This is a genomic window from Pseudomonas sp. 10B238 (genome assembly GCF_000970615.1).
Taxonomy (GTDB): Bacteria; Pseudomonadota; Gammaproteobacteria; order Pseudomonadales; family Pseudomonadaceae; genus Stutzerimonas.
Genome location: NZ_KQ033930.1, coordinates 56712 through 114382 on the forward strand (window position 1 = coordinate 56712; position 57671 = coordinate 114382).

Consider the following 57671-nt stretch of genomic DNA (forward strand, 5'->3'; position numbering starts at 1 on the left):
GCGGACCGCATCGGCGGTATTCGCTCGCTGCTGGTGATGTACACCGTCGCCGCGGCGTGCCTGTTCGTGGTCGGCTTCAACCTGCCAAGCTCGACGGCGGCGCTGGCGCTGTTCGTCGTTGCCATGCTCAGCCTTGGCGCAGGTAACGGCGCGGTGTTCCAGCTGGTGCCACAGCGATTCAACAAGGAAATCGGCGTGATGACCGGACTGGTCGGGATGGCCGGTGGTATCGGTGGCTTCCTGCTGACCGCCGGTCTGGGTGCAGTCAAGCAGGCCACCGGTGACTACCAGATGGGTCTGTGGCTGTTCGCCAGCCTCGGTGCGCTGGCGTGGTTCGGGCTCTATGGCGTGAAGCGTCGCTGGAGGACCACCTGGGGTTCCGCCGCGATGACCGCCGCACGCGTCTGAGTTCGAATACGCTAACCACAAGGCAGGCCATAGGGCCTGCCTTCGCCGTCCATTCCCGCTTAGCCCCATCGGAGCATTGCCTCATGCCGTTGCAGCTGTCGTTTGGCGAAGCCACCGCAACCGGCCCCCGTGAGGAAAATCAGGACGCGCTGCGGATCGTCACGCCAACCCCCGGGCTCGCCGCAAGCAAGGGCGCGCTGTTTGCGATTGCGGACGGCGTCAGCCAGTGCGCCGATGGCGGCCTGGCGGCACGCGCGACCTTGCAGGCGCTGGCCACCGATTACTACGCCACGCCGGAGACCTGGACCGTGGCGCAATCTCTCGATCGACTGCTGGTTGCTCACAACCGCTGGCTGCAGGCCAACGGGGGTGGGCAACCGCTGCTGACCACAATGACCGCGTTGGTGCTGCGCGGCCGTCGCTTCACCCTCGCCCATGTTGGTGACTGTCGCGCCTATCGCTGGCTCGATGGCGAGCTGCAGCGGCTCAGTGAAGACCACGTATGGGAACAGCCGAACATGCAGCACGTGCTCAAGCGTGCCATGGGCCTGGACCAGCATCTGGTGGTGGATTACCTCGACGGCGAGCTGCGCCTCGGCGAATCCTTTTTGCTGCTGAGTGATGGTGTCTGGGCCAGCATTACCGAAGGCGATATCCGGAATGTGCTCAGCGCCGAACCTGATCTGTCCGGCGCGGCCAGAACACTGGTCCATCTAGCCCACCAGACCGGCAGCCAGGACAACGCCAGCGCCCTGCTGCTGCGGGTCGACGAACTGCCGGAAGCGGCACTAGCCGATTCGCTCGCACAGCTTGCAGATTGGCCGTTGCCACCCAAGCTACGCCCCGGACAGGTGTTCGAAGGCTGGGCCGTCGACTCGCTGCTGGCCGAGTCGCGCCAGTCGCTGGTCTACCGCGTGAGTGATCAGCAGGGTCAGCCCTGGTTGCTGAAAACGCTGCCGCCCAGCCGCGACGATGAACCCGAAGCCGGGCCAGCCCTGCTGCAGGAAGAGTGGTTTCTGCGCCGCGTCGCCGGCCGTGCCTTTCCCGAAGTCCACGGACTGCCCCAGCGCCAGCACCTGTACTACGTGCAGCGTGAATACCGTGGCCAGACCCTCGCCCAGCAATTCACTCAACAGGGCCCGATGGCACTGACCGATTGGCTGCAGATGGCCCCATGCCTGGTCCGAGCATTGGGCATGCTGCACCGGCGCAACATCCTGCACCGCGATATCAAGCCCGAGAATCTGCATCTGGATGACAACCGCGAGTTGCGCCTGCTGGATTTCGGCCTCGCCTATTGCCCAGGTCTGTCCCGTGACCTGCCGCATCATCTTCCGGGCACCCCAAGCTATATCGCGCCCGAGGCCTTTAGCGGCGAAGCGCCGAGCCGGGAGCAGGACCTCTATGCGGCAGGCGTCACCCTCTACTTCCTGCTGACCGGCCGTTTTCCCTACGGCGAAGTCGAGGCTTTCCAGCGGCCCCGTTTCGGCAGCCCTGTGCCAGCAAACCGGTATCGCCCTGATCTGCCCCAGTGGCTGGATGACATGCTCAGGCGCGCCGTCGCGGTTGACCCCTCGCAGCGCTTCGAAACCGCGGAGGAATGGCTGCTGACCTTGGAACAGGGGGAGCGGCTGGCCAGCAACACGGCAACACTACCGCTGCTGGAACGCGAACCGCTGAAGGTCTGGCGTGGGCTGGCCCTGATTTCACTGCTGCTAAATCTGATGCTGGTGGTCTGGTTGGCGAAAGGCAGCTAACCAATCACCTTGCGATCAGACCGACACGCGCCGGACGATCAAACCTTGCCGGGCCACACGCGTCAGTTGCCGCACGCAGTCTTCGAGACGTTCAGCGCTCGGCGCCTGGATCACGGCCATATCGAAACTGTTCGATGCAAAGTGCGCCAGCGACTCATCGACCCCGGTGAACTGAACCTGAAAGGCACGCGGCCTGCCCCAGCGCTTCGGCCAGCCGTCTAGATAACGTAACAACGAAGGTTGATGGCTACCGCCAAGGAGGATTTTCGGGTTGCTGCGGACAAGCCCACTGGTGATAGGGGCCAAACGTAGAGGGGCGCGTTGCAGTGCATTCATTGGGAGAAGTCCCGCCTCGAGAATTCCGCTGGGCAGCGGTGGGAGGCGACACCGAACCAGCGCTTTAGCGGTATTTCGAAGCCTTGGCTCCAGGCGCCCCGCAAGTAGCTGACTAAATCGGCGCATGGGCGAAACAATAGAAAAGCGGGCCGGCGGCTGTCAACGGTCAATTTCGCCATGCAGCCCGCGACCTCCTCCGTAATGGTGGGCTGAAGCCCACCCTACGGGTGCAGCGGAGCTGCCACCCGGTTCACCTACGGGTCTCAACCACCAAGAGCCGTCACGACACACGGCCTCATTGCGTAGGGTGGGCTTCAGCCCACCAAAAAGACTCGCAGCAGTCCACCGACGCACCAGTACTGCGCAGCTTGCTATATAGGGGTGCAGCTGCAAGTCGCTTCGGCCCGGTTGCGCAGGCTTGGCGAAACGATAAGACAGCGCAGCATTACGTGCGCCTGTACCGGTTCGCTCCGTGCCAGGCGCCCGTCAGTGCTGGGCTGCGCGACGAAGACGTCGCGCAGGGCGACATGCGCGCTACGGCTGACCGCGGCCAGCCGCTGAACCGCGATCAGGTTGGCACAGCCTCTGCATTGTCAGGCTTACATCAAGCCGGACCTTCAACGTGGAGGGTCAGGCTCCGAATACGGAAAACAAGGACAAAGGCGTCCTCACTGGGAGATCAGTGGGACGCCTTTTTCGTTGTTGGATATTTCAACGGCATGGCCCGACAGCATTCAGCGCGCCGGCCCGGCACGGAGAACAGCATGAAGAAACTCAAGCTGGTGATGATTGGCAATGGCATGGCCGGGGTTCGCACCCTTGAAGAGCTGCTCAAGCTCGCCCCTGAGCTCTACGACATCACCGTGTTCGGTGCTGAGCCCCATCCGAACTACAACCGCATCCTGCTTTCCCCCGTGCTGGCCGGTGAGCAGACCTTCGAGGAGATCGTGCTCAACGACCTCAGCTGGTACGCCGAAAACAACATTCGTCTGATGCTCAACCGCAAGGTGGTCGAGATCGACCGCGCCAAGCGCCGCGTGATCGCCGAAGACGGCAGCGAGGCCGAGTACGACCGCCTGCTGATCGCCACCGGCTCGAACCCCTTCATCTTGCCGATCCCGGGCAACCAGCTCGACGGCGTGATCGGCTACCGCGACATTGCTGACACCCAGAAGATGATGGACACCGCCAAGACCCACAAACACGCCGTGGTCATCGGCGGTGGCTTGCTCGGACTGGAAGCGGCCAATGGCCTGAAGCTGCGCGGCATGGAGGTCACCGTAGTGCATATCGGCGAATGGCCGATGGAGCGCCAACTCGACAAGACAGCCGGCACCCTGCTGCAGCAGGCACTGGAAGCCCGTGGCCTCAACTTCAAGATGCAGAAGCAGACCGCCGAGCTGATCGGCAACGATGAGGGCCGCGTACGAGCCGTGCGCTTCGCCGATGACGAAGTGATCGACGCGGATCTAGTGGTGATGGCCGCAGGCATCCGTCCCAACAGCGAACTCGCTGAAAAGTCTGGAATACCCTGCAACCGCGGCATCCTGGTCAACGACACCCTGCAGACCTACGACCCGCGCGTCTATGCCGTCGGCGAATGCGCCAACCATCGAGGCACCGCCTACGGCCTGGTGGCGCCGCTGTTCGAGCAGGCCAAAGTCTGCGCAAACCATCTGGCGATGCTGGGTTTCTCGCGCTACCTGGGCTCGGTGACGTCGACCAAGCTGAAAGTCACCGGCATCGACCTATTCTCCGCGGGCGATTTCCTCGGCGGTGAAGGCACCGAAACCATCACCCTCTCCGACCCTATCGGCGGCGTGTACAAGAAGCTGGTGATCAAGGACAACATCCTCGTCGGCGCCTGCCTGTACGGCGACACCGCCGATGGTGGCTGGTACTTCCGTCAGGTGCGCGAGGGCCATAACGTCAGCGAGATCCGCGACCACCTCATGTTCGGCGAAGGAGCCATCGGCGACACCGGTCACCAGGGCCAGAACAAGGCCATGGCGATGCCCGACAGCATGGAGGTCTGCGGCTGCAATGGCGTGTGCAAAGGCACCATCGTCAAGGCGATACAGGAGCACGGGCTGTTCTCCGTCGACGATGTGAAAAAGCACACCAAGGCCGCCAGCTCCTGTGGCTCCTGCGCCGGGCTGGTGGAACAGATCCTGATGAGCACCGTCGGCGGCGCCGCGGATGTGAAGCCGAAAAGTGAAAAAGCCATCTGCGGCTGCAGTGACCTGAACCACGGCCAGGTGCGCAAAGCCATTGTCGACGAACACCTGATCAGCATCCCGGCGGTGATGAGCTACCTGAACTGGCGCACGCCCAACGGCTGCGCCACCTGCCGCCCGGCTCTGAACTACTACCTGATCTCTTCATGGCCCGGCGAAGCCAAGGACGATCCTCAGTCGCGCTTCATCAACGAGCGCGCCCACGCCAATATCCAGAAGGACGGGACCTACTCGGTCATTCCGCGGATGTTCGGCGGCGTGACCAATGCCGCCGAGCTGCGCCGCATCGCTGACGTTGCCGACAAGTACCAGGTGCCGATGGTGAAGGTGACCGGCGGACAGCGCATCGATCTGCTGGGCATCAAGAAGGACGACCTGCCGAACGTCTGGAAGGACCTGGACATGCCCGATGGCCACGCCTACGGCAAATCCATCCGTACGGTAAAGACCTGCGTCGGCAAGGAGTTCTGCCGTTTCGGCACTCAGAATTCGACCGGGCTGGGCATCGATCTGGAGAAGGCACTGTTCGGCATGTACTCGCCGCACAAGGTCAAGCTGGCCGTCTCCGCCTGCCCGCGCAACTGCGCCGAATCCGGTATCAAGGACGTCGGCATCATCGGCGTCGATTCCGGCTGGGAGCTGTACGTCGGTGGCAACGGCGGCATCAAGACCGAGGCCGGCGAGTTTTTCGTCAAGGTCAAGACCGCCGAGGAAGTCGCCGAATACAGCTTCGCCTTTCTCCAGCTCTACCGCGAGGAAGGCTTCTACCTCGAACGCACCGTGCACTACATGCAGCGCGTCGGCTTGGAATACATCAAGAAAATAGTTCTGGAAGACGAAACCCGGCGCAAGGCACTGGCCCAGCGGCTGATGTTCTCGCTGAGTTTCGAGGGCGATGGCTGGAAGAAGGCCATCGCCGAGCAATCGCTGAAGAAAGAATACGAAACCATTCAGTTGGCCCAGATCGAGCCCGCGTGACGATTCGCCGCTACCGGAAAGCTGCTTGATCAACCGAATTGCGAGGAAACAACCATGAAATGGTTCGACATCTGCTCCCTGGATGAGATCAACCCACTTGGCGCACGCATCGTCGCCGGGCCGAAGGGTGACATCGCGGTCTTCCGCACCGCCGACGATCAGGTGTTCGCACTGGACGACCGCTGCCCGCACAAGGGCGGCCCGCTGTCCCAGGGCATCGTCTTCGGCAAGCAGGTCGCCTGCCCGCTGCACAACTGGCAGATCAATCTCGACAGCGGCGAAGCCGTGGCGCCGGATGTGGGCTGCGCACATCGACACGAAGCGCGCATCGAGAACGGCCGCGTATTGCTTTCGCTTAACAGCCAGACAGGTGGCTAAAGCGGAGCGCCGCCCGGCCCACCCTACCCGACAACGGCGCCCCCAAATCATAGGGTGGGCTGCAGCCCACCCTATGAACTGGCCCGAACACCGCAGGGTTCCCCGAAGGACGCGAGCTCGGGCAACGATGCACCGCTGTACCAATAAATAACGGTGGGCTAAAGCCCACCCTACGAAGCCACACTTCCTAGGAACCGACGCCATGCGCCAGACAACCGCTTCGACCTGCTGCTACTGCGGCGTGGGCTGCGGCGTACTGATCGAGCACGACGGCGAGCGCATTTTCGATGTCGCCGGCGACCCGAACCATCCCGCCAACTTCGGCAAGCTGTGCAGCAAGGGTGCGACCCTGCACCTGACCGGCGACCTGGACGCCCGCGCGCACTATCCGGAACTGCGGCTGGCCAAGGGGCTGGCCCGGGCACGCTCGGATTGGGACGCCGCGCTGGACCACGCGGCCAACGTATTCGCAGAGACCATCGCCGAACATGGCCCGGACAGCGTCGCCTTCTACATCTCCGGCCAGTTGCTGACCGAGGACTACTACGCCTTCAACAAGCTCGCCCGCGCCCTGGTCGGCACCAACAACATCGATTCGAACTCGCGGCTGTGCATGTCATCCGCCGTAGTCGGCTACAAGCGCAGCCTAGGCGCCGATGCCCCGCCGTGCAGCTACGAGGACATCGAACAGAGCGATTGCCTGCTGATCGTCGGCAGCAACATGGCCTACGCCCATCCGGTACTGTTCCGTCGCCTCGAAGAAGCCAAAGCCAAGCGCCCGGAGATGAAGGTCATCGTCGTCGACCCACGCCGCACCGACACCTGCGACCTGGCGGGCATGCACCTGGCGATCCTGCCGGGGACTGACGTTGCGCTGTTCCACGGCATCCTTCACATCCTGCTCTGGGAGGGCTGGATTGACCGTGACTTCATCGACGCTCATACCGATGGCTTCGACGACCTCAAGCGCATGGTGCGCGACTACAGCCCGGCCATGGTGGCGGACCTCTGCGGCATTGGCGTCGATGAACTGCAGTCCACCGCCCGCCTCATCGGCACGTCGAAGCGCTTCCTCTCGCTCTGGTGCATGGGCGTCAACCAGTCCACCGCTGGCAGCGCCAAAAACAGCGCGCTGATCAACTTGCACCTGGCCACCGGCCAGATCGGCAAGCCCGGCGCCGGGCCCTTCTCCCTGACCGGTCAGCCCAACGCCATGGGCGGTCGCGAAACCGGCAGCCTGTCCAACCTGTTGCCCGGCCATCGCGAAGCGGGCAATGCGGGGCATCGAGCTGAAGTGGCTGATTATTGGAACGTACCGGCATTGCCGGAAGCGCCAGGCCTGTCCGCCATCGAGCTGTTCGAGGCGGTGCGCAGCGGTAAGGTCAAGGCGATGTGGATCGCCTGTACCAACCCAGCGCAATCCATGCCGGACCAGCAGAAAGTTTGCGAGGCCTTGGCCGCCTGCCCTTTCGTAGTGGTGCAAGAAGCCTTTTTCACCACCGAAACTTGTCGCTACGCCGATCTCCTGCTGCCCGCCGCCAGCTGGGGCGAGAAGGAAGGCACGGTGACCAACTCGGAGCGCCGCATCAGCCATGTGCGCCCCGCCATCGCCGCACCGGGCGAGGCGCGGGCCGACTGGGCGATCACCTGCGACTTCGCGCGTCGGTTGGAAAAGTTGATGCGCCCCGGCCAGGCCAGCCTGTTCGCGTTCGATACGCCGTCGGCGATATTCGAGGAATACAAGTGGCTGACCGCAGGCCGTGATCTCGACCTGTCCGGCCTCAGCCATACGCTGATCGACCGGCTCGGGCCGCAGCAGTGGCCCTTCCCCGCCGGCAGCACAGAGGGCACCACGCGCCTTTATGGCGACGGGGTCTTCCCTACGGACAACGGCCGCGCACGCTTTCTCACCGAGCAGTACCAGGCGCCAAAGGAACGACGCGAGGCGCGCTTCCCGCTCACGCTGAACACCGGTCGCTTGCGCGACCATTGGCACGGCATGAGCCGCACTGGCACCGCGGCGCGCCTGTTTGGCCACGTCGAGGAGGCGCTACTGAGCATGAGTGGTGACGACATGCGCCGTCGCCGTCTGCTCGATGGCCAGCTGGTCAAGGTCCGCAGCCGTCGCGGCGAGCTACTGCTACCGGTACAGAAGGACGACTGCCTGCGGCCCGGCCAGGCCTTCATGCCGATGCATTGGGGGGATCGCTTCCTCAAGGGAATGGGCGTGAACGTGCTGACACTGCCGGACTTCGATCCAGTCTCCAAACAGCCGGAGCTCAAGCACGCCGGTATCGAGGTGGAAAAGGTCGAACTGCCCTGGCAATTCTTTGCCCTGGTAGAAGGCAGTGTGCAGAAACGCTTCGAGGCATTGCGCCCATTATTTGAAGGCTTCGCCTATGCCAGTTTCAGCCTGACCGGGCGAGACCGTTCGGCGCTGGTCATCCGCGCCGCCTGTAACGAAGCCCCGGATGCGACACAACTGGCGCAGATCGAACAGCTGCTGGGGCTGAATGAAGGCCCGGTAGTGGCTTACGACGACCCACGACGTGCTGTCGGTAAGCGGGTGCGTATCGAGGAGGGGCGCATCGTCGCCCTCAGCCTGTCCGGCGAAACCGCCGCACGCGACTGGCTGAAACAGCTCTGGCACGACGGCACGGCCGATCAGGCACTGCGTCGCTGGCTGCTGGCGCCACTGAGCACACCGCCGGGCGGTGGCGTCCGCGCGGCCAAGACCCTGTGCAACTGCATGAACGTTGGCGAGGCCGCGATCTGTGCGGGCATAGACCGCGGCCTCGACCTCAATGGTTTGAAGCGGGAGCTGGGTTGCGGCACCAGCTGCGGGTCCTGTGTACCGGAAATCAAACGGTTGCTGGTAAAGCAGCCAGCGGTGGCCTGAACGGCTCCACCAATAGACAGCTGGCGATGCTTGGCGTGTCGCCGACACCATTACAGCAGCATGAGAGGTAGAGACATGAGCGCAAAAGTCTGGCTGGTGGGTGCAGGGCCCGGTGATCCGGAACTGCTGACGCTCAAGGCCGTACGCGCCATGCGCGAGGCGCAGGTGGTGCTAATCGATGATCTGGTCAACCCTGCAGTACTTGAGCATTGCCCGAACGCACGGGTAATCCCGGTTGGCAAGCGCGGCGGCTGCCGCTCGACGCCACAGGCATTCATCCATCGGCTGATGCTGCGCTACGCACGACAGGGCAAATGCGTGGTGCGGCTCAAAGGGGGTGACCCGTGCATCTTCGGCCGCGGTGGCGAGGAAGCCGAATGGCTGGCGGAGCGCGGCATCGAGGTCGAGCTGGTCAATGGCATCACCGCAGGCCTGGCCGGCGCCACCCAATGCGGTATCTCACTCACCCAACGCGGCGTAGCACGCGGCGTCACCCTCGTCACCGCACATACCCTGGACGGCAGCAGCCCCGAATGGCATGCCTTGGCCAAGACCGGCACCACGCTGGTCGTCTACATGGGCGTGAGCAGCTTGCAGCAGGTACAGGCCGGCCTCATGGAAGGCGGCCTGCCTGCCAGCACTCCGGTGGCGATGATTGAAAACGCCTCGCTGCCGCAACAGCGCGAATGCCGTTCGCAACTGGGGGCTATGTGCACCGATGCTGCCGCGTTCCGGTTGAAGAGCCCCGCGATCCTGGTCATCGGCGAAGTCGCCGCGCAAGCCGTTACGCAGGGGCTAAGCCAGATTGCGTGATAGGTAGCTGCTGATACGTTGGACCGGATGGTCGAAGCTGGAGCTGACACTCAGCACGTAGGGGTCCATATCACCGAACCGTCCTACCGGGGAACGGTGGGCTGAAGCGGAGCGCCGCCCGGCCCACCCTACTCTGAGGTTCGGGCAGCGAATGCCCAGCAGGGCGTGCCCCTAAGGTAGGGTGGGCTTCAGCCCACCAGACAGCCCGCGATGGTAGAGCGACGTGATGGCAGACTCCGCGTCCCCAACGCTAGATACTAAGAGCCCCGCTTTGCGGGGTTCTTAGTTTAGCGCCTGGCTATGTCACGCTTTCTGCCGCAGCTTCTCCGGCTTGATCAGGAAGCGCGCCAGTGCAGGCAGCAGCCAGATCGCGCCGACCATGTTCCAGAGGAACATGAAGGTCAGCATCAGGCCCATGTCAGCCTGGAACTTGATCGCCGAGAACACCCAAGTGAACACGCCGATTGCCAGGCAGATACCGGTGAAGATGACCGCCTTGCCCGTCGATTTCAGGGTCTCGTAATAGGCATCCTGCAGCGTCATGCCTTGGCGCAGGTAGGATTCCAAACGGCTGTAGATATAGATGCCGTAGTCCACACCAATACCCACCCCGAGTGCGATCACCGGCAACGTCGCGACTTTTACGCCAATCCCCATGAAGGCCATCAGTGCATTGCCGAGAATGGAGGTCAGCACCAGCGGCAGAACGATACACAGAGTCGCTGCGACGGAGCGGAAGGTCAGCAGGCACATGAAACTCACCGCGGCGTAGACCGCAATCAGCATGGTGGTTTCAGAAGCGGCGATGACTTCGTTGGTCGCTGCTTCAATACCGGCGTTGCCCGCAGCCAGGACGAACTCCAAACCTTCGCGGTTGTTTTCCTCGGCGAATTCACGCGCCGCGGACACCACATGCTCAAGCGTCTCGGCTTTGTGGTCATTGAGGAACACCAGCACCGGCGCCAGAGAGCAATCGCTGTTGTACATGCCTTCGGCACGAGCAATGGAACTGTTCAGTACGAACTGGTTACGCGACAGCGTTTCCCACTTCAGGCTGCCCTCGTTCATGCCCTTGATGCTTTGCCGCGCCACGGTGACCATCGAAACGGCCGACTGCACGCCCTCGGTGTTTTCCATTTTCCACATCAGCTCGTCCATGGCGGCGAGCGTGTCGTAATGGGCGCAGCCCTCGGGCGCCGTTTTCACCATCACCACCAGCACGTCCGAACTGGTCGAGTAGTTGCTGATGACGAAATCGTTGTCGAGGTTGTAGCGCGAATCCGGGTGCAGTTCCGGTGCGCCCTGGTCAAGGTCGCCGATCTTCAGGTTCTGGCCGTACCAGAGTCCTCCACCCACGGCGAGCAGCGCGATGACAATGGATATCGGCGCGACGATCGGGTTGGCAAAGTTGGACAGCAGGCGCCAGAACGGATGGTTACGCGCGGCCTCATCTCTAGCCTGCTTGACTGCGCGCTGGCTGATGCCCATGTAGGAAATCGCCACCGGCAACAGGATCAGGTTGGTCAGGATGATGACCGCCACACCCAGCGAAGCACCTATCGCCAGTTCGCGGATCACACCGATGTCGATCAGTAGCAGCGTCACGAAGCCAACGGCATCGGAGGCCAGCGCCACCATGCCTGGGATGAACAGTTGACGGAATGCCATCCGCGCGGCCGCAAGCGGATCATCGGTTTCGCCGGAAGCCATGGCGATGCCGTTGATCTTCTGCACGCCGTGGGAAATACCGATGGCGAATACCAGGAACGGGACCAGCATCGAGTAAGGATCGAGCCCGAAACCCAGCGTGTGCAGCAGACCGAGCTGCCAGGCAACGGCGATAAGCGTGGTGACGACGACCGCGATGGTGCTCTTGAAGCAGCGGGTGAACCACAGCAGCAGCGCCAGGGTGATGCCGATGGCGACAAAGAAGAACAGCGCAACGCCGACCAGACCGTCAATCAGATCACCGACCTTCTTGGCGAAACCGATGATGTGAATCTCCACATTAGGATTCTGAGCCTCGTACTTGTCGCGAATCTTCTCTTCCAGCTCGTGAGAAAATTTCTGGTAGTCGAGCTTGATCTGCTTGCCGCGGTCTTCCGGATCCGAATATGACTCCATCAGCGGCACGTCGATGATGCTGGACCTGAAGTCGTTGGCGACCAGACGACCGACCTGCCCGGACTTGAGAATGTTGCTGCGAAGGTCATCGAGGCTTTCCGGGGACCCGTCATAGGTCTGCGGAATGACCTCACCACCGGCAAACCCTTGCTCCGTCACCTCGGTCCAGCGAACGCTGGGGCTCCACAGCGACTTCATGTTGGAGCGATCGACACCCTGGATATAGAAGACTTCGTCATGGATCTGACGCAGGGTTTCCATGTAGTCCTTGGAGAAAATGTCACCATCCTTGGCTGCCACGGAAATCCGAACCGTGTTGCCCAGGTTGGCCAGATCGTCGCGATGCTGGAGCATGTTCTGAATGTAGGGATGCCCCAGCGGGATCATCTTTTCGAAGCTGGTCGAAGGACGAACCTGGGCAGCCTGATAGAACAGGAACACGCTGATCAACAGGCAGACAAGGATCACTGCCGGTCGATTGTTGAATATCAGGCGCTCGAGGAAAGACGCCGGCTTCTGCTGATGCTTGGTCATGTTGGCTCCGGCTTATTGTTGTTGTACGGGCAGGTTGGCGCCGGTCGGCGAAACGATCCGGACGCCGCTCTGCCCGACGAGGACCAGATTGCCATCCGAGTTGCCGACGACGCCCGACAAGGAGCGTCGGTCAGGGCGGCTGAACAGCTTGAAGCTTTGTCCGTCGTCCTCGCTGCTGAGCACGGTGCCGCCATGGCCGACCACGACGATGCGTCCATCGGCCAACCGGTTGCCATCAGCCAGACCCGATTCCACGGCATCACCGTCATCCAGCAGCTCGATCGCCTGCCAGCTGTCGCCGAAATCGGTTGAGCGGAACAGATTGCCACGCAGGCCAAACGCGACGACGACGCCCGGCTCGCCGCCGCCAACAACGCCGAAGAACGAGCCCTGATAGGGCGACTCGACGCGCTCCCAGGTTTCGCCCATGTCAGCGGAGCGGAACATGCCACCCATCTCGCCGACGATGAACAGGCCGGACCCGGGAATCTCGGCAATGGCGTTGAGGTGGAAACCGTCCTCGTTATCGAGGCGATCAGCTACGTCTTCCCAGTTTTCCCCGCCATCGGTGGTTTCCAACAGGACGCCGTAAGCGCCGGTGGCAAAACCGTGCTGGGCATTTTCGAACCAGACGTCGAGCAGCGGCACTTCGCCTTCGCGGTTTTCGTACTGCTGCGTCCAGGTCTGGCCGCCGTCCGTCGTGCCGAGGATCAGCGCGTCATGCCCCACCGCCCAGCCATGTTTGTCATCAGCAAAATACACCGCCGTAAGCAGCTGCCGGGTGGGCACCTTGGCCTGGGTCCAGCTGGCGCCACCGTCGTCGGAGTAAAGGATGTGACCGCGATCACCGGCTGCAACCAGACGTTTGCCAGCATGGGCAATATCGAGAAGCAAGCTGGTTGCGGCTTTCTGCGATTCGATCGCATAGCGAACGCCTGGCTCGGCAGGGCTTTGGGCCTGAGCAGGCGCGGCTAGAAATAAAATGGAGAGAACACTGCAGAGCGAGAGCGTTCTTGCCAGCGGCGATTGACTACTAAACATCGGCGTGCGGGAAGTTTTTTTCGCGCGGCCAACCGGTGTGCGCCACATGACGGGCTCACTCATACATACCCCCTTTATTTTTATTAGGTAGGGCCTGCGTATGGAGACAGGCGAGGCCATGCTATAGGGCTTTCGAAAGCGGCGGCAATTGCTTGGACGTTATGTTTTGTTAAGCATGGCTCAATGATGTTGCGTGATAGGTGGGCCTTATGGCATGGCGCTTTGCGTCCTTCACGTCACGCATCGGAAGGGGGCGTCTGACCAGACCTTCTCAGTCTTCTGAAAGCGAAAATCCCGCAGCAAGTGAGGGATTTTCGTCTGTCACGGTCTAGCGTCGCAGGCCTGATCAGGCAAGGCTTTTGCTGACCACCTCGTACACGTCGCTCGACAACTCACCGGACGCCAGAATCCGCTCCAGCTCGGTCTTCATCAGTCCCTGACGGCTTACGTCGTATTTGCGCCAGCGGGTCAAGGGCGCCAACAAGCGCGATGCAATCTGTGGGTTGAGCTTGTTGAGCACAATGACCTGGTCGGCCAGGAAGCGATAACCAGCGCCATCAGCACGGTGGAAGTTCACCAGGTTCTGGTTGGCGAAGGCGCCGATCAAGGCGCGAACCTTGTTCGGATTCTTCAGCGTGAACGCCGGGTGCTGCATCAGATGTTGAATGCGCTCCAGACCACCCGGCTGGGTGTTACCAGCCTGCACGCTGAACCACTGATCCATGACCAGCGGGTTATCCTTGAAGCGCTCGGCAAACGAGGCCAGCGCCTTGGCACGCTCGGCTTCAAAGCCCGAGTTGACCAACACTGCTAACGCCGTCAGCCGCTCGGTCATGTTGTCCGCGTCCTCGAACTGCTCGACGCAGGCGGCGACCACTTCGGGCTTTCCGCTGAGCATCAGGTACGACAAAGCGATGTTCTGCAGGGCACGACGAGCGAAGTGGCCCGCCTCGGCAACATAGGGCGTCTGCCGCGAAACCTCGCGATTGGCCTGGTAGCGCTTCCAGAACAGCTCGAACAATGCGGTGGCGATGCTCTGGCGAGCGAAGTCACGCGCGGCGTGAATGGCATCGACATCGGCGATCTCGCTGATCTCGGTCAGGTAGGCCTCGCTCGGCAGCGACAGCATTTCCGCGACCATCGCCTGATCGAGGCTTTCGTCCTCGAGCTGGCTGCGCAGTGCAGCGACCAGACGCTGATCCAGCTGCAGCGCTTCGCCGCGCTGATGCTGCCCGATCATCTCTTGCAGCACCTGGACCGACAGCTGCTGCCCCGCCTCCCAGCGGTTGAACCCGTCGGAATCGTGCTGCATCAGGAACATCAGCTGATCACGGCTGTAGGGGAAGTCCAGCTTCACCGGAGCGGAGAAACCACGCAGCAGCGAAGGCAATGGTTGCTCCGGCACATCGACAAAGGTGAAGGTCTGCTCGGGCTGGTCGACGGCCAGCACGCGGGTGGTACCGACCGGTGCGTCTTCACCCTGCAGGCGTAGTGCAATCTCGTTGCCCTGCCCATCCAGCAGGCCCAGCGAAACTGGGATGACAAACGCCAGCTTCTCGCTTTGCCCCGGCGTTGGCGGGCAGCTCTGGCGAAATGTCAGGCTGTAGGTTTTTGCGGCGGCGTCGTACTGCTCACTGACGGCCAGTCGCGGCGTGCCCGCCTGGCTGTACCAGCGTTTGAACTGCGTCAGGTCGGCACCATTGGCGTCTTCCATCGCCTTGACGAAATCATCGACGGTCACCGCCTGGCCATCGTGCCGCTCGAAGTAGAGATCGCTGCCTTTGCGGAAGCCCTCCTCACCCAGCAGCGTTTGGATCATGCGCACCACTTCAGCGCCCTTCTCGTAAACGGTCAGGGTGTAGAAGTTGGAGATCTCGATGAAGGATTCCGGGCGCACCGAGTGGGCCATCGGGCCGGCATCCTCGGCGAACTGGTGAGTACGCAGGTAGGACACATCCTCGACGCGCTTGACGGTCGGCGAGTTCATGTCAGCGGAGAATTGCGAATCGCGGAACACGGTGAAGCCTTCCTTGAGCGACAGCTGGAACCAGTCGCGGCAAGTCACGCGGTTACCGGACCAGTTATGGAAGTATTCATGGGCGACGATCGCCTCGACGCGCTGGTGTGCAGCATCGGTGGCCGTTTCAGCGCGCGCCAGCACAGCGCTGGAGTTGAAGATGTTGAGCCCCTTGTTTTCCATGGCGCCCATGTTGAAGTCGTTGACCGCGACGATCATGAAGATGTCCAGGTCGTACTCGCGACCGTAGGCCTCTTCGTCCCACGTCATCGATTTCTTCAGGCTGTCCATGGCGTGCTGGCATTTGTCGATGTTTTCCGGCTCGACATAGATGCGCAGCGCCACGTCGCGACCGCTCATGGTGGTGAAGCTGTCCTCGACGCACCAGAGATCACCGGCGACCAAGGCGAATAGATACGCGGGTTTCTTGAAGGGATCTTCCCAAGTCGTCCAATGACGCCCATCGTCTTCTTCGCCGCTGGCGATCGGGTTGCCGTTGGAGAGAAGGATCGGATAGGCATGCTTCTCGGCGCTGACGGTGGTGGTGAACTTGCTCATCACGTCCGGGCGGTCGAGGTAATAGGTGATCTTGCGGAAGCCTTCGGCCTCGCACTGAGTGCAGAACATGCTGCCCGACTTGTACAAACCTTCCAGCGCGGTGTTGCTCTCCGGATGGATTACCACGGTGCTGTCGAGGGTGAAGCTGGCGCAATCGGGCTGCAGTGTCAGGCTTTCCTCGGCCACTTCGTAGTCGCCCAGGCCGAGCTGGCGGTCATTCAGCGCCAGCGAAATCAGCTCGAGATCCTGACCGTGAAGCTGCAAAGGCGGCAGCCCGGCACCGGCCTCCGGATTGCGCCGCATGACCAGCTGGGCATGCACCAGGGTGCGGTCTTCGTACAGCTCGAAGGTCAGGTGGGTTTCATCGATCAAGTAGTCCGGAACTTGATAATCCTTTAGATGAATGACTTTCGGTTGTTCGGTGCGCATGGAAACCTCGTCGGCTGAGCTTCAAGCGGCAAGCTTCAAGCTGTAATGGGGCAATGGACTGCCCGCCCGGAGGCCGGGCGGAGGATGACTTCGAGCTTAGCGTCTGTCGCGGCTGACTTGTAGGGTGGAAAACGGCTTAGGCTTTTCGACGCGTTTGTTCCAGGCCGTGCATCCTTGAACCTGGTGTTGGCAGCCAGCGCTTATCGGTGGACAAGGCCGCGCAGTTGTCCACCCTATCCCCGCTACCCGCCTTGCATTTAGGCCGTGCTGCTGGCTGCGATCTGATACGAGGTGAACTTGCGGATATTGATAACCCCCGTATCAAGGATCAAATATTGACCTTTGATACCGCGCAGGGTGCCTTCGACGACCGGAGTCTTTTCAAGATCCAGGCTGACGATCTTGGTCGGATAGGCCTCGACCGGATAGCGGATTTCAAGCACCTCGGCATCGGCCACTGGCTGGATCGCTTGCAACCCGTAGCGCTGCTGTAGTTCTCGCAACCCCTCAGCGCAGGCATCGAAGATCTGTTCGCGGATCTCGATCAGGTCGATGGGTTCGGCATCGCCCTTGAGCAAGGCACGCCAGTTGGTGCGATCTGCCACTTGGCTGCGCAACAGGTCTTCTACCATTCCTGACTGCTGGCGAGTCGCAACGCGCATGATCGGCAGCGCCTGGCTGGCACCCTGATCGAGCCAGCGCGTGGGCAGTTGGGTGGCGCGGGTGATGCCGACCTTGATACCCGAGGAGTTGGCCAGATACACCACGTGGTCGGTCATGCAGAAATCCATGCCCCACTGCGGGTCACGGCAGGTGCCGAAGTCGTGGTGGCATTTTTCCGGGCTCATGATGCAGATATCGCACTGCGGCAGTTTCTTGAAGCAGGGGTAGCAATAACCCTGGCTGAAACTCTTGTTGGTCTTGCGTCCACAATGGCTGCAGTGAATGGCACCCAGATATTCCAACCGTAGGGTCTTGCCGATCAGCGGATTGACCGGCACCAGCTGGTCGTTCAGACGGAATGAATACTGTGCCTGCTCACCCAGCTGAATCGACATCTTGCTCAGCGCGCCGCGTCCCAGCTCAAGCATCAGTGACGCGTTCCCGAAGCGGGTGAAAACAGACTGGTGTCGATAGGCGCCTTGTTCTTGCTCTTGGAGGCGCACTCCTGGCCGCCCATATAGCCAGTGCGCTCCTCTTCCGGCAGGTTCTTCATCTCCCAGGCGATCATCGCACCGAGGCAGGTCTCTTTCTGCTCGGGCGTCAGCTTGCGCCCGTCGCTCCACTTGCCCAGCTCGACGGCGGTTTTGAGGTTTTCGTAGATTTCGGGGGTGATATTTTCGATGGCTTCGATAAAGGACGACATGGCCGGCTCCCAGGGAATCAAGCGCGCATTCTACCGAGCAGCGCAGCTTTAGGGAAAAACCGATCAGCCTTTCAGTCGCCCATTCGCACCGCTCTGCGACGGGACAGCAGCCCGCCGAGAACGCCGGTCAAACAGCCGGCAACCAGACCGCCAACATGCGCCGCGTTGGCGATCGCCAATGCGCCGAAGCTCACCACTTCGATCACGCCCGTCAGGCAGACCACCAGCCAGACCAGCATCAGCACCACAACGCCGGGCGGCAGCCGATAGGCCTCATCGGGAGAGAGTTTTTGGAATAGCCAGCAATGCCCGAGCAGCCCGTACAGAACGCCGGATAATCCTCCGAAAATGCCGGGGCCACCGTAGGTGTATTGAGCCACATTGGAAACGACGCCGAACACCAGCGTCAGGCCAAGCAACATCAGCGCGCCTTGTCGATATTCGATGCGCCGCCCAAGTTCCCAGTACCACATCGAGTTCATGGCCAGGTGCAGGAAGCCGAAATGCACGAAGATTGGCGTTACCAGCCGCCACCACTCCCCTGCCGCGAGGGTTTGTTCGAGCGTCGCAAAGTAGGCGTACTCACCGTCGATGCGGAAGTCACCGAAGCTGAACCAGCGAATGGTCTCGAAGTTCTCGCCAAGCATGGTGATGGCGGCTGCGATCATCGTCAGCAGCAATACCGCTGCAGTCAGCGGGCTGCGGCGAAGGCTGGCGACAAAACCGCCGCCGCGCCGTGGCGGCTGTTCGGCCACCACGGCGCCGTCGCCCCGGGGATAGCGCTGGTAGAGCTCGCGGACCTGCTCGGCCGTCTCTGCCGGCACCCGCAAGACCTGCTCGCCAGACTCCTCGGAGACGCGGCAAGGCACCTGCAACCGCTGCAACAAGGCGATGAAACCGCTTAGGTCCTCTGACAATGGCAGGCGCAACGCCTCGATGATGGCCATCTATCGCTCCACGTCCACCCAGACGAACTTCGCCGGGTCGAGTCTGGTTTCCTCATCGAGCCGATAGGCGACGAGCTTGCCGTATTTCACCGCGCTGTAATCGAGACAGGCGAGGTTGGGTCGGATCGGCGCGGGTGTTCCGCTACGCCAGTAGTGCCCGACGAACAATAGCGGGTCATCCGGTCCATAGAGAAACAGTTTGCTCTTCTGGCTATCGCTGAGTGGCACCCGTGCGGCCTTTTCCGGCAGGCCGTCGGGTTGGAAGACGATGTCGCCGTAGGTCTGGGGATTTTCTTCCCAGAATTTCGTCCGGAAGAAGCTGCGGGTGAAGCCCTCCGCGCTGGTCAGCGTCAGCCCTTCGGGCAACGGCATGTCGGTGCCGCGCAGCAGGCGGTCCAGTGCTTTGGCAGCGAAGCCTTGGGCGAACGCCGCGTCCCGCAAGAATGCGGGATCAACGCATCCATTGACCAACCGCTCGCGCAGCTGACTGATCACCGCATTGTCCCAGCAGGCATGAACGACCCGAAAACGCTCGTTTTCAAGGTACAGCGGCAACGTCATGAACCATTCACGGAAGTCGGCCCATTCTTGCGGATAGTGCTCGAACTGCTGAAAGGTATGCTGCAACAGCATGGCGTACCGCGGCGTGTGATCGCGAACGAAGGCCTTGCCGCTCTCGGGGGGCGCCGGGGCGTACCAGCCCAGTGCGTTGAACTCGTGATTGCCCATGATGCAATGCGCCTGCCCCGCGTCGACCATTGCATGGACCAGGTGCAGCGCTTCGCGAATCCGTGGACCGCGATCAATGATGTCGCCAAGAAAGATCACTTGCCGACGAGGATGCCGCCACACGTCGCCGTGCCGGCTATAGCCCAGCTGTTCCAGCAGACGAGCCAATGTGTGGGCGCAACCATGCACGTCCCCAATCAGGTCGTAGCTGCGCTCCGGGTCGACAAGCACTATTCCCCTCCACCGAGGCGACTACCCCAGCCAAGCTTGGTACGGCAGACCTCGTAATAGTTGTGGTCAAGCGGGTGGATCAGGTGAAGCTTCTGCGGTTTCTTGCGCACCGTGACGGTATCGCCTGGCGCGCAGGTGAAGTGGTTCTGGCCATCACAGGAGACCTGCGGGTAGATCTGCATATTCGGCGAGACGACGATTTTCAGTTCGCTGTTGCCATCCACCACGATGGGCCGGCTCGACAAGGTGTGCGGATACATCGGAACAACCACGATCGCATCCAGTCGGGGGTGCATGATCGGCCCGCCAGCGGAAAGTGCGTACGCAGTTGAGCCCGTGGGGGTGGCGATGATCAGCCCGTCGGCCTTCTGACTGCAGACGAACTGACCGTCGATATACAGCTCGAATTCGATCATCCGGGTCGACTTGCCGGGATGCAGCACCACGTCGTTGAGCGCGTCGCCTTCGCCAATGGACTCCTCGAAGCGCCGCACTTGGGCCTCGAGCAGGAAGCGATTCTCCAGCGTGTATTGTCCGCTGAGCACCTCGGCGACCTTCTCTTCCAGCTCATCCGGGCGAATGTCGGTCAGGAACCCGAGGCTGCCCCGGTTGATCCCCAGCACTGGCACCCGATGCTTGGCCAGCGCCCGCGCCGCGCCTAACAGGCTGCCGTCACCGCCCACTACGATCACCAGATCGCAAGAGTCGCCGAGGCGCTGCCGCGAGGAGGTTTGCATGCCATGGCCAGGCAGCACCTCGGCGATGTTTTCTTCGAGAATCACGTGCAGGTGGCGCTCCACGAGGAATCTCTTCAACCGGCGGATGGTATCCAGCACCTGGGAGCTGCCCAGGCGACCGATGATGCCGATATTGCGGAACTGGTCCATTGAAGCTCCCTGTAGGCGAGACGGGTGAAAGCGGTTGCGGGACAGGAGAAACACCAATCGGCCGAAACGTATCTGGCATCAGTTTGGTGTCGCGCAGGCACGTTCGAGTTCAACAAACTGGTCGGCTCGGATTCCCCGTTGCAGTGCGGCCGGCGGATTATGGGCGAAAGCTGGAAGTGGCAGCAAACCAACCTCGGCTATGCTGCTTGCATGAACCTTCCCTATCTTGGCGATTTGCTCCCTAGCCTGATGCACCCGGCCGTGCGGGATCTCGCTTGGACGCTGCTCTCACCACCGTTGCTGAGCGAGGCCCCGGCGCAACAACGACACCCTTTAACGGTCAGCCGCTGGGCTGAGCACCCTGAAGAACTGGCCGACTGGCTGCGCCTGCTCGACACGCAGCCGGGGATTCTCGAGGCCTGGCTCGCGCAACGCAGCATCAGGCGGTTGGGGCTTTATTACGAGCGCCTCTGGCAATTCGCCCTGTGTCAGGCGCCCGATGTCGATCTGCTGGTGGCGAACCTGCCCATTCGCCATGGCGGCGATACCTTGGGCGAGATTGACCTGCTTCTGCGTGACCGGGAAGGTGTCCATCATCTGGAGCTGGCCGTCAAGTTCTACCTCGGACTGGGCGACGACAGCGCGCGGCACGATCGCTGGCTGGGCCCCGGCAGCCACGACCGACTCGACATCAAGCTGAGGCGCCTCTGTGACCACCAGTTGAGGCTGCCCTCGGTGCCCGCCGCGCAACTATTGCTCAGCGAACTGACCAGCGCCCCGATCAACAGCGCGCTGTGGCTAGGCGGCTATCTGTTCCAGCCGCTAGCAAGCGCCTGCTCCCCGCCTGCCGGCGCCAACCCCCAGCACCTAAGCGGGCGCTGGCTGCGTCACCACGATTGGCCGACGTTCGCTGAAAGCGACCACGAAACAGTCTGGCAACCCTTGCCCCGCCATGCCTGGTTGGCTCCTGCTCGCGTGCCGTGGAGCGCCGTCTGGCAGCGGCGCGATTTCGATCGGTGGGTCATCGACGTCGAGGGCCAACGCCAGGCGAAAATGCTGGTGCGCCTGGAGGAGCACGCAGATGGACACTGGCTCGAACAGGAGCGTCTGTTCCTGGTCCCAAGCGCCTGGCCGGCCCGCTGAACTGCACCTGACGTGAAAACGTCATCTGCATCCGGCAGACTTGTGCAGCCAACAGCACCTTCTTCCACCGCCAGGGTCAGCTCGATGAATTCGGACCAGGTCCAGTCATTCGCACCGGAACAATCGAGTCCGTGGACAATTTTCTTGCTATTCCTGCGCCTCGGGCTGACGTCATTCGGCGGTCCGGTGGCCCACTTGAGCTATTTTCGTGAAGAGTTCGTTCACCGCCAGCGCTGGCTTGACGAGCAGGGCTATGCGGATCTGGTAGCCCTCTGTCAGTTTCTACCCGGCCCGGCGAGCAGCCAGGTCGGAATTGCCATCGGCCTGCTGAGGGGCGGCTATCGCGGTTCGCTGGCGGCCTGGACAGGATTCACGCTGCCGTCAGCAATCGCCTTGGCGTTGTTCGCGCTGGGCATCGGCCATTTGGGCGATGGTTTGCCCGAGGGGCTTCTCCACGGCCTTAAAATCGTCGCGGTCGCCGTAGTCGCTCAGGCGGTATGGGGAATGGCGCGTAACCTATGCACCGATGGCCCGCGAATCGCGATCGCACTGCTGGCTGCCTGCGCTGTTCTGCTGTTGGCCAGTGCCTGGGCGCAACTGGTCGTCATCGCAATCGCCGGCCTGGCTGGATTGGTGTTGTTTCGCCCTGCTGCCATGTCCAACCCCACCCCTTTCAGGCCTCGCGTGGGGCAAACCACCGGCGCCTTGGCGTTGCTGCTGTTCTTTGCCTTGCTGCTTGTGCTGCCTGCATTAGCTGCCGCCTCGTCCAACCAGCTACTGGAAATGTTCGACAGCTTCTATCGCGCCGGCGCGTTGGTATTCGGTGGCGGCCATGTGGTGCTCCCGCTGCTGGAAGCAGAAGTCGTGCCCAACGGCTGGGTCAGCAATGACATTTTTATGGCCGGCTACGGCGCAGCCCAAGCAGTACCAGGGCCGCTATTCACGTTTTCTGCCTTTCTTGGGGCCTCGATTCACGGCGGCAGTAGCAGCCTGATCAACGCCGCGCTGTGCCTGATCGCCGTGTTCATACCATCGTTTCTGCTGGTGTTCGGCGCCATGCCGTTCTGGGACCGGTTGCGTGCCAATCGGCGCATGCAAGCAGCGCTGGGCGGGGTGAATGCTGCGGTCGTCGGGCTGTTGCTGGCAGCGCTATACGATCCGGTCTGGACCAGCGCGATTTTTGGCCCAGGCGATTTTGTCTTGGCGGCCATTGCCTTAGCGGCCCTGATGGTGTGGAAGTTGCCGCCCTGGCTGGTGGTACTGGCTGGCGGCATCGCCGGCTGGTTGCTCGCCATGCTGAGCTAGACTCTCGTCGGTTCAGCCGCTGCGTTCGGTTCGCCCGCCGGAACGCGCGAGATAACCGTTGCCCTGCTCACAGAGCAAGATCGCATAATCCTCGGCCGACAGCCCGTCGAGGCCGCCTCGCAGCGGATAAGCGCTGAAGCCCAGCTGCGTCAGCAGGAACACCGCGCTGGCGCTGCGTTTGCCGCTGTCGCAGTAGCAAAGATACAGCCGATCCTGCTTCAGCAATCGCGCCTTGAGCCGCAACAGATGCAGCGGCATCGTCAGCGCTTGCGGAGCATGTCCCTGTTGATACTCCTCCAACAGCCGAACATCCAGCCACTGGGCGCCCTGCTCGATCAGCGCATTCGCCTGTTCCAGGCTGAGCTCATCGACCACCGGCGCCTTCAATAGCGAAACGAAGTTCTCGCGTGCCAGCTTCAGCACACACGCATCCTCGATCAGCGTAACGGTAGCATTGCGCGGTCCGTCGGTAAGCAGCGCCTCTTCACCGAAGCAGGCCCCGACGTCCAGCTCCGCTACCACTTGCCCGGCGCTGCCAAGGCCGATCATGACCTCGGCGCGGCCGCTCTTGAGGAAGTAGCAACAATCACCGGCCTCACCTTCGCGCAACAGCACATGGCCAGCTGGCATATCGATGGCCTCAAGTCTGCCGAGCATGTCGCGTATGTTTGCAGGAGGCACTTTGGCGAACAGCGGATTCTCCAGCAACGTCTCAAGCCAGTCGGTCAACTCGCCTGCCGTCGCCAGCTCCAGCAGCAGATCGGCATTGGCATGCTGCCAGGACACTAGGCGATCGAGCTGCTCACTGTCGATGCACAGCACGCTGACATCTTCCAGCGCGCAGGCTTTGCTCAGCCGGGCGCCGGAAACCAACATATGGCAACTTTCAGACGAGCCAGCAACCAACCGCCGCTCGCCTTCCGGCGTCAGCAGCGAAAGGACGCCACTGAGCAGGAAATAGCTCAAACCCGATGGCGTCTGCTTATCGAACAGCACTTCGCCTGCTGCCAGGGCGCGCGGCACCAATTGATGGCGAATCTCTTGGAGATATCGAGGCGACAGTGTGTTGAGCGGAACCAGGCGGTGGAGTAGATCGGGAGGCAGCTGCTTATTCATCCATGAGTTCCAAAGGGGCGAGAGGTCAGCGCAGCAGCCCGTCCAGCTGCGCCTGGGCAGCTCTCCGGCCTTGCAGACCGCCGGTATGCACGAAGATGAGCCGCGTGCCGCAGGCAAAATAACCGCCCTGCACGTAAAGGCGCAATGCCATCATCGCCTTAGCCGTGTAAACAGGCTCCAGAGGAATACCTGAAACCGCTTCAGTCTCCAGCAGAAACCGAGCCAGCGGCTCGTCGAATCTACCGAAGCCTCCACGACTGGCGTCGACCAGCTGATACCCGGAGTCAGCAGTGCCGGCGTCTCGCAAAAGCCGGCTGACTTCGTCTGCAACGCCGTGCGAAGGCGGGCCTGCCAGCGCTCCGTGGACCATTCTTCTGCGCAGCTGCGCCTCGCCGATCACTAACCCAGCCAAGGTGGTACCCGTGCCCGCGGCAAGCCACCAGCCCTCACAATCATCCCAACCGATGGCGGCCAGGCGAGTTTGCACGTGGTCGACCAGCGGGGTGCAACCCCGTGCTCCAGCAAGCCCGCCGCCGCCTTCGGGTACGCAGTAGTAACCGGGGAACCGCTCCTGCCAGGAATTGAAGAAATCCGCCCGGTGCCGTTCGCGATAGCCGCCATAACCTAGCCAGTGCAGCTGCATGCCGAAGCGCTGCAAGTCTCCGACAGTGGCTGTCTGCTGCGGATTGCCACGCAGTAGCCCGACGCTGGCTAGGCCGTAACGCTTGGCCGCTGCGGCTAGCGCATGCAAATGATTGGAGTGAGGGCCGCCAAGGCTGATCAACCCTGACGCGCCGCTGGCTTGTGCCGCAGTTAGATGATGAGTGAGCTTGAACCACTTGTTCCCGGACAGCTCCGGATCGACCAGATCCAGCCGCAGCACGGCAACCTGAACATCGGCCTTGCGCAGCCAGGGCAGATCAAGCAGCTGCAGCGGCACTGAGGCCAGGCTGGGGATAAATGCAGAAATGATAGAAACCCTGTCAGCTACCGGTACGCAGTCGATCCTGAGACCGGTGCCTGGCGCAACAATTGGACTCGCCGATCACGAAGCGTGCAGGCGAGTCGACTTTGTCCAAGGGCATGTTGCAGCGCTCCCCAGTCGAGAGGCTGGCCACGCAGGTAGGTTGTTGATAATGCTGAACCCACTTGCCGTACTGCTCCTCGGAGACCGCACATTTAGCGGCGGCGTACGCTAGCGGATTCTCCTGATAGCGCGCCATATCCTGAAGCGCGATCGTCAGATGTCCGGCGCCGGGATGATAAGCCATGAACACCACGCCGATCCGCGACAGCCTTTCGAGCACTCGGTCCCCCGATTGCTCGGCCAGCACGCCCACCTGCTTCTGTAGCGCTTCGATCTCTTCCTGCAGTTGCGCATCCAGCTCGTTGCGATAAGCCAGCTCGACGTCCCGAATAGCAATCTGCTCCTTGTATTCAGCAACCGCTGCGGCGACCTGCACCTGCAGCTCGGTGTTGAAGCGCGCCCGTGCAGCATCGGCTTCGTCACGACTGTTCTGCTCAACCGCGCGCAGCTGCTGGCTCATCTCTTCACGGGTCTTCTGGAAGCCCTCGGCCTGTTCTGCGAGCTGGGCGCGAAGGTTCACTGTTTGCTGCTCACGCTCAAGCAGCTGCCCACGCAATCGGGTGATTTCATTTTGCAGCGTTGCCTGCTGTTGGGCGGCCAGATCCCGCAGTTTGGCGAGGTCGGCCTCGCGCATTTGTTCCAGGCTGGCAATGCGCAAACGCTGCTGCTTGATCAACTGCGCAGCCTTGAGCCGCTGTTCCTTTTCGAGCTGCTCGGTACGGCGAGTGGCAGCCTGCTTGGCCGCATCCGGCGCGTACCAAGTGTCTTCAGCCACCATTTGCAGACGCTCGGTGGGCAGGGTTTGTGGTGCCTCTTCTTCCACCAGCAGTCCCAGCTGGTTGCGCTTGATGCGATCACGCAACATGACAAAGTGGTTCTTGCCGGGCGTCAGGTCCGGGTCCCACAAGTGCATCTGGTGCCAGGACACCGGGCACTGGCTGCGACAGGCCAGGCGGATCGGCCCAGCACCGAGATCCGGCCCGCGCCCGGTGCGTTCGGCAAGGCTGCGCAGCGGGATATTCCAGCCACTGTCGGCTGATCCGTCCTCGTTGAAATCGAGATAGAAGAACACCGCCGCGCGAATCTGCAGGCGTGCATTGACCAGCACATACGCCACCCGCATCTGCTGATCGGCGAACTCCAGCATGCTCACCACCCCATCGAGCATGGCCTCGAACTCTGGGTAGAGCATTTCCTTGCAGACGCCGCCATCATTGAAGAACAGTACGGCTTCGACCGTCTGCGGTTTGATCTGCATGCTCGGTTCCTCAACAACTTGAACGGCCAGCGGGATATCCGCGCTACAGGCGCTCGGCGCTCGCTAGCCCATGGTTGGGCCGAAGTGTAGGGGAAAAAGCGAAACCGGCAATGTGACTGGGTTGGCAGCGACTTCGGCGCCAGGATTGGCTATCGAAACGCCACCGGCAAACTGTGAACGGGTTGGACTAAGCCGGTCGGCCCTTCATTGCCGCAAGCTGAGGTGCGAGACGCCTGCCCATTTCCTCACCGAGCGCCTGCAGCCCACTCATCGGCCGGATCATGACTTCGAAATCGGTAATCAGCCCAGCCTCATCGAAGCGAATCATGTCGATACCCTTGAGCTGACGATCACCGACGCGAGCGCTGAACTCCAACACGACGTCTGTGCCATCGGTGCTGGCCAGCTCGCGGTGATAGGCGAAGTCTTCGAATACCCTGACCACGGTATTCAGGATCAGATTGACCGCCGCAGCGCTCTCATAGGGGGTGAAGGCCATCGGCGAGCGAAACACCGCCTGCGGGTGCAGCAGCTCGGGTAACCGACTGAGATCGCCAGCTGCAATCATCTGATGCCAGCACTGTAAGGTTGCAGCAGCGGCCGGGTGTAGCGGAAGAGATGTGCTCACGTCGTTGCTCCTGTACAAAAAGCCCCGCTTGAAAGCGGGGCTTAGCTATCACACTTCAGCGGCTAGCCGCGAGCCCTGATTGATGGCGCGCTTGGCATCGAGCTCTGCGGCAACGTCGGCCCCTCCGATCAGATGGACCTTGCGCCCAGCCGCCTCCAGTTCGGCTTGCAGCTCCCGCAACGGGTCCTGGCCGGCGCAGACGATGACCGTATCGACTGCAAGCACCTGCGGCTCACCATCTGCCACACGGATATGCAGGCCCTTATCGTCGACCCCCAGATAATCGACAGCGCTGATCATCTGCACGTGCTTGTTCTTCAGCCCTGTGCGGTGAATCCAACCGGTCGTCTTGCCCAGGCCGTTACCAACCTTGGACTTCTTGCGTTGCAGCAGATACACCTGCCGTGCCGGTGCGTGTGGCTCAGGCTGAACGCCGGCCACCCCACCTCGAGCTTCCAGCGCTAGGTCGATACCCCACTCGCGCCAGAACGCCTCTCTGTCGAGACTGGTCGAGAGGCCGTTGTGAGTGATGAACTCCGACACATCGAAGCCGATCCCGCCGGCACCGATGACTGCTACGTGCTGCCCAACGGGCTTACGTTGCAGGATTGCGTCGATGTAGCTGATCACCATTGGATGATCGATACCTGGGATATCGGGCGTGCGTGGCGCAATTCCGGTTGCCAGGATGATCTCATCAAAACCGCCGGCTAGCAGATCAGCAGCGCTAACGCGCGTGTTCAGGCGGACGTCAACGCCAGTGCTCTGCAGCTTGCTCTTGAAGTAGCGTAGGGTTTCGAAGAACTCTTCCTTGCCCGGCACGAGCTTGGCGATATTGAACTGACCACCAATCTCATTGGCGGAATCGAACAGCGTTACCTGATGACCGCGCTCCGCCGCTACGGTAGCAGCTGCCAGGCCAGCCGGGCCGGCTCCCACAACGGCAATTTTCTTGATCGTGGTGGTGGGGATGTAATTCAGCTCTGTTTCGTAGCACGCCCGTGGGTTGACCAGGCAGGTGGTCAGCTTGCCGCTGAACGTGTGATCCAGGCAGGCCTGGTTGCAGCCGATACAGGTGTTAATGGTGTCGCTGCGGTCCGCTGCCGCCTTGTTGACGAAATCTGGATCGGCAAGGAATGGACGAGCCATGGAAACCATGTCTGCATCACCTTCTGCCAAGACCTGCTCGGCGACTTCCGGCGTGTTGATGCGGTTGGTCGTTACCAGCGGGATGCCGACGTGCCCGCGCAGTTTCGCCGTTACCTTGGTAAACGCCGCGCGTGGCACCTTGGTGGCGATAGTGGGAATGCGGGCCTCGTGCCAGCCAATGCCGGTATTGATCAAGGTGGCACCGGCCTGTTCAATGGCCTTGGCCAGCATCAGTACCTCGTCCCAGGAACTGCCGCCTTCCATTAGATCGAGCATCGACAGGCGATAGATGATGATGAACTCGCGGCCTACCGCTTCACGTACACGACGGACGATTTCTACAGGCAGACGCATACGGTTTTCGTAGCTGCCACCCCAACGGTCGGTGCGGTGATTGGTATGAGACACCAGGAACTGGTTAATGAAGTAGCCTTCCGATCCCATTATCTCGACGCCGTCATAGCCAGCCTTTTGAGCCAAACCTGCGCAATTGACGAAGTCACGGATCTGCTTCTCGATGCCCTCTTCGTCCAGCTCGCGTGGGGTAAAGGGGTTGATCGGCGCCTGGATGGCGCTTGGGCCCACTAGCTGAGGGCTGTAGGCATAACGCCCGGCGTGGAGAATCTGCATGCAGATCTTGCCACCTGCCTCGTGCACCGCCTGAGTGACCACCTTGTGCTCTTCGGCTTCCTCGAGGGTCGACAACTTAGCTGCTCCGGCGCGCACCGAACCTTCCTCGTTCGGGCCTACCCCACCCGTGACAATCAGACCCACGCCTCCACGTGCCCGCTCGGCGAAGAACGCGGCCATGCGCTCGAAACCATTGGGCATTTCTTCCAGCCCTGTATGCATCGAGCCCATCAGCGTGCGGTTGCGCAGCGTGGTAAACCCCAGGTCCAGCGGAGCCAGCAGATGCGGAAAAGCAGTCATGTTCGTTCCTCGATCAGGCGGCACAGCCAGTGCCAGAATTCGTCGGTCGGATCGCCGCGCCTCTGTCGGGCGCAGTCGCAATGCCGTGACGATAAACAGCACCCGCCACGCGCTCAATGACCGAAAATCACAACTACATGACTCAAATGCGCAAAACGCTTGGCAAGCGGCTGTGCGATGCCTAGTCTCTGCGGGAACATATCCAGCTCTGTAACCCATGCGCACCTATAGCAAGTTGCTCGGCCTCGCCGTGCTCGCCCTCGTGGCGCTCCTTATCTACCTCGACTGGACCCAAGACCGGGGCAGCGGCCCTCTGCTGTCTGACCTTCGGGTTCTTCCTATCGAGAGCCAGGGCCAGCCGGGTGAAACCGGCAACCTGCTCGGGATCGAAACCCGACTGATGCCGGCGGACTACCAGAGCCGCGAGCGGTTGCAATTGAAGTTCGCCACCTACCTGGACCAGGCGCGAAAAGCCGGACTGCTCAATCCCCGAACGGTTGTCGTGCTGCCAGAGCATGTCGGCACGGGCCTGTTCGCCCTCGGCGAGAAGCCTGAAGTCCAGCAGGCCCGCACGCTGCGCGACGCCGTGCAGTGGATGGCGCTGAGCAACCCTTGGGACTACTTGCGTGCGCTGCTGGGCAACGAAGGGGATGATCACCGTACTGAGGCCGTTCTAAAGATCAAGGCACGGAAGATGGCTGATGACTATCAGCTAATTTTCGGAGGCCTGGCGAAGGCGTACGGTGTGACACTCGTCGCCGGCTCGATCGTGCTGCCAGAACCCTATCTGGACGAGGGTCGACTACGGAGCGGTACCGGGCCGCTTCGGCAGGTCAGCCTCAGTTTCACGCCGGACGGCGAGGTACTGGGGCCACTGCAGTACAAGCAGAAACTGAGTCGTTATGAGCGCCGTTACAGCGAAGCGCTCGAAGGTCAGGCGCCATCGGTACTGCAGACACCGGCCGGTCGGTTGATCGTTTTGCTCGGCTGCGATGCCTATGCCCGGCATGTTGCCGACGAAGCGGAGCTAATTGCAGTACCGGGCGCACGTGACGAACCGCTGGCCACCTGCGGCGAGAACCTGGGCGTAACTGCAAAACTGGCGCGAATGGATGTCCATACGCTGGGGCTGCCCTGGAATCTCGTCGGTTCGCCTCGCAGGCCGACACGACACCATCACGGCGAGCCGGTGCGTTTGCGCAACCAGTGGCTGCCGAATCGACCATGAACCGTCAACGGGTCCGCCTTGGTGATCTCTCGGTTGGCTTCGTGCACAGCCTGGTCAGTGCCCTGCAGGAAAAGCAGATCGACCCCCAACCGCTGCTGGATGCGTATGGCCTCGATCATGCGCGGCTATCGGAGCCGCGAGCGCGGCTGTCTATTCCTCGCTACATGCGTCTGGGCCATGCGGCCATGCAGCTGGCGGGTGACCCAGGGCTAGGGCTTGAAATGGGGCGGCTGCGCAAGGCCGGCCACCTTGGCCTCGTCGGCGTGACCTCGACGCAAGCCCCTACGGTGCGCGAAGCCGCACGTGCACTGATTCGCTACGAGCCGCTCTATGCGTCCAATTACCGGGGCGCCTCAGGGTTCCACGAGGATGCATCTGGTGCCTGGCTCAGGTTCTATTCGATCAGCCCGTACAACAGCTACAACCGGTTCGTCGTGGACACCGTCTTGGCCAGCTGGGTTACGCAACTTGGCGCGGTCGCAGGCCAGCCGTTGACCCCGGTTGCAGTGCAAATTGAATTTCAACGCCCCGATTACGCTGCACGCTACGAAGCGTTCTTCGCAAGACCGATCGAATTCGGCGCCGAGCACAATCAACTGCGACTTGACCAGGCGACACTGGCGCTCCGCAACCCGGAGCACTGCCCGGGTACCTGGCGCCAGCTTCTCGAACTCTGCGAGGCGGAACTGGAGATTCGCACTCGAACCCGCAGCATCCGCGAGCGAGTGGCTCAGCTCCTCGGTCCGATGCTCAAGGGCCAGGAGCCCGATCTGCAGCAAGTTGCAGGACGATTGCAGTTACCGCCCTGGACGCTGCGTCGAAAGCTGGATGAAGAAGGCACCAGTTACCGCGCGATTCTCAACGACACTCGCCGCGATCTTGCCATGGCCTACATTCGGGACACCGAATCGGCGTTCGGCGAGATTGCCTGGTTACTCGGATTCTCTTCGGCGGAAGCCTTCCAACGCGCATTCAAACGCTGGAGCGGCCAGACACCGGGAGAATATCGACGCGCACAACGGCGCGCCGACTGATTCCGTCAAAGCTCGAAGGCGTCGTCAGCAGGCTCCGGCCCATCCTGCTCAGATGCGTGCCACTCGAGAATTTCGTCTTGATAGTCATCCATAGAAACGATCCTCTTCTTCGGGTTGCCCAGTTCTGCGTTTCAAAGTCCATGCCAGCGAAACTAACCTGCGTACATGACCGAAACATGAAGCGCTTCACACGGCGGATGACCAATAAATAGCCCGAGCGGGCTGCTGCCACAACGCGCCATATCGCCGCAGGCCGCAGATAGGCTCTAGCGCGGCGGTTAGGGCGATGTCAGACCCGCCGCGGTCATCGCCTGGCGCAGCAGCCAGGCAACCACGCCCAGCGCGAGAACGCTGGCCGACCAGATCAAAACCAACCAGGTCATGCGCTTCCACAGCGGTTTGGGTCTGGCTGCACCGCTTTCGTGCTTGTTTTGCATATATCGCTCCGTGACGGCCCGTTTCAGTGGTAGCCGTCCTCTGCACTGACCTTGCCGCGGAATACGTAGTAACTCCACGCGGTGTACATCAGGATCAGCGGGATGATCAGCAGCGCCCCGACCAGGGTGAACCCCTGGCTCTGAGGCGGTGCGGCGGCGTCCCAGATACTGATGGACGGCGGAATGATGTTCGGCCAGAGGCTGATTCCGAGTCCGCTGTAGCCCAGGAAAATCAGCGCCAGGGTGAACAGGAATGGCGAGTAGTGAGCGTAACGCTTGATCGATCGAAGCAGCCCGAACGTACATGCCAGCACCAGAATCGGCACCGGCAGGAACAGGATTAGGTTCGGCATGCTGAACCAGCGCTCAGCGATATCCGGATGGGTCAGCGGTGTCCAGATACTGACGATCCCGGTTACGGCCAGCACGGCCCAAACCAGCGGAATGCCGATGTCATGCATGCGCTTTTGCAGATCGCCAGCGGTCTTCATGATCAGCCAGGTGCAGCCCAGCAAGGCATACGCCACGATCAGCGCCACGCCGCAGAACACCGAGAACGGTGTCAGCCAGTCCAGCGGACCACCGGCATAAGCTCGATCGACCACGGGGAAGCCATGAATGAAGGCGCCAAGTGCGACCCCCTGGAAGAAGGTCGCCGCCAGCGAGCCGCCAACGAAGGCCTTGTCCCACACATGCTGACGAGACGCGCTGGCCTTGAAGCGAAATTCGAACGCCACACCACGGAAGATCAACCCCATCAGCATGAAGATGATCGGCAGGTATAGCGCCGAAAGCACGACGGAATAGGCAAGCGGGAACGCTGCGAACAGCCCTGCACCGCCCAGTACCAGCCACGTCTCGTTGCCGTCCCAAATCGGCGCCACGGTGTTCATCGCGACGTCCCGCTCGGAGGTATCGGCCAGAAACGGAAAGAGAATGCCGATACCCAGATCGAACCCGTCCATCACCACGTACATCATGATGCCGAAGATGATGATGACGGCCCAGATCAGCGAAAGATCAATACCCATAACTCAGTTCCTCTCGCCCAGTTTGTCGCCATGATCGTGCGGTATCGCCTCGTCTGCGGCGGACAGCGGCCGCATTGGCGTGCGCTTCTCCCCCGGCCCACCGGCGCCCTTCTCGTCTCCCTCGTTGATGATTGGCCCTTTGCCGATCAGACGCAGGACGTAGACGAACCCTATGCCGAACACCGCAAAGTAGATCAGGACGAACATCGCCAGGGTCAGACCAAGCTGCCCGGCGCCATGGTTGGATACTGCATCGGCGGTCCGCATGATCCCGTACACCACCCACGGCTGCCGCCCAACCTCGGTGGTAAACCAACCGGCGAGAATTGCGAGAATCCCCGACGGGCCCATCAGCAATGCGAGGCGCAAGAAGGGCTTGGAGTGGAACAGCCTGCCACCTCGACGCAGCCACAGACTCCAGAAGCCTGTGACGATCATCAGCAGACCGAGCGCGACCATCACACGGAAGGTCCAGAACACAATGGTGGAATTGGGCCGGTCTTCTTTGGGGAAATCCTTCAGCGCCGGGATCTGCTCGGTCAGGCTGTGCTTGAGAATCAGGCTACCGAGGTACGGAATTTCGACCTTGTAGCGGGTTTCTTCGCGCTCCATATCCGGCCAGCCAAACAGCAACAACGGAGTAGGCTCACCTGACGAGTTGTCCCAATGACCTTCCATCGCGGCGATCTTCGCCGGCTGGTATTCAAGCGTGTTGAGCCCGTGAAAATCTCCAACCACGGCCTGGATCGGCGCAACGATCAGCGCCATCCACATCGCCATGGAAAGCATCTTTCGCACCGCCGGGTTGTCATTGCCGCGCAGCAGGTGCCAAGCGGCAGATGCGCCGACCATGAACGCAGTCGCGAGAAAGGCAGCAATCGCCATGTGCGTCAGACGGTACGGGAACGAGGGGTTGAATACGATGGCAAACCAGTCCACTGGGATCACGATGCCATCGATGATCTCGTGCCCTTGCGGTGTGTGCATCCAGCTGTTCGAAGCCAGGATCCAGAACGTGGAGATCAGGGTGCCGACTGCCACCATCAGCGTCGAAAAGAAATGCAGCCCGGCGCCCACGCGATTCCAGCCAAACAGCATGACACCGAGGAAACCGGCTTCAAGGAAGAAAGCGGTCAGCACCTCGTAAGCCAGCAATGGCCCCGTGACGCTTCCAGCGAATTCGGAATAGGCGCTCCAGTTCGTACCGAACTGGTAGGCCATGACGATCCCCGATACCACACCCATTCCGAAGTTGACGGCGAATATCTTGAGCCAGAAATGGTAGAGGTCTCGATAGACCTGGCGCTTGGTTTTCAGCCACAACCCTTCCAGCACTGCCAGGAAACTCGCCAACCCGATGGTGATCGCTGGAAAGATGATGTGGAAGGAAATCGTGAAAGCAAACTGGATACGCGCAAGTTCAAGCGCTTCCAAACCGAACATTAACCACCCCTCGTCAGTACGCCATCAGCCCCTGGCTTGTTAGTCACAACACGCATTACTGACAGCATTTAACCGCAAGGGTGCGCCGGATACCCCGTTACAGGTTGACGCAGGTCAAGGTAAAACAGCCAAGGATGTGGCCATGCCCCTCCACTTTGGCCTTTTTTGTGGCTCAGCTGCGGCCATCAGCCGCGCCGGGAATACGCGTAGCGCGTCGGAAGGTCACTACGCAATGCACCAGCAAGACTTAGGCCCCCTGCATCAGCCCCGGAAGTAACCAACCTTTCGATTCAATTCCTGGGCGAGCGTCGTCAGGTCTCTGCTCGAAGCGGCAACCTGATTTGAGGCGGCCGAGCTGGCCACTGCGGAGTCATGGATGCGCGTCACGCTCTGGTTGACCTCCTCGGCCACCGCGCTCTGCTCCTCGGATGCCGTGGCGATCTGGGCATTCATTTCGTTGATCGAGCCAACCTCCTGGCGGATCTTCGACAGAGCGCCCTCCGCCTCGAGGGTCTGCTCGACCGTCTGCTGCGCCATTCGCTTGCTGGTTTGCATCACCTCAGCCGCCTTGCTTGCTCCCGCCTGCAACGACTCGATCATTTCGCTGATCTCGCTTGACGATTGCTGAGTCCGGTTCGCCAACGACCGCACCTCGTCCGCCACCACTGCAAAGCCTCGACCATGCTCACCGGCGCGTGCGGCCTCGATGGCAGCATTAAGCGCCAGCAAATTGGTCTGCTCCGCAATGGCGGTAATGACCTGAAGAATCTTTTCGATGCTGCCGCTTTGCTTGGAGACCTGGCTAACCGTCTCGGTGGCTTGCTCGAGCACCTTGGCCAGATTGTGGATCGATATCGCCGTTTCACCCACCACTCGCGTGCCGGTCTCGACTTGCTCGTCGGCGCTCTTGGCGGCCATCGCGGCCCGGGCCGCAAAGTTTGCGACTTCACTGACAGTCGCCGCCATCTGATTGATGGCGGTCGCCACCTGCTCAGCCTCTGCGGACTGCTGCTGAATCTGCTGACTGCTGTTGGACGATGAGGTAAGCAGTTCTCCCGACGCGACACCCAGCCCGTCTGCGGCAGCACGAACCTCGGCGATGATGCCGGTCAGTCGACCGGCCATCTTCGCAGTTGCCCCCATTACGCTGTCCGGGTAGCGGGTGAGGATCACCTGGCCGAGATCGCCGTCGGCAAGGTTGCCAATTACCCGCGCCACTTCATCAGGCTCAGCACCAAGGGTCGATCGCAACTTGCGGATGATCAGCATGGCGATAGCTGTGCCCAGCAAAATCGCTAGACCAGTGACTGTGATGATAAGCACTAGAAAACCGCTAGCCGTATCGCGCACCACAGTCACTTGCTCGCTTATGGACGTTTCTTGGTGGTCGATAAAGGCATTGATCAGCCGAAGCCACTCGCTGTAAGCGCCAGCAACATTTTCCAAGAGAAAGGCATAAGCCTGCTCCGAGCCTTGAGCGAACCGCATGTCGACGACTTTTCGGGTCAGGTCGTTGGTCTTCGCTTCGATCGCTTCGATCTGCCCCATCAGCTGAAGCTCGACCGGGTCAGCCGTGCGCTGCGCAAGCATCGCCTTCATCGGGCCAGCGGAGTCGGCATATAACTTTGCAAGATGATCGATCTCCGCTATCCGACCTCGTGCGAAGTCAGCGTCAGCCGCGCTAACCGCGTCCCGTACGGCAATTGCGCGATCATGAACGCTTCCCCGGAAGTTGATCGCGTAGCGCTGCTTCAGACCCGCCTGAGAGCTGATGCTCTTCATGGTTCGATCGATCGTGTCGACCTTGAGCGCACTGACCATGGCCACGGCTGCCATCAACGCGAGAATGACGAAAAATCCGAGACCGAGGCGCTTGGATACTGACATCTGCTTGTTCATTGAGAGTCTCTGCATACGTGCTGCGCGGCAGCCGGGGATGAATGTCGTTACGCCGCGGCAAGAGAAGCTCTAGCCCACCCATAACTTGTACAGCAAGATGTCACAATGACATATGTTTGTACAAGTATTTAGCTCTTAAAATCGAAACAGCCGGCTTTTCGGCGCTAGAACACCTTCCAAGCAGTGCAAACCGCTACTTTAAATCTACGATGTACAATTTTTTTTGAGGGTCGTCGGAGTTGACGACAGGCAAGCGCATCGCGGCCAGACGCAAGCGCCTGACGCAAGATGAAGCGAAGAAGGAATACAGACGATAGAAACGAAAAAAGCGGCCGTAAGGCCGCTTTTCGCGTGGCTTCCGCAGAAGGGAAGCAAATATGGCGCAGCGGACGGGACTCGAACCCGCGACCCCCGGCGTGACAGGCCGGTATTCTAACCGACTGAACTACCGCTGCGCGTCGGCTGGACTTTCGTCCGACTCGCAAGGCGTTTAGTGTCAACCGTTAAGGCTGATGGCTGATCGCCCTGCGAGGCGCGCAATTTACGCACCAAGGGAAATCAAGTCAACAGTGTGTCGCGATTTTTTCAAAAATATTCCAAGCCCTCGTGGCCCCATCGCTCATTCCACGACCTCCGGGCACCTTTTGCCTGAAAAACAGTCAGTTGCACTGGCATACTCAAGTGCTTCTTTGTCATGGTCCGGGTCTACACTGGCACTCAAGCCCGCTGTTCATATTGTCAGCAACCGCCGCCGCGAGTCAGCGTTCATGACCATCAAACATTTGGTTTCACGGAGTGCCTAGCTTGGCTTTCCCCGCAGCACTGCAGAAAATTCGCCGGTTTGCGCCCTTGATCCTCAGCGCAGTCATTGTCGTGCTATTTGGTCTCTACCTGGCCAGTCAGGTCATGGCCTGGCTCAGACTGACCCAAACGCCGCCTGCAGCCATCACGGACAGCAGCCAACCCGCCGGGGCCGCACCTGATCTGGAGCGAATGGAAAGGTTGTTCGGTTCCCCGGCCTCGAGCGGACAAAGCTATACGCCCGGCGAATCGAGTTCTGATCTAACCTTGCTAGGCAGCTTCGTTCATGCCGACCCGGCTCGGTCGACTGCGATCATTCAGTTAAGCGGCCAACCGCCACAGCTTTATCGGGTCGATCAAGAACTGGAGTCAGGGGTACGCCTGTACAGCGTTCAACCCGACAGGGTTGAGGTAAAGCGTGGCGGTCGTATTGACAGCCTGTTCTTCCCAAGCGTCCGTTCTCCGACGGCCGTGCCCGATAGCCTGCCCGACTACAGTGAACCAGCGGAGATGGAAGCTCTCGATCCGCAAGCGGAGATGCTTCAGCAGCAAATGGAAGCACTCCGGCAACAAATGGAAGGGGCTACAAGCCCGACAGAAACCATGCCCTCCGACGAACAGACCACGGAAGACAACTGACCGATGCTGCCTTTTTCCTCCCGCCCGCTCATTGCATTGCTCGCCGCCGGTCTGCTCGCCGCCCCCCTGCCCCTGTACGCGGCCGATCCCGGAATCGAACCAAGCGAGACCCAACAGGACGGCTGGACGATCAACCTTAAGGACGCCGACATTCGGGCCTTCATTGACCAGATCAGCCAACTGACCGGACAGACCTTCATCGTTGATCCTCGCGTAAAGGGTCAGGTGAGCGTCGTATCGTCTACGACCCTCTCGCTGGAAGAGGTCTACCAATTGTTCCTGTCGGTCATGGCAACTCACGGCTTCAGCGTACTCACACAGGGTGAGGTCGCCAGAATCGTGCCGAACGCCGAAGCGAAATCGGAGGCCGGTGGCGGCCCGACTGGAGGGGATCTGCTGGAAACGCGCGTCATTCAGGTCCAACACACATCCGCCACCGAGCTGATCCCACTGATCCGCCCACTGGTTCCACAGTACGGACATCTCGCTGCGGTCAGCTCGGCGAACGCGTTGATCATCAGCGACCGTAGTGCCAACATCGCACGCATCGAAGAGCTGGTCCGACAGCTCGACCAAGCCCAGAACGACGATTACTCAGTAGTGAATCTGCAATATGGCTGGGCCGTCGACATCGCTGAAGTCCTGCGCAATACCCTGGCACGCGGCGAGGCCAAGGACACCGCAGGTGCGCAGATCATTGCCGATTCGCGCACCAATCGCCTGATCTTCACCGGACCGGAACTGGCGCGCCAGAAGCTGGCCAGCCTGGCCAAGACACTCGATACGCCCAGCACGCGCTCAGCCAATACGCGGGTGATTCGCCTTCGCCACAATGACGCCAAGTCGCTGGCCGAGATGCTCGGCGACATTTCCGAAGGCCTCGCCGAACAAGGGGATGGCGAGGTCCAAGGGGGAGCGGGACGTCAGCAGAACATTCTCATTCGCGCGGACGAGAGCCTCAACGCACTGGTCATGCTGGCGGAACCCGAACTTATCTCGACTCTCGAATCAATCGTGCGCCAACTCGATGTGCCGCGGGCGCAGGTGATGGTGGAGGCAGCCATCGTTGAGGTATCTGGCGATATCACCGACGCCCTTGGCGTGCAGTGGGCCGTAGATGCACGAGGTGGCACGGGCGGCGTAGGTGGAGTCAGTTTTGGCAATACAGGCCTTTCCATTGGTACTGTGCTCAACGCCATCAATGACAATGAAATCCCCAACAATCTGCCTGACGGTGCAATCATTGGCGTTGGCACCCGTAGCTTTGGTGCACTGATCACCGCACTTTCCGCCAACAGCAAAAGCAACCTACTCTCCACCCCGAGCTTGTTGACGCTGGACAATCAGGAAGCCGAAATCCTGGTTGGCCAGAACGTGCCGTTCCAAACCGGCACCTACACAACCGACGCTTCCGGCGCAAACAACCCGTTTACGACCATTGAGCGGGAGGACATTGGTGTCACGCTCAAGGTGGTTCCGCATATCAATGAGGGCGCCACGCTACGCCTGGAAATCGAGCAGGAGATCTCCTCGATTGCGCCATCCGCCAGCCTTTCTGCTCAGGCTGTCGACCTAGTCACCAACAAACGATCCATCAAAAGCACCATCCTCGCTGAGGATGGCCAGGTCATCGTACTGGGGGGATTGATTCAGGACGATGTGACCCGAACCGATTCGAAGGTGCCTCTGCTTGGCGACATCCCACTGCTAGGAGCGCTGTTCCGCTCAACGCAGGAAAGTCATATCAAACGCAATTTGATGGTGTTTTTGCGACCGACCGTGATTCGCGACCGTGCTGGTCTGGCAGCATTGTCGGGCAAGAAATACAGCGACATCCGAGTCATCGAAACCAACCCCGGCAGCCCGACCATTCTTCCGGCCACCCCGGAAGGTTTATTCGATGGACAGGGACAACCAGCCCCGGCGATCGACCTGCGCTCCAACGAGCCCGAGCAACGCAGCCGCATGCCCTCTACTCCCGCAACGCAACGTGCACCGCAAAGCTTCACACCGCAAACGCAGCCGCCAATTCAGGCGTCCTCTCGCTCAGGCTGGGCAGTGCAACTGGCAAGCCTGCAAAACGGTGACAGTGCTCAGGCGCTGGCGAGCAAGCTTCGCGAGGCGGGCTTTGACGCCTACCTGCGCATTACCGGCCGGACGCATCGGGTGTTCGTGGGTCCGATAGACAGCCGCCGGGAGGCCAATCGGGTTCGAGAAGAACTGGCGACTGAACAGCGCCTTGACGGTTTCGTGGTGAATTTCGAGCCGGTAAAGGACTGAAATTGCAACTTCAGCACACGACGCTCGCGCTGATCCGTGTTCCATAAAAAAAGGACCCCGCTCTTAACGGGGTCCTTTTCGCCTGACCGTATTGATTTAGAGCGCCGCCAACCCTCGGGCGAGATCAGCTTGTAGATCAACCACGTCCTCGAGCCCCACGGCCACCCTTATCAAGCTATCGCGAATGCCTGCTTTGGCACGGTCTTCGGCAGAGAGCCGCCCGTGGGTCGTCGAGCCAGGATGGGTGATGGTGGTCTTGCTATCACCCAGGTTCGCCGTGATGGAAATCAAGCGGGTGGCATCGATGAAACGCCAGGCACCCTCCTTGCCCCCCCCCACCTCAAAGCTCAGCACCGCACCAAAGTCTTTCTGTTGACGCTTGGCCAATTCGTGTTGAGGGTGGCTGGGCAAGCCTGCGTAGTAGACTTTCTCAATCCCCGGCTGTTGCTCCAGCCACTCGGCTAACGTACGAGCACTGGCGCAATGGGCCTGCATACGCAGGCGCAGCGTTTCCAGGCCCTTGAGAAATATCCAGGCGTTGAACGGGCTGAGCGTTGGTCCTGCGGCGCGCAAAAAGCCCACGACTTCCTTCATCTGCTCCGCACGACCGGCAACCACACCGCCCAGACAACGGCCCTGACCATCGATGTACTTCGTGGCGGAATGAATGACGATGTCGGCACCCAGTGCCAAAGGCTGCTGGAGAACTGGCGTGCAGAAGCAATTATCCACGGCGAGCATCGCACCATTGCTATGACACAACGCCGCCAGCTCGGCGATGTCGACCAGCTCAGCCAGCGGGTTGGATGGCGACTCGACGAAGACCAACTTGGTGTTGGGCTTGAATGCCGGCGCCCAGGCTGCAAGCTCGGTAAGCGGTACGTAGTCGACCTCGAGCCCGAAGCGCTTGAGATATTTTTCGAACAACGAAACCGTAGCACCGAAAACGCTGCGCGACACGAGCACATGATCGCCAGCAGAACACAAGCTCATCACCATGGCCAGAATCGCCGACATCCCAGAGGCGGTCGCTACCGCTTGCTCGGCGCCCTCCATAGCAGCGATACGCTCTTCGAACGCTCGCACGGTGGGATTGGTATAGCGTGAATAGACATTACCCGACACCTCACCGGAAAAACGTGAGGCAGCGTCAGCGGCACTCCGGAACACATAGCTGGAGGTGAAGAACAGCGCTTCGCCATGCTCACCCTCAGGCGAGCGGCGCTGGCCCGCTCGAACAGCCAGCGTATCCATGCTCGCACCAGACAAATCACTGTCCAGCCGGCCTGCGTCCCAGTCGGTTGTCATAGTCGTTTTCCACCTTGAACCGAGGCGGCATGGCCGCCAGGTTGTCGATCAGTTGTTATAGAGGTCGATTATCGCGCTGCCAGCGACACCCTTGCTCTTGCTGAGGTCATTGCGGGCCTGTTCGATCTTGTGCAAATAGACATCATCGATGTCGCCAGTCACATACTTACCGTCAAACACTGCGCAATCGAAGTTCTCTATCTTTACCTTACCGCCACCAACTGCATCTATCAGGTCCGGCAAATCCTGGTAGATCAGCCAGTCGGCGCCTATCAGCTCTGCGACCTCCTCGGTGCTGCGATTGTGCGCGATGAGTTCGTGTGCACTGGGCATGTCGATCCCATAAACGTTCGGGTAGCGAACGGCTGGCGCTGCAGAACAGAAATAGACGTTTTTCGCCCCGGCTTCCCGGGCCATCTGAATGATCTGTTTGCAGGTCGTTCCCCGGACGATGGAGTCGTCCACGAGCATGACGTTCTTACCGCGAAACTCAAGGTCGATGGCGTTGAGTTTTTGCCGTACCGATTTCTTGCGTGCGGCCTGGCCGGGCATGATGAAGGTCCGACCGATGTAGCGATTTTTGACGAAGCCTTCGCGGAACTTCACGCCCAGTCGGTTGGCCAGTTCCAATGCAGCCGTACGGCTGGTGTCGGGAATTGGGATGACGACATCAATATCGTGCTCGGGCCGCTCCCGGAGGATTTTGTCGGCCAGTTTCTCGCCCATGCGCAGGCGCGCTTTGTATACGGAAACGCCATCCATCAGCGAGTCTGAACGCGCAAGATAGACATGCTCGAAGATACAAGGCGCGTAGCGCGGATTCGGCGCGCACTGACGGGTGTGCAGCTTGCCATCTGCCGTGATGTATACCGCCTCGCCCGGTGCCAGATCTCGGATCAGCGAAAAGCCCAGCACGTCCAGCGCAACGCTTTCGGACGCGATCATGTACTCCACACCCTGATCGGTGTGCCGCTGCCCGAACACGATTGGACGGATTGCATGCGGATCGCGGAAGCCAACGATGCCATAGCCGGTCACCATGGCCACCACTGCATAACCACCTACACAACGTTCATGCACCTTGGCGACGGCAGCAAAGACATCCTCCTCGGTGGGCTGCAGCTTGCCACGCACTGCCAGCTCATGGGCGAAGACGTTGAGCAGCACTTCCGAGTCGGAATTCGTGTTTACATGGCGCAGGTCGGACTCGTAAATCTCCTTGGTCAACTGGTCGACGTTGGTCAAGTTGCCGTTATGCGCCAGCGTGATGCCATAAGGCGAGTTCACATAAAACGGCTGTGCTTCCGCCGAGCTAGAGCTGCCCGCGGTGGGGTAACGCACGTGACCAATACCCATGTTGCCCACCAGGCGCTGCATGTGACGCTGCTGAAACACGTCCCGAACCAGCCCGTTGTCCTTGCGCAGAAACAGCTTGCCTCTGTCGCTGGTCACGATTCCGGCTGCGTCCTGCCCACGATGTTGCAGAACGGTAAGCGCGTCATACAACGCCTGATTGACGTTCGACTTACCGACAATGCCGACAATGCCACACATGCAAGGAACCTCTCAGTTGTTACAGGCTGATCCGGACATCACACAGGTTTTAGCCGTGCCGAGTCCTTCTAAAGATTGCTCGTCTTAGCTTGAAGCATCGAGCGAGCCGGCCACCCACTGGCTTCCAAACCCAAGGATCAGGTTCTTCGACCAGTCAGCAACCAACAGAAAATGAGGTAGCAACGTTGACTCTCGCCACCAGGGATCCTGCTGGACCGGGGCGAGGCTGAGCAGACCAACCAACACCACGACCAGCAGGCCCCCTCGAGCCGCCCCGAATACCATTCCAAGGAAGCGATCCGTACCGGAGAGGCCGGTGACGCGCACCAGCTCTCCCACGAGAAAATTAACCAGTGCGCCAACTAGTAACGTCACTACAAACAAGATTACGCACGCTGCGATGACTTGAAAGGAAGGTGTGCTGATGAAGTCCGCGAGATGGTGTGAAAGCGCACCACCGAACATCCAGGCGATGACGCCAGCAATGATCCAGGTGAGCAGGGAAAGCGCTTCCTTGACGAAACCGCGCTTCAAACTGATCAGGCTGGAAATGACCACAACGGCGATGAACGCCCAATCGACCCAGGTGAATGCCACAGGGTTTCCTGCAAAGGAGAAAGGCGGCGCATTTTACCAGAGCGCAAGCCAGGGAGTAAGCACCGCGTAGGTGCCCTCCAGGCTGCCGCCTAAACGAACTGGAACGCCGTTATGAGTCAGCCTTGCTCTGGCTTGAAACGTACAACGAACCCGTCGAGCTTCTGCTGTCGCTGCAATTGGTCCCGCAGACGATTGGCTTCCGCCCGCTCCACCAAAGGCCCCACGAACACCCGGTTCATCCCGTCAGCAGTACGTATGTAGGCGTTGTAGCCTTGAGATCGTAGTGTTTTCTCGAGCTTGTCGGCGTTTTCACGGCTGGAAAGGCTGGCCAGCTGAACAGACCAACTGACCGGCAGATTGGCTGCGTCCAACCGCTGCCCATCAGCCGCTGCCGGCTTGACCGGTGGAGGCGGAGCGCTTGCCGACTCGGGAGTGACCGGAGCAGGCTGTGATCCCACAGGAGCAGCATTGATGGGGTCCGCCGGGCTATTGGATTCAGCCACAGGCCCTTCTTCGATAATTTCGTAATTTTCTGGGATCGGGTCGACCTCTGGCTCAGGTACCTCTACAGGCTGTGTCTCGATTGCCGGTGTAGCCGGTGTTTCAGGCATTGCGGGCGGATCGACGGCAACCTGCTGGCCCGCATCATCACGATTGAAAAGCATCGGCACGAATATCACGGCCAGCGCAACAAGCACCAACGCGCCGACGATACGTTGCAACAATCCTCTATCCACCAAGAGCATGCCCTCCACCAGATGCGTGCCGATCAAGCCAGGCCAGCGCTTCAGCCACGCAATAAAAAGACCCAAACACCACTATCTCATCGCCCTCGCGCGCCTCATCACATTGCCGCTGGAGCGCCTCGGAGATGCCAGTGTAGATAGTGACCGCCTCGCCGCGCTCCATCAATGCCGAACGCAACTCGTCCGCAGAGCGCGAGCGATGGGTGGGTAATGGTGCGACTGCCCAAGCATCAAAAACAGTCGCCAGCGCGTCAATGACACCCGAGAGATCCTTGTCAGCCAAAAGACCGAACACCGCGAGGCGGCGACCGGGCTTCGACTCCCGATGGAGCTGCTCAGCCAGATAGACAGCTGCGTGCGGGTTATGCCCAACGTCTAGCATTACCGAAAGCTCAACGCCGCGGCAGTAGACGGTACGGCGATCCAGGCGTCCGGTAACTCGGGTGCTCTGTAGCGCCTCGACCAGTCGCTCAGGCTGCCAAGACGACTCGAGCAATGCAAACGCCTGTAGCGCTAGCGCAGCGTTATCCAGTGGCAGGGTCAGCATCGGAAGATCTAACAGCTCTCGGACGGCGCCTTGGGCGTCTATACCACGCCAATGCCAGCAGGTTGCTTCCCTACGCAGGTCGAAATCGCGCCCACGGACGATAAGCGGCACAGCGGACCGAGCCGCGCTTTCCAGCATCGATTCTGGAGGGTCGGCGTCACCACATACCGCGGGCTTTGCAGCACGAAATATTCCGGCCTTTTCAAACGCCACGCTTTCGCGGGTCGTTCCAAGCCATTCGGCATGATCCAAGCCAATATTGGTTACTACTGCCACGTCGGCGTCCACGATATTTACCGCATCGAGACGCCCACCAAGCCCGACCTCCAATACCACGGCATCGAGCGCCTCACGCTCGAAAAGCCAGAAAGCAGCCAGCGTGCCCATTTCGAAATAGGTGAGAGAAACAGAGCCACGCGCTTGCTCGACCGCCTCGAACGCTTCGCACAATGCCTCGTCTGTCGCATCGACTTGGTTGAAACGAACCCGCTCGTTGTAGCGCAACAGATGCGGCGAGCTGTAGACACCGACCGTCTTGCCCTGCCCCACCAACATTCGAGCAATGAAGGCGCAGGTGGATCCCTTGCCATTGGTACCTGTAACGGTGACGACCTGGCGAGCTGGACGCGTTAGCCCAAGCCTCGCGGCCACCTCCCGGCATCGTTCAAGGCCCATATCAATGGCAACGGGATGCAGCTGTTCAAGGTATCCGAGCCAGTCCTCCAGGCTCCGCTGGGTCATGCGTCAGCCGTGACCAAAGCGGGCTCACCTGGAGTAGGCATTTGCTGCAGCTGAGCCAGAAGACGCGACAGACGAGCGCGCAACTCGGAACGAGGAACGATCAGGTCGATAGCGCCGTGATCAAGCAAGAACTCACTGCGCTGGAACCCTTCCGGTAGTTTTTCGCGCACAGTCTGCTCGATCACACGCGGGCCAGCAAAACCGATGAGCGCTTTAGGCTCCGCAACAATGACATCCCCCAGCATGGCCAGACTCGCCGATACGCCACCATAAACCGGGTCGGTGAGGACGGAGATGAATGGCAACCCCTCTTCGCGCATACGAGCCAGGACAGCGGAGGTTTTGGCCATCTGCATCAACGAGATCAGCGCTTCTTGCATACGAGCGCCACCGGATGCTGCGAAGCAGACCAGAGGGCAGCGTTGCTCAAGCGCAGCATTCGCAGCACGCACAAAACGCTCGCCAACTATTGCTCCCATGGAGCCGCCCATGAAGGAAAATTCGAATGCACAGGCCACTACTGGCATATGCATCAAGGTTCCGCGCATCGCAATCAGAGCGTCCTTTTCCCCGGTTTGTTTCTGCGCAGCGGAGAGGCGATCCTTATACTTTTTGCTGTCCCGGAATTTCAATCGGTCAACAGGCTCGAGGTCCGCAGCTATTTCTTCACGCCCTTCCTTATCAAGGAAGATGTCCAGACGGGTGCGTGCGTCAATCCGCATGTGATGCTGACACTTCGGGCAAACGTCCAGAGTTTTTTCAAGCTCCGGCCGATAGAGGACTGCCTCACACGACGGGCATTTGTGCCACAGCCCTTCGGGCACTGAGCTTTTCTGCGTTTCCGAGCGCATGATCGAGGGGATCAGCTTGTCTACCAGCCAGTTGCTCATGCTTTTATTCTCCACAGCTTGTCAGTCCCGCGCGTAACGTCTGCACGCACCGGCAAATTCATCGTTGCGACCGGTCTCCAATCGGAGCTCACTGCGTCGCGTAAGCGATAGGCCTTAAGGCGCTGTCGCTGAGACTCGAGTCATCGCGCATCTACGGCGATGCATGAATGGCGGCTCGCCAGCACAGCGAACTGTAACTGGACGGCAAACGCCCTAGGTTCGTCACATCGACGCCCTTATCAACCGAACGAATTCCCTCACACAATCAGGATCTTTAATGCCTTTGCTGAGCTCCACTCCGCCGCTGACATCGACGGCAAATGGCCGCACTTCGGCCACAGCCTGCTGGACGTTTTGGCACGTGAGCCCGCCAGCGAGTATCAAGGGCTTGGGCAGATCAGCCGGGATCAGTGACCAGTCGAAAACTTCTCCAGTCCCACCTGGAACGCCTGCAACGAACGTATCAAGCAGAATGGCACTGGCGCCCGCATAGCGCGCAACCTGCCGTCGAACATCCTCGCCCGCCTGGACTCGGAGTGCCTTGTACCAAGGCCGACAGAACCCTTCGCAGTCGGCGGGGGCTTCGTCACCGTGAAACTGAAGCATGTCCAGCGGCACCGCATCTAACGTTTCGTTGATCTCGCAACGCGACGCGTTAACGAATAAGCCTACAGTGGTGACGAACGGCGGAAGTGCGGCAACGATTCTCTGCGCCTGCTGAATGCTGACGGCCCGAGGGCTCTTGGCATAGAACACAAGGCCGATTGCGTCCGCCCCGGCATCAGCTGCGACAAGCGCATCCTCGACTCGGGTTATTCCACATATCTTGCTACGAACGATAGGCAACGGCGGACACCTGCGATAGAAGACCCAGGATGGTAACAAAAGCACCAGAGGCTGCAACCTGCATCGTTCAGCCGCACCACTACCTGCGCCGCGCCAGTTTCAGTTTGGGCTTTTTGCCTCAGCGCGGGAGTGCCCGTACATCCGGCAGGCCGGACAGAAAGTGCGGCCCCAAATAGCGTTCAGGTAATTGGAACTGATCGGGATAGTCCACCTGGACGAGGTACAGCCCGAAGGGGTGAGCCGTCACCCCTCCAGTTCGCCTTACCCGTGACACCAATACCTCCCGCGCCCATTTGACAGGTTGCTCGCCGGCGCCGATTGTCATGAGCACGCCAGCGAAGTTCCGGACCATATGATGCAGAAAAGCGTTGGCACGTACGTCGAGCACAATAAGTCTGCCATGCTGGAGCAATTCAAAATGATGAATCGTCTTGATGGGCGACTTTGCCTGGCATTGGCGCGCCCGAAATGCGCTGAAGTCATGAGTTCCGACGAAGGTCTTCGCCGCTTCACGCATGAGTGCGATATCCAGGGGACGGTGATTCCAGGTCACTTCCTCTGCTAGGTGGGCAGGCCGGATATGATCGTTGTAAATCACGTAACGGTAACGGCGGGCCATGGCACTGAACCGTGCATCGAAGCTGCGAGGCATCTCCTTGGCCCAAGTCACACTGATATCGCTGGGCAGATTTTGATTCGCACCCATCACCCAGGCGTGCATGGATCGTTTTACCAGCGTATCGAAATGCACGACCTGGGCACACGCATGAACGAGCGCATCGGTACGTCCAGCACAACTCAACGTGACCGAATGCCCCCCGGCGACCTTGCTCAAGGCGTTTTCTAAAGACAGCTGAATGGAGGGTACGCCGTCACGCTGCCTTTGGAAGCCACGATACCGGGCGCCTTTGTATTCAACCCCGAGGGCAATTCTGAAAACGTCAGCGGCAGCCGATGGGGCTGCCACTTGGTGTACTGCTTCGATCATAGTCAGGCTAGTTTAGCGAGCATCTCTCGCGCTTCTTGCTGCTGGGTGTCACTTCCCTCGCTCATGACCTCGTCAAGAATATCGCGAGCGCCCTCGGCATCGCCCATATCGATGTAAGCCCGCGCGAGGTCCAGCTTGGTGGTGGTTTCGTCGGTATCGGCAAAGAAATCGAAATCGTCGTCCAGAGCCTCGGCCGAAGACGTGGTCGGCTCAACTGCGCTTTCCGGCACTACTGCCGATGGATCAAGCGTCTCATTGTAATCCCGTGAAAGGTCGTCAAGCTCGGCCTCGACCACCTCCAACTCTGAGGAGAAAGTTTCCGGCGCCGACTCTGCAGCAGGCTCGTCATCCAATGACAGGTCAAATTCGTCGGGCATACTAGCGGGCTGCACAGGGTCAGCAAGCCCAAAGTCAAACTCTTCCACCGACTCGGTCGAGGCTGGCTTTGCCTCGTCACCGAGACCCAGCATCAGGTCTTCGTCACGAGTAGAACTGCTGGGCTGCTCGTCTAGATCAAGCGAGAAGCCGGCCAGCTCATCGTCCAATGACACATTCTCGGTTGCTGCTAGCTCGTCTAGATCGAAGGAGAAATCGTCGGCAGATTGCTCTTGGGCTGCGACCTCGAGACTGATTTCGTCGAAGTTGACATCATCCAATTCCGGCGTGGCTTCGCTAGCTGGCGCTACGGGTGCAACCGCCAGGTCATCGTCCAGCTCGAGATCATCGAGGCTCAGATCGAAGTCATCGTCCGCCTTTTGCTCCGTCACCGGGGCTGGCTCTTCCAGCTCGAGGTCATCCAGACTGAAGGTGTCAAAATCATCGTTTGTAGAGGCAGAGGCAGCCGCAGCACCAAAACCGGCCGCCGCCATCGCTGGATAACGGGCCTTTGTCTGCTCGATCTCCGCAAACGAACCACCTATTTCGCGAAGCTCAACCTCTTGCCTCGCGAATCCATCTCGATCGCCCAGTTCGGCATAGACCTCCATGAGCTTCAGCCGCAGGTCGCTACGCTGCGGCTCGTCGTTCAACGCGTTCTGTAGCAGTTCGGCAGCCTGGTTAAAACGACCGTAAGCAATATAGATATCCGCCTCGGCCAAGGGGTCATTACCCGCGCCAGCAAGCGAATCTGCTGATACCTGTTCAGCATCGTGCGCGGCGCCTAGATCGGCCGAATCGCTCTCAGACGACTCAAGCTCCGCCTGAGCGAGATAAAAATTATCAGTCGAATTGTCGGTAAGAAGGCTTTCCTGCAGTTCCGCCTCTTTCATGGCGTTACGACGTGACAGCACCATTAATCCGACCAGCAACAGCAGTAACGCGCTGCCGCCCAGAACACCGAGCAGAACGGGACTGCCCAACAACTCGTCGATGTAGCCATCGGTCTCTGGCTCTTGCGGATCGGCAACCGGCTCGGCCGGCACAACAGGTGCTTGCTCGGCCTGCGTAGGAGGCTCTATGGTTTCGCTCTGAGGGGCCTGCGACGCTGCGTCCGGGCTAGCATTGGCTCCATCACCAAGCTGAGAATCCCCTTCAGCAGCCTCGGGCGCAAGCTCAGCGCTTGTGCCAGTCTCTTCGGCCGAAGGGGTCAAAGGCGCAGCGACACCTGCCCCTGCTTCCGTCCCGGCCGCGAGCTGTGCCTGCAATTTTGCTAACTGGTCGTCTTTCAGCTGCATCAGACGCTGCAGCTTGTCCAGCTGCCCCTGCAGGTCGTTGAGACGATCCTTCAGGTCGAGATTTTCGCGACGGCTGGAATCGAGGCTCTCTTCGCTAACAGCTAGCTTGTCGCGCAATGCGGCCGCATCACCACCAGCTCCTTCATCACTTCCAATGGTCGACTTGCCAGGTTCTGGGGCAACTAGCCGGAGATTGTCACCCTGTTCGCTGCGCGACGGCGCAGCACCTGCCGAGCCACGCTGAGTGGCGTCGAGCTGACGAGCAGCTGGTGCTGCCGAGCCTGAAGCCTGGCGCCAGCTCGCGTTCTGCTGCGCGACCTGCTGAATCGCCTCGGCTTGCGAACGACTGCCAATTTGCTCGGCATTAGGAAGACGGAGCACCTGACCATTCTTCATGCGGTTGATGTTATTGCCAATAAAGGCGTTGGGATTAAGATCCTGAATGGCCAACATTGTTTGATGGACCGTGCCGCCCTGGCGTGCACGCTCAGCAATCTCCCACAGCGTGTCGTTAGGCGTGACCTTGTATTGGTCGCTTGACGACGCAGCGCTGGTGGCGGAGGAGGAAGCAGGTCGTGTCGCGACTTGCGGGACTGCGGCAGGCCGGGAAATCGGAGCAGCAACAGGCAGTTGCGGCGCGACCGAAGCGGCAATCTCCGGCGAGTAAAGTGGCGGGTCCAAAAGCAACGTGTACTCACGCAGGAGCCGCCCGCTTGGCCAGAGCACTTCGATCAGGAAATTAAGATAGGGTTCGCGGACCGGTTTGGTCGAAGACACCCGAATGACGCTTTTGCCGTCTGGGCGCAAAATCGGAGTAAAAGTCAGGTCAGTCAGGAAGTATTGGCGATCGACACCTGCCCGATTGAAATCTTCAGCGGACGCCAGAACCGGCACAACTTCACCGGGCGCTAACGTTTTCGCGTCCAGCAGTTCGATTTCAGCCACCAGCGGTTGATTCAGCGAGGACTTCAGCGTGACCTCGCCCAAACCCAGCGCATAAGCCATTTCGGAAGTCAGCGCGGTAGCAGCCGCGATTGCCAGCACCAGATTGCGAACCCGAACCATTGTGTAAATCCTTGTTTTTTAACTTTTCTCGGATCTTCGAGAGGGTCTTATAGTCACTGCCTGCGCCCGCCAGGTGGCGGTCCCCCGTCAGCGATAAGCCTAAACAGCGTTGTTAGCTAGAATAATTCTTCGAACTTCCAGCAAGTATCTTTTACAGATAGTGTTTTATCAACAACTCACCAGACCAGGCAGCGTTGCCCACTACGCCTTTTCGCACGTTATCAGACCCAATCCACAAATTAGCTCCGCGGGCTTCAAGCGAGTCGCAACTGCTGGCGACCCGTGCTCACCGAGTGCTGGCTTTTTCAAACCCTTGAAGCGCCCCACTGTAGCGGAAAGCATTCTTGACACTGAACATTCGAGACTTAACCCGACGAAATACCAGAGAAACGCCACCTCGGCTATGCCAGTCCGCATGCGTCTCGGTGGGTTTCGGCACAAAAAAAGCGCCGCGGGGTTGCCGAGGCGCTTCTGGTATCGCTTTCTAGTATTAACGCTCTAGGAGAATGCGCAACATGCGGCGTAACGGCTCGGCCGCCCCCCAAAGCAGCTGATCGCCGACGGTAAATGCACCGAGGTAATGCGATCCCATGTTCAGCTTGCGCAGGCGGCCGACCGGGACACTCAATGTGCCAGTCACCGAAGTCGGACTCAGCTCCTGCATGCTTGCGTCACGATGGTTCGGAACAAGCTTTACCCAAGGGTTGTGCTGGCTAATCATGCCTTCGATATCCGAGATAGGCACGTCCTTGTTCAGCTTGATGGTCAACGCTTGGCTGTGGCAACGCATGGCGCCGACACGAACACAAATACCATCCACCGGAATCGGGCTTTTGAATCGACCCAGGATCTTGTTGGTTTCCGCCTGGGCCTTCCATTCTTCGCGGCTCTGCCCGTTCGGTAGCTCCTTGTCGATGTAAGGGATCAAGCTACCGGCCAGTGGAACGCCAAAGTTATCGACCGGGAACGCCTCCGAGCGCTGGCATTCGGCAACTTTTCGATCGATGTCCAAAATAGCGCTAGCCGGGTCAGCAAGCTCGTCAGCGACCGAAGCATTGATACTACCCATCTGCTTGATCAGCTCGCGCATGTTCTGCGCACCTGCACCAGACGCGGCCTGATAAGTCATCGCACTCATCCAGTCGACCAGCCCATGCTCGAACAGACCGCCAAGCCCCATCAGCATCAAGCTGACGGTGCAATTGCCACCGATGTAGTTGAGTGTGCCCGCATCCAGCTGATGGTCGATGACCTTGCGGTTCACCGGGTCCAGCACGATAACCGCGTCGTCGTGCATGCGCAGCGTGGAAGCCGCATCGATCCAATAGCCCTTCCAGCCCGCCTCACGCAGCTTCGGGAAGACTTCACTGGTGTAGTCACCACCTTGGCAAGTGAGAATTACATCGAGAGTTTTCAGCTCATCGATGCTGTAGGCATCCTTCAGCGGCGCTATTTCCTTGCCGATCGAAGGACCCTGACCGCCGACGTTGGAGGTGGTAAAGAACACCGGCTCGATCAGGTCGAAATCCCGCTCCTCCAGCATCCGCTGCATGAGCACGGAACCAACCATACCGCGCCAACCGATCAGACCTACACGTTTCATCGCAACTACACCTATATATATGTGGCCCGCGGGACGGGCCGTCGATAAACAAAGACGCTTTCGGGTTCAAAAGCGCGGGCGCGTTGTTCATACACATCAAACACCACGCCTCGCACTATTCGGCGCTTCCGCCTAGCCGTCGCCCGCTAGCGCTATCAACGGCCGGTGCAATGGGGCCAGAGAGATTACAACTTCGCGAGCGCCGCGACTACCGCATCGCCCATCACCTGAGTATTCGCTTTTTCACAACCTTCGGACCAGATATCACCTGTTCGCAATCCCTGGTCGAGCACGTTGCTAACTGCCTTCTCGATCGCATCCGCGGCAGCGACCTGGTTGAAGCTGTAGCGAAGCATCATCGACACCGAGAGGATCGTTGCCAGCGGATTGGCGATACCCTTCCCGGCTATATCCGGAGCTGAACCATGGCAAGGCTCGAACATGCCTTTGTTGTTCGAGTCGAGAGAAGCAGAAGGCAGCATGCCGATCGAGCCGGTCAACATGGAAGCTTCGTCCGACAGAATGTCGCCGAACATGTTGTCGGTGACGATCACGTCGAACTGCTTCGGCGCGCGCACCAACTGCATCGCTGCGTTATCGACATACATATGGCTAAGCTCGACATCCGGATAATCTTTGCCGACCTCCTCCACAACAGCGCGCCACAGCTGACTGGATGCCAGTACGTTCGCCTTGTCCACCGAGCAGAGCTTCCTGCCTCGAACAAGAGCCATGTCGAAACCGACCTTGGCTATGCGGCGGATCTCGCTTTCGCTGTAGGGCAGCGTATCGAACGCCATACGCTCGCCATTTTCCAGCGTTTTGCTCTCACGGGGCTGACCGAAATAGATGCCGCCAGTCAGCTCCCGGACGATGAGAATATCCAGACCGGACACGATCTCCGGCTTCAGACTAGAGGCGGCCGCCAGCTGCGGGTACAGCAGCGCCGGGCGCAGATTCCCGAACAGGCCCAGCTGGGAGCGAATTTTCAACAAGCCACGCTCGGGGCGGATGGCCGGATCGATGGCGTCCCACTTCGGCCCGCCAACCGCGCCCAGCAGAATGGCGTCCGCCGCACGAGCACGCTCCAGCGTCTCGTCAGCCAGTGGTACGCCATATTTATCGACCGCCGCGCCACCCAGCTCGTCATAGCTCAACTCGAAATCGAGTTGAAACTTGTGGTTGGCCAGTTCCAGCACCTTGACCGCTTCGGCCATGATTTCAGGGCCGATACCGTCGCCCGGAAGAACTAAAATCTGCTTGGACATTGATAAATTTCCCTTTGTAATAACTGAAAGCCACGAGCAAGTTGCTTGAGCTCTCCGCTTCTTTATTTACTTAATAGCGCCAAACAACCAGGGCTGGTTCTGTTGATGACGGGTTTCAAACGTCTTGATGGCCTCAGCGTCTTGCAGAGTCAGGCCGATATCATCCAAGCCGTTAAGCAGGCAGTGCTTGCGAAATGCATCGACCTCGAAGCTGTACTGGACACCGTCCGGACGGGTAACCGTCTGAGCGGCAAGGTCTACAGTAAGCTGATAACCCTCAGTGGCCTCTGCCTGTTCGAACAGTCCGTCGACCTCGTCTTCCTTCAGGACGATCGGCAGCAGGCCATTCTTGAAACTATTGTTGTAGAAGATGTCGGCAAAGCTCGGCGCGATGATCGTCCGGAAGCCATATTCTTCCAGCGCCCAGGGCGCGTGCTCACGGGATGAACCGCAACCGAAGTTCTCACGCGCAAGCAGGACGCTAGCCCCCTGATAACGCGGAAAATTCAACACGAACTCCTGGTTCACGGGGCGAGTCGAACAATCCTGATTGGGCAGCCCGACATCCAGGTAGCGCCACTCATCGAACAGATTGGGCCCGAAACCGGTGCGTTTGATCGACTTGAGAAACTGCTTGGGGATGATCTGATCGGTGTCGACGTTGGCGCGGTCGAGCGGCGCGACGAGACCGGTATGCTGGGTAAATGCTCTCATGGTGGTCTCCTCAGGCCTGCATCAATTCACGAACGTCTACGAAACGACCAGTCACCGCAGCCGCGGCCGCCATTGCCGGGCTCACCAGATGCGTCCTGCCACCGGCACCCTGCCGACCTTCGAAGTTGCGGTTGGAGGTGGACGCGCAGTGCTCGCCACTGCCCAGCTTGTCCGGGTTCATCGCCAGACACATGGAGCAACCCGGCTCGCGCCATTCAAAGCCTGCCTCAACGAAAATCTTGTCCAGCCCCTCCGCCTCGGCCTGCCGCTTGACCAGCCCGGACCCCGGCACCACCATCGCTTGCTTGACCGTTGCGGCAACCTTACGACCCTTCGCCACTTCCGCTGCGGCGCGCAGGTCTTCGATCCGGGAGTTGGTGCAAGAACCGATGAAAACGCGATCGAGTTGAATGTCAGTGATCGGTTGGTTGGCTTGCAGCCCCATGTACTTCAGCGCGCGAGTGATGGAGTCACGCTTGACAGGGTCAGCTTCAACAGCCGGATCCGGCACGTTCTGGTCAACCGCCAGCACCATTTCAGGTGAGGTACCCCAGCTAACCTGTGGCTTAATGTCTTCGGCATTCAACTCCACGACCGTGTCAAAAATGGCATCTTCGTCAGAAATCAGCGTCTTCCAGAGCTCGACAGCCCGCTCCCAATCGGCGCCTTTGGGCGCAAAGGGTCGACCGTCCACATAAGCGATGGTTTTCTCGTCTGCAGCCACCATCCCTACGCGCGCCCCGGCCTCAATGGACATATTGCAGATGGTCATGCGCCCTTCCATCGAAAGGTCACGGATGGCACTGCCAGCGAACTCCAGCGCATGACCGTTGCCACCGGCCGTGCCGATCTTGCCAATCACGGCCAGAACGATGTCTTTGGCAGTCACGCCAAAGGGCAGCTTGCCCTCGACGCGCACCTGCATGTTCTTCATTTTTTTAGCGACCAGGCACTGCGTGGCGAGCACATGCTCGACTTCCGAAGTGCCGATGCCATGGGCCAGTGCAGCGAAAGCGCCATGCGTAGAGGTGTGCGAGTCCCCGCAGACCACTGTCATCCCCGGCAGGGTTGCTCCCTGCTCTGGGCCGATCACATGAACGATGCCCTGACGAACGTCGTTCATCTTGAATTCAAGAATGCCAAAGTCGTCGCAGTTCTCGTCCAAAGTCTGCACTTGGATACGGGAAACCTCATCGGCGATCGCTTCCAAGCCGCCCTGACGCTCGCCCTTGGTAGTCGGCACATTGTGATCCGGGGTGGCAATGTTGGCATCGATGCGCCATGGCTTGCGCCCGGCCAGGCGAAGCCCTTCAAACGCTTGCGGTGAGGTCACTTCGTGCAGGATATGACGGTCGATATAAATCAGTGACGAGCCATCATCGCGGCGCTTGACCTCGTGCATTTCCCAGAGCTTGTCGTAGAGCGTTTTGCCAGCCATCGGACTTTCCTCATCAGTGCGTTGGGCAATAGCCCTTTTGCTTATGAGGTCATGCTAGGGACTTGCAATGGATTACTCAAATTCATATTTTTCATCTTACTCATTCCTTATCGGAATACAGACATCTATCCTCATGCTAATGACGTCAGTCCAAAACCGATGACCGGAGCCAGCCATGGACCTCGCCAGCCTTAACGCTTTTATAGCAATCGCCGAGATGGGCAGCTTTTCCCTCGCCGCTGAGCGTCTGCATCTGACTCAGCCGGCCGTGAGCAAGCGCCTGGCTTCGCTGGAATCACAGCTGAGCGTGCGACTGTTTGATCGGCTTGGCCGGGAAATCGGGCTGACTGAAGCTGGCCGCGCGCTGCTACCTCGCGCTTATCAGATCCTCAACGTGCTGGACGATACCCGTCGTGCACTGACCAACCTCAACGGCGACGTCAGCGGACAACTGAGCCTGGCCACCAGTCACCACATCGGGCTGCATCGTCTACCACCGTTGCTGAGAGCCTTCACGCGCGCCTATCCGAAGGTGAATCTGGATATTCGTTTCCTTGATTCGGAGGTCGCTTACGATGAAGTTCTGCATGGTCGAGCCGAACTGGCCGTAATCACGCTGGCACCGCAGACCGCATCGCCGATCCGCGCGGTCAAGGTATGGGACGATCCACTGGACTTCGTCGTCGCCCCCGAACACCCGCTAGCCCAGAAGCCTGACATAACGCTAGCCGACGTCGCCGGCTTTCCTGCGGTATTTCCAGGTGGCAACACGTTCACCCATCACATCGCTCACCGGCTGTTCGAGCGTGAGAGGCTGACGCCTAATATCACGATGAGCACCAATTACATGGAGACCATCAAAATGATGGTTTCGATTGGGATCGCCTGGAGTGTGTTGCCCCGCACCATGCTTGATGATCAGGTAGTACGATTGCCCCTCTCGGGCATTCAACTGGCGAGGGAGCTCGGCTACATCACCCATACCGAGCGCACCCTGTCGAACGCGGCAAAGGCCTTCATGTCACTGCTGGAGGCCGACTAAGCGCACTTGCACTTTGCCACTAGCTACGGATAAGTTCGCGGGACAACAACAAGATCCAAGAGAGCCATGAGCATCGCCTACCGTCGAAACATCACGCAGACCCAGCTCTTCGAGGCCGCTCATGTTGCCGCCTGATGCCACGTCCGATGCCTCCCCAGGTGCACCACAACCATGGCAGGACGTTGCGCGCCTACTATCGATGCTTGACGGTGCAGGGCTCGGCCTGTGGTCCTGGGATGTTCAACGCGACGCCATGCATTGGTCCCTCGGCACGGGGAAGCTGTTCGGCCTGAGCGCGCCGCTCGTAGAGCTTTCTCCAGCTCGGTATCTCGAACTCGTCATCCCGGAAGACCGACCGCACGTCGAGACCGCAATATGTTCGATGCTCACTGGCGCCGAACCACGGTTCAGCTTCCGCCATCGCGTCTGCTGGCCAGACGCCAGTGTGCGGTGGCTTGAAATCGATGGGCAACGACAGGTCAATGAGAATGGGGAGACGACGCTGGTGGGCGTCATCCGCGACATCACCGACCGTCACATTCAGGCGCAGGCGCTGGAAGACAGCCAAGAACGC

Annotated in this window: 45 protein-coding genes, 1 tRNA gene and 2 pseudogenes (2 of these 48 cut by a window edge); 14 read left to right on the top strand and 34 right to left on the bottom strand. The window is 60.2% G+C overall.

Annotated features, from left to right (window positions below):
- A protein-coding gene (locus tag RT21_RS07015) for an MFS transporter (RefSeq protein ID WP_046162172.1) crosses the window boundary here: on the top strand, positions 1-408 show its 3' portion. 804 nt of this gene lie to the left of the window's left edge; only the last 408 of its 1212 coding nucleotides appear in the window; the start codon falls outside the window, past its left edge; its stop codon occupies positions 406-408.
- 83 nt (positions 409-491) lie between these two features.
- Positions 492-2165 (top strand): bifunctional protein-serine/threonine kinase/phosphatase, encoded by a 1674-nt coding sequence (locus RT21_RS07020; protein WP_046162173.1) that lies wholly within the window; start codon positions 492-494, stop codon positions 2163-2165.
- 15 nt (positions 2166-2180) lie between these two features.
- Here the strand turns inward: RT21_RS07020 and RT21_RS07025 are convergent, their stop codons facing one another.
- A complete protein-coding gene (locus RT21_RS07025) occupies positions 2181-2501 on the bottom strand; it encodes a hypothetical protein (RefSeq protein WP_045426181.1) in 321 nt (106 codons plus the stop codon).
- A 764-nt stretch (positions 2502-3265) separates the two neighbouring features.
- Between RT21_RS07025 and nirB the strand changes: the two genes are divergently transcribed.
- From nirB to cobA, 4 genes are all read left to right on the top strand, one after another.
- Entirely contained in the window at positions 3266-5716 is a 2451-nt protein-coding gene (gene nirB, locus RT21_RS07030; RefSeq protein WP_046162174.1) for a nitrite reductase large subunit NirB, read from the top strand.
- Between the two features lie 54 nt (positions 5717-5770).
- Positions 5771-6094, top strand: a complete 324-nt coding sequence (nirD, locus tag RT21_RS07035) for a nitrite reductase small subunit NirD (RefSeq protein ID WP_046162175.1) — start codon at positions 5771-5773, stop codon at positions 6092-6094.
- 202 nt (positions 6095-6296) lie between these two features.
- A complete protein-coding gene (locus tag RT21_RS07040) occupies positions 6297-8993 on the top strand; it encodes a nitrate reductase (protein WP_046162176.1) in 2697 nt (898 codons plus the stop codon).
- Between the two features lie 75 nt (positions 8994-9068).
- A complete protein-coding gene (cobA, locus tag RT21_RS07045) occupies positions 9069-9806 on the top strand; it encodes a uroporphyrinogen-III C-methyltransferase (RefSeq protein WP_046162177.1) in 738 nt (245 codons plus the stop codon).
- 303 nt (positions 9807-10109) lie between these two features.
- Here cobA and RT21_RS07050 read toward each other — a convergent pair whose 3' ends face one another.
- The 8 genes from RT21_RS07050 to RT21_RS07085 form a co-directional block, all read right to left on the bottom strand.
- Entirely contained in the window at positions 10110-12464 is a 2355-nt protein-coding gene (locus tag RT21_RS07050) for an efflux RND transporter permease subunit (RefSeq protein WP_046162178.1), read from the bottom strand.
- A gap of 12 nt (positions 12465-12476) precedes the next feature.
- Positions 12477-13568, bottom strand: a complete 1092-nt coding sequence (locus RT21_RS07055) for a YCF48-related protein (protein ID WP_046162179.1) — start codon at positions 13566-13568, stop codon at positions 12477-12479.
- 283 nt (positions 13569-13851) lie between these two features.
- Positions 13852-16509 (bottom strand): aminopeptidase N, encoded by a 2658-nt coding sequence (gene pepN, locus RT21_RS07060; protein WP_046162180.1) that lies wholly within the window; start codon positions 16507-16509, stop codon positions 13852-13854.
- A gap of 257 nt (positions 16510-16766) precedes the next feature.
- Entirely contained in the window at positions 16767-17600 is an 834-nt protein-coding gene (locus RT21_RS07065; protein WP_046162181.1) for a DUF2797 domain-containing protein, read from the bottom strand.
- Positions 17600-17875 carry a YeaC family protein gene (locus RT21_RS07070; protein ID WP_045426161.1) on the bottom strand — a complete coding sequence of 92 codons (276 nt, stop codon included), beginning with the start codon at positions 17873-17875 and terminating at the stop codon, positions 17600-17602. Before RT21_RS07070 ends, RT21_RS07065 begins: the two co-directional genes overlap by 1 nt.
- Positions 17876-17946: 71 nt before the next feature.
- A complete protein-coding gene (locus tag RT21_RS07075; protein ID WP_046162182.1) occupies positions 17947-18822 on the bottom strand; it encodes a rhomboid family intramembrane serine protease in 876 nt (291 codons plus the stop codon).
- Positions 18823-19782: a metallophosphoesterase gene (locus tag RT21_RS07080; RefSeq protein ID WP_046162183.1), complete on the bottom strand. Its 960-nt coding sequence runs from the start codon at positions 19780-19782 to the stop codon at positions 18823-18825.
- Complete coding sequence (locus tag RT21_RS07085) at positions 19782-20669, bottom strand: NAD(+) kinase (RefSeq protein WP_045426155.1); 888 nt, start codon at positions 20667-20669, stop codon at positions 19782-19784. Before RT21_RS07085 ends, RT21_RS07080 begins: the two co-directional genes overlap by 1 nt.
- A gap of 210 nt (positions 20670-20879) precedes the next feature.
- Between RT21_RS07085 and RT21_RS07090 the strand changes: the two genes are divergently transcribed.
- Both RT21_RS07090 and chrA read left to right on the top strand, forming a co-directional pair.
- Positions 20880-21812: a DUF1853 family protein gene (locus RT21_RS07090; protein WP_045431717.1), complete on the top strand. Its 933-nt coding sequence runs from the start codon at positions 20880-20882 to the stop codon at positions 21810-21812.
- 84 nt (positions 21813-21896) lie between these two features.
- Positions 21897-23117, top strand: coding sequence for a chromate efflux transporter (chrA, locus tag RT21_RS07095; RefSeq protein WP_045426152.1), 1221 nt, complete (start codon positions 21897-21899; stop codon positions 23115-23117).
- 12 nt (positions 23118-23129) lie between these two features.
- On the opposite strand, the gene RT21_RS07100 is transcribed toward chrA, so the two are convergent.
- The 5 genes from RT21_RS07100 to RT21_RS07120 form a co-directional block, all read right to left on the bottom strand.
- Positions 23130-24233 carry a cyclic nucleotide-binding domain-containing protein gene (locus RT21_RS07100; RefSeq protein WP_045426149.1) on the bottom strand — a complete coding sequence of 368 codons (1104 nt, stop codon included), beginning with the start codon at positions 24231-24233 and terminating at the stop codon, positions 23130-23132.
- A 25-nt stretch (positions 24234-24258) separates the two neighbouring features.
- Positions 24259-25173, bottom strand: a complete 915-nt coding sequence (locus tag RT21_RS07105; RefSeq protein WP_082082131.1) for a 1-aminocyclopropane-1-carboxylate deaminase/D-cysteine desulfhydrase — start codon at positions 25171-25173, stop codon at positions 24259-24261.
- 43 nt (positions 25174-25216) lie between these two features.
- Positions 25217-26578, bottom strand: coding sequence for a chromosome partitioning protein ParA (locus RT21_RS07110; RefSeq protein ID WP_045426144.1), 1362 nt, complete (start codon positions 26576-26578; stop codon positions 25217-25219).
- Between the two features lie 187 nt (positions 26579-26765).
- Entirely contained in the window at positions 26766-27146 is a 381-nt protein-coding gene (locus RT21_RS07115; protein WP_045426142.1) for a nuclear transport factor 2 family protein, read from the bottom strand.
- 108 nt (positions 27147-27254) lie between these two features.
- The gene (locus RT21_RS07120) at positions 27255-29285 is read right to left on the bottom strand and encodes an NADPH-dependent 2,4-dienoyl-CoA reductase (RefSeq protein ID WP_045426139.1); all 2031 of its coding nucleotides are present in this window, start codon (positions 29283-29285) and stop codon (positions 27255-27257) included.
- Positions 29286-29502: 217 nt separating this feature from the next.
- Between RT21_RS07120 and RT21_RS07125 the strand changes: the two genes are divergently transcribed.
- Positions 29503-30513, top strand: a complete 1011-nt coding sequence (locus tag RT21_RS07125) for a carbon-nitrogen hydrolase family protein (RefSeq protein WP_045426136.1) — start codon at positions 29503-29505, stop codon at positions 30511-30513.
- On the top strand, positions 30510-31547 hold the full coding sequence (locus RT21_RS07130) for an AraC family transcriptional regulator (protein ID WP_046162184.1): 1038 nt from the start codon (positions 30510-30512) through the stop codon (positions 31545-31547). Before RT21_RS07125 ends, RT21_RS07130 begins: the two co-directional genes overlap by 4 nt.
- Positions 31548-31825: 278 nt before the next feature.
- On the opposite strand, the gene RT21_RS07135 is transcribed toward RT21_RS07130, so the two are convergent.
- The 6 genes and pseudogenes from RT21_RS07135 to RT21_RS07155 all read right to left on the bottom strand — a co-directional run bounded on the left by RT21_RS07135 (position 31826) and on the right by RT21_RS07155 (position 36812).
- The gene (locus tag RT21_RS07135; RefSeq protein ID WP_045426130.1) at positions 31826-31984 is read right to left on the bottom strand and encodes a DUF2474 domain-containing protein; all 159 of its coding nucleotides are present in this window, start codon (positions 31982-31984) and stop codon (positions 31826-31828) included.
- Between the two features lie 23 nt (positions 31985-32007).
- Complete coding sequence (cydB, locus tag RT21_RS07140; RefSeq protein WP_046162185.1) at positions 32008-33015, bottom strand: cytochrome d ubiquinol oxidase subunit II; 1008 nt, start codon at positions 33013-33015, stop codon at positions 32008-32010.
- Between the two features lie 3 nt (positions 33016-33018).
- Positions 33019-34458 carry a cytochrome ubiquinol oxidase subunit I gene (locus tag RT21_RS07145; protein WP_046162186.1) on the bottom strand — a complete coding sequence of 480 codons (1440 nt, stop codon included), beginning with the start codon at positions 34456-34458 and terminating at the stop codon, positions 33019-33021.
- A gap of 261 nt (positions 34459-34719) precedes the next feature.
- On the bottom strand, positions 34720-35727 hold the full coding sequence (locus RT21_RS24375; RefSeq protein WP_371263603.1) for a methyl-accepting chemotaxis protein: 1008 nt from the start codon (positions 35725-35727) through the stop codon (positions 34720-34722).
- A gap of 117 nt (positions 35728-35844) precedes the next feature.
- Positions 35845-36372, bottom strand: a pseudogene (locus RT21_RS24380) (MCP four helix bundle domain-containing protein); the annotation flags it as partial.
- 363 nt (positions 36373-36735) lie between these two features.
- A tRNA-Asp gene (locus RT21_RS07155) sits at positions 36736-36812 on the bottom strand.
- 394 nt (positions 36813-37206) lie between these two features.
- On the opposite strand from RT21_RS07155, the gene RT21_RS07160 reads away from it, so the two are divergent.
- Positions 37207-37797, top strand: a complete 591-nt coding sequence (locus tag RT21_RS07160; RefSeq protein WP_082082136.1) for a type II secretion system protein N — start codon at positions 37207-37209, stop codon at positions 37795-37797.
- Between the two features lie 3 nt (positions 37798-37800).
- On the top strand, positions 37801-40077 hold the full coding sequence (gene gspD / locus RT21_RS07165) for a type II secretion system secretin GspD (protein WP_046162189.1): 2277 nt from the start codon (positions 37801-37803) through the stop codon (positions 40075-40077).
- Positions 40078-40173: 96 nt separating this feature from the next.
- On the opposite strand, the gene RT21_RS07170 is transcribed toward gspD, so the two are convergent.
- The 14 genes and pseudogenes from RT21_RS07170 to leuC all read right to left on the bottom strand — a co-directional run bounded on the left by RT21_RS07170 (position 40174) and on the right by leuC (position 56055).
- Positions 40174-41385, bottom strand: a complete 1212-nt coding sequence (locus tag RT21_RS07170; RefSeq protein WP_046162190.1) for an O-succinylhomoserine sulfhydrylase — start codon at positions 41383-41385, stop codon at positions 40174-40176.
- Positions 41386-41433: 48 nt separating this feature from the next.
- Positions 41434-42939, bottom strand: a complete 1506-nt coding sequence (purF, locus tag RT21_RS07175; RefSeq protein WP_046162191.1) for an amidophosphoribosyltransferase — start codon at positions 42937-42939, stop codon at positions 41434-41436.
- Positions 42940-43023: 84 nt separating this feature from the next.
- On the bottom strand, positions 43024-43536 hold the full coding sequence (locus tag RT21_RS07180; protein WP_046162192.1) for a CvpA family protein: 513 nt from the start codon (positions 43534-43536) through the stop codon (positions 43024-43026).
- Positions 43537-43652: 116 nt separating this feature from the next.
- Entirely contained in the window at positions 43653-44282 is a 630-nt protein-coding gene (locus RT21_RS07185) for an SPOR domain-containing protein (protein WP_046162193.1), read from the bottom strand.
- On the bottom strand, positions 44266-45570 hold the full coding sequence (folC, locus tag RT21_RS07190) for a bifunctional tetrahydrofolate synthase/dihydrofolate synthase (protein WP_046162194.1): 1305 nt from the start codon (positions 45568-45570) through the stop codon (positions 44266-44268). The genes RT21_RS07185 and folC overlap by 17 nt, the downstream gene beginning before the upstream one ends.
- A complete protein-coding gene (gene accD, locus RT21_RS07195; protein WP_045426099.1) occupies positions 45567-46460 on the bottom strand; it encodes an acetyl-CoA carboxylase, carboxyltransferase subunit beta in 894 nt (297 codons plus the stop codon). The genes folC and accD overlap by 4 nt, the downstream gene beginning before the upstream one ends.
- Positions 46461-46682: 222 nt before the next feature.
- Positions 46683-47306 carry a phosphoribosylanthranilate isomerase gene (locus tag RT21_RS07200; protein ID WP_046162195.1) on the bottom strand — a complete coding sequence of 208 codons (624 nt, stop codon included), beginning with the start codon at positions 47304-47306 and terminating at the stop codon, positions 46683-46685.
- 118 nt (positions 47307-47424) lie between these two features.
- On the bottom strand, positions 47425-48294 hold the full coding sequence (gene truA / locus RT21_RS07205) for a tRNA pseudouridine(38-40) synthase TruA (protein WP_046162196.1): 870 nt from the start codon (positions 48292-48294) through the stop codon (positions 47425-47427).
- A gap of 2 nt (positions 48295-48296) precedes the next feature.
- Positions 48297-51032 carry a motility hub landmark protein FimV gene (locus RT21_RS07210; RefSeq protein ID WP_046162197.1) on the bottom strand — a complete coding sequence of 912 codons (2736 nt, stop codon included), beginning with the start codon at positions 51030-51032 and terminating at the stop codon, positions 48297-48299.
- Positions 51033-51183: 151 nt separating this feature from the next.
- A pseudogene (locus RT21_RS23565) lies at positions 51184-51273 on the bottom strand (aspartate-semialdehyde dehydrogenase); the annotation flags it as partial.
- 249 nt (positions 51274-51522) lie between these two features.
- The gene (gene asd / locus RT21_RS07215; protein ID WP_045426088.1) at positions 51523-52635 is read right to left on the bottom strand and encodes an aspartate-semialdehyde dehydrogenase; all 1113 of its coding nucleotides are present in this window, start codon (positions 52633-52635) and stop codon (positions 51523-51525) included.
- A 185-nt stretch (positions 52636-52820) separates the two neighbouring features.
- Complete coding sequence (gene leuB, locus RT21_RS07220) at positions 52821-53903, bottom strand: 3-isopropylmalate dehydrogenase (protein ID WP_046162198.1); 1083 nt, start codon at positions 53901-53903, stop codon at positions 52821-52823.
- Between the two features lie 66 nt (positions 53904-53969).
- Positions 53970-54617, bottom strand: a complete 648-nt coding sequence (leuD, locus tag RT21_RS07225; protein ID WP_046162199.1) for a 3-isopropylmalate dehydratase small subunit — start codon at positions 54615-54617, stop codon at positions 53970-53972.
- Positions 54618-54627: 10 nt separating this feature from the next.
- Positions 54628-56055 carry a 3-isopropylmalate dehydratase large subunit gene (leuC, locus tag RT21_RS07230; protein WP_046162200.1) on the bottom strand — a complete coding sequence of 476 codons (1428 nt, stop codon included), beginning with the start codon at positions 56053-56055 and terminating at the stop codon, positions 54628-54630.
- A 175-nt stretch (positions 56056-56230) separates the two neighbouring features.
- Here leuC and RT21_RS07235 point away from each other — a divergent pair, with 175 nt between their 5' ends.
- Both RT21_RS07235 and RT21_RS07240 read left to right on the top strand, forming a co-directional pair.
- On the top strand, positions 56231-57097 hold the full coding sequence (locus RT21_RS07235; RefSeq protein ID WP_046162201.1) for a LysR family transcriptional regulator: 867 nt from the start codon (positions 56231-56233) through the stop codon (positions 57095-57097).
- Positions 57098-57218: 121 nt separating this feature from the next.
- On the top strand, positions 57219-57671 hold the 5' portion of the coding sequence (locus tag RT21_RS07240) for an EAL domain-containing protein (protein ID WP_046162202.1). Its footprint extends 2439 nt past the window's final position; the window shows 453 of its 2892 coding nt (coding positions 1-453); it begins with the start codon at positions 57219-57221; its stop codon lies off the right edge, out of view.

Bases quoted from the DNA above. Each gene is read 5' to 3' on its own strand.
- RT21_RS07065 (WP_046162181.1), bottom strand. From the start codon at position 17,600: ATGCTTGAGCTGGGACGCGGCGCGCTGAGCAAGATGTCGATTCAGCTG.
- RT21_RS07145 (WP_046162186.1), bottom strand. From the start codon at position 34,458: ATGTTCGGTTTGGAAGCGCTTGAACTTGCGCGTATCCAGTTTGCTTTC.
- RT21_RS07070 (WP_045426161.1), bottom strand. From the start codon at position 17,875: ATGTCGTCCTTTATCGAAGCCATCGAAAATATCACCCCCGAAATCTAC.
- accD (WP_045426099.1), bottom strand. From the start codon at position 46,460: ATGAGCAACTGGCTGGTAGACAAGCTGATCCCCTCGATCATGCGCTCG.
- RT21_RS07135 (WP_045426130.1), bottom strand. From the start codon at position 31,984: ATGCAAAACAAGCACGAAAGCGGTGCAGCCAGACCCAAACCGCTGTGG.
- RT21_RS07110 (WP_045426144.1), bottom strand. From the start codon at position 26,578: ATGCAGATCAAACCGCAGACGGTCGAAGCCGTACTGTTCTTCAATGAT.
- nirD (WP_046162175.1), top strand. From the start codon at position 5,771: ATGAAATGGTTCGACATCTGCTCCCTGGATGAGATCAACCCACTTGGC.
- RT21_RS07125 (WP_045426136.1), top strand. From the start codon at position 29,503: ATGCGCACCTATAGCAAGTTGCTCGGCCTCGCCGTGCTCGCCCTCGTG.
- RT21_RS07115 (WP_045426142.1), bottom strand. From the start codon at position 27,146: ATGATTGCAGCTGGCGATCTCAGTCGGTTACCCGAGCTGCTGCACCCG.
- RT21_RS07130 (WP_046162184.1), top strand. From the start codon at position 30,510: ATGAACCGTCAACGGGTCCGCCTTGGTGATCTCTCGGTTGGCTTCGTG.
- truA (WP_046162196.1), bottom strand. From the start codon at position 48,294: ATGATCGAAGCAGTACACCAAGTGGCAGCCCCATCGGCTGCCGCTGAC.
- RT21_RS07090 (WP_045431717.1), top strand. From the start codon at position 20,880: ATGAACCTTCCCTATCTTGGCGATTTGCTCCCTAGCCTGATGCACCCG.
- RT21_RS07085 (WP_045426155.1), bottom strand. From the start codon at position 20,669: ATGGACCAGTTCCGCAATATCGGCATCATCGGTCGCCTGGGCAGCTCC.
- cobA (WP_046162177.1), top strand. From the start codon at position 9,069: ATGAGCGCAAAAGTCTGGCTGGTGGGTGCAGGGCCCGGTGATCCGGAA.
- RT21_RS07055 (WP_046162179.1), bottom strand. From the start codon at position 13,568: ATGAGTGAGCCCGTCATGTGGCGCACACCGGTTGGCCGCGCGAAAAAA.
- RT21_RS07210 (WP_046162197.1), bottom strand. From the start codon at position 51,032: ATGGTTCGGGTTCGCAATCTGGTGCTGGCAATCGCGGCTGCTACCGCG.
- leuB (WP_046162198.1), bottom strand. From the start codon at position 53,903: ATGTCCAAGCAGATTTTAGTTCTTCCGGGCGACGGTATCGGCCCTGAA.
- RT21_RS07075 (WP_046162182.1), bottom strand. From the start codon at position 18,822: ATGGCCATCATCGAGGCGTTGCGCCTGCCATTGTCAGAGGACCTAAGC.
- RT21_RS07050 (WP_046162178.1), bottom strand. From the start codon at position 12,464: ATGACCAAGCATCAGCAGAAGCCGGCGTCTTTCCTCGAGCGCCTGATA.
- RT21_RS07025 (WP_045426181.1), bottom strand. From the start codon at position 2,501: ATGAATGCACTGCAACGCGCCCCTCTACGTTTGGCCCCTATCACCAGT.
- nirB (WP_046162174.1), top strand. From the start codon at position 3,266: ATGAAGAAACTCAAGCTGGTGATGATTGGCAATGGCATGGCCGGGGTT.
- RT21_RS07185 (WP_046162193.1), bottom strand. From the start codon at position 44,282: ATGCTCTTGGTGGATAGAGGATTGTTGCAACGTATCGTCGGCGCGTTG.
- asd (WP_045426088.1), bottom strand. From the start codon at position 52,635: ATGAAACGTGTAGGTCTGATCGGTTGGCGCGGTATGGTTGGTTCCGTG.
- RT21_RS07100 (WP_045426149.1), bottom strand. From the start codon at position 24,233: ATGAATAAGCAGCTGCCTCCCGATCTACTCCACCGCCTGGTTCCGCTC.
- cydB (WP_046162185.1), bottom strand. From the start codon at position 33,015: ATGGGTATTGATCTTTCGCTGATCTGGGCCGTCATCATCATCTTCGGC.
- leuD (WP_046162199.1), bottom strand. From the start codon at position 54,617: ATGAGAGCATTTACCCAGCATACCGGTCTCGTCGCGCCGCTCGACCGC.
- gspD (WP_046162189.1), top strand. From the start codon at position 37,801: ATGCTGCCTTTTTCCTCCCGCCCGCTCATTGCATTGCTCGCCGCCGGT.
- RT21_RS07040 (WP_046162176.1), top strand. From the start codon at position 6,297: ATGCGCCAGACAACCGCTTCGACCTGCTGCTACTGCGGCGTGGGCTGC.
- chrA (WP_045426152.1), top strand. From the start codon at position 21,897: ATGAATTCGGACCAGGTCCAGTCATTCGCACCGGAACAATCGAGTCCG.
- leuC (WP_046162200.1), bottom strand. From the start codon at position 56,055: ATGGCTGGCAAAACGCTCTACGACAAGCTCTGGGAAATGCACGAGGTC.
- RT21_RS07235 (WP_046162201.1), top strand. From the start codon at position 56,231: ATGGACCTCGCCAGCCTTAACGCTTTTATAGCAATCGCCGAGATGGGC.
- purF (WP_046162191.1), bottom strand. From the start codon at position 42,939: ATGTGTGGCATTGTCGGCATTGTCGGTAAGTCGAACGTCAATCAGGCG.
- RT21_RS24375 (WP_371263603.1), bottom strand. From the start codon at position 35,727: ATGCTGATCATCCGCAAGTTGCGATCGACCCTTGGTGCTGAGCCTGAT.
- RT21_RS07170 (WP_046162190.1), bottom strand. From the start codon at position 41,385: ATGACAACCGACTGGGACGCAGGCCGGCTGGACAGTGATTTGTCTGGT.
- RT21_RS07020 (WP_046162173.1), top strand. From the start codon at position 492: ATGCCGTTGCAGCTGTCGTTTGGCGAAGCCACCGCAACCGGCCCCCGT.
- RT21_RS07120 (WP_045426139.1), bottom strand. From the start codon at position 29,285: ATGACTGCTTTTCCGCATCTGCTGGCTCCGCTGGACCTGGGGTTTACC.
- folC (WP_046162194.1), bottom strand. From the start codon at position 45,570: ATGACCCAGCGGAGCCTGGAGGACTGGCTCGGATACCTTGAACAGCTG.
- pepN (WP_046162180.1), bottom strand. From the start codon at position 16,509: ATGCGCACCGAACAACCGAAAGTCATTCATCTAAAGGATTATCAAGTT.